The organism is Vibrio sp. SBT000027, from assembly GCF_963894355.1.
Taxonomy (GTDB): domain Bacteria; phylum Pseudomonadota; class Gammaproteobacteria; order Enterobacterales; family Vibrionaceae; genus Vibrio; species Vibrio splendidus.
Genome location: NZ_CAWQGD010000001.1, coordinates 288,358 through 346,028, shown reverse-complemented (window position 1 = coordinate 346,028; position 57,671 = coordinate 288,358). Strand labels below are relative to the sequence as shown.

The following is a 57,671-nucleotide window of genomic DNA, read 5'->3' as shown; positions in this document are numbered from 1 at the left end:
CACTGGTGATATCTGAAACGTTAGCCGCCTTGTTGATCTCCAGTTGCTTAGAATTGAGCACCTCCATCAATAGCCAGTCACCCGCACCTCCTGTCACCAACTGTATATGTCGATATTTCAAAAAGGTGTCGAGATTCCACTCCTCTTGCAACGCAGGATGGTCATTACGCATCAAACACACCGAGTAATCCAAGCACAGCTCAACGTAGTCAAGCGCATCAGGAATACACTGCACGTGGGTAGAAGCGCGCTCATCCAGCTCAAAAATACCGATACCAAAATCCACTTCACGCTTTAATAATCGCTTGAAGCTATCGCTGCTCCACGTTGAACTGTTAACGGTAATATGAGGCGCATCCGCGAGCGCGGTCGGCATAAAGTGCGGATAAATCGCCGTGTAGGCGGTTTCGACAAGGTCTATAGTGAAGGTACGCTCACTGTCTTTAGGGTCGAAAACTTCGGGAACGGTCAGCTTTTCGATTTGCAGTAGGATTTGATGGATCTTAGGCGCTAACGCGAGTGCTTTGGGTGTGGGAAATAGCCCTTTGGATTCACGCTCAAACAGCGGATCATCAAACAAAGCTCTCAGCTTAGTGAGCTGTTTACTTACCGCAGACTGGCTCAAAAAGAGTCGCTCTGCTGTTTTACTCACACTTCGTTCTTCAATAAGAACATGTAGGCAAAGCAGCAAATTCATGTCGCATTTAAGTAAGCTTTTAACATCTACCATGATATTCCCTAAATTCAGGTTAATGATGATTAATTGTCACTTTAAATCATATCATGGTCTTGGTAAATTTAGCGCATGTGAGTTAACACGCTCAAATAATAATAGAATTAAGGAATACTCATGGATTTTCTAGCACTACCAAAGATTGATTTACACTGCCACCTAGACGGAAGTGTTCGCCCAGATACGATTATTGACCTAGCAAAACAGTACAATATCGAACTACCTGAAGATCGCGACGCGGTTGTTCAATCTCTAACGGTGCCAGAAGATTGTAAAAACCTAGATGAGTATCTGGCTTGTTTCAGCCTGCCACTACAAGTAATGCAAACTGAAGAAGCGATTGAGCGTATCTCTTTCGAGCTTTACGAAGACGCTGCACTAGAAAACGTTAAGTACCTAGAAGTTCGTTTCGCACCAATCCTGCACGTAAACAAGGGCTTGTCTCTTGATACGATCATTGCAAGTGCAGTAAAAGGCATGAAGCGCGCAGAAGAGAAATACGACATCAAGGGCAACTACATCATGTCTGTGCTTCGTATGTTCCCGAAAGATTCTATCAAAGACGTGATCGACGCAGGCCAACCTTACCTAGGTAAAGGTGTGGTTGCGTTTGATATTGCTGGCGGTGAAAAGCCGGGCTTCTGCGCTGAATTCCCTGAGTACACGCAATACGCTCTTGAAAAAGGCTACCGCATTACAGTTCATGCTGGTGAACAATGGCACGGTCAAAACGTTTACGATGCAGTAACACTGCTTGACGCTGAGCGTATCGGCCACGGTGTTCACATCCAAGGTAACGAAGACGCGTACAACATCGTTAAAGAGAAGCAAGTTGCGCTTGAGACTTGCCCAACAAGTAACGTTCAAACTAAATGTATTCACAAATTCAGCGACCACCCAATTGCTGAATTCAAGAAAGACGGCATCGTTGTGACTATCAACACAGACAACCGTACTGTGTCGAACACAACCATGACTAACGAAGTGAAGCGTGTGTGTGAAACGTTCGGTCTAACTAAAGAAGACTACGCAGAGATCTACAAGTACTCTGTAGACAGCGCTTTTGCTTCAGACGAAGTGAAACAGCACCTAATGGGTTTCGTTGAGCAAATCTAATTTGCGAAACATAACTTAAGCTGCCTAGCCTTGTATTTAGACAGATAATGTATTTAGGCAGATAATGCATTTAAGGCTCTCAATTTTTTGAGAGCTTTTTTTTGTTCTATTAAATGGAATAAAAAAGTCGAGAATATAAGCATCGGCACCCAATTGATACCGACCCTTTTCACATCATCTATCACTCTTTTCACTTAAAAATAATGACGAGCAAGGTGTCAAAGACTAGTGTCACATAGAAATCATTTCTGCAGGGTTTGATCATCACATGAATATTAGTTACGAGCAGGTACGGACATTTGTTGCCGTTGTCGAGACAGGATCGTTTAGTGCAGCTGCTAGGCACTTAAACAAGCACAGAACAACGCTTGGTCAGGTCATTAGTAATCTAGAAATCGAAACGAACATGACTTTGTTCGACCGCAATGGAAAATTCCCAGTGTTAACTGAGCATGGTCATGCACTGTTTCGGCACGCCAAAAGCCTTAATGACAGCTCGATAGCATTCGAAAATCTATGCATGACTATTGAGTCAGGCGTTGAGAGTAACATTACGATTTACCATAGCGGATTGGTTCCATCAGAAATGATTGCATCCGTAATGATGGATATAAGAAAAGAATATCCTTATGTAAATGTGCACTGGCTTCATCGAAGTACTGATCAAACAAGGGATTCTCTACAAACGGGAGAGACTGATTTGGGCATTGTTCTGCTAGATAACAATACCCAAGGCGCAAGCTCCACAGACTATGTACATCTAATGAGCATGCCATTCAAGGTGGTCGCAAGCCCATCTTTTTTCCCTAATTCAAAACAAAAGCTAAACGCACGAGATCTAGGTGCACATCGTCAGATACTGCTTGAAGACTACAACGATATATCTAGGAAAATCATCGTTTCTCCCAATATCCAAAAAATAGAAAATATTAGTATTTTCATCGCACTATTGACGTTAGGTGAAGGTTGGGCTGTTGTACCCGCACACATTGTCGAAAACGAATTAGAACTCGAAAAACTCATTGAACTCAACGTTGAAGAACTGAATACAAAGCTTAGATTTCCATTAGCTATTTGGTCCATGAACCAATCGCAAAGTGGGCCTATTCGAAGCAAACTAATAGAATCGCTGTGCATTCATGCCCGACAATATGAGGGTCTAACCCTACAGATGTGATTATAACCTGACGGCGAAGTGACTTACTCTGGTTGCAAACCAAACAACCGGACAAGAACGTGAATCTAGTACCAAAACTTTCAAGTGTCATCTTATTACTGATTACCTCGGGCTGCGCTTCATACAACGACGTATGTGGTGAGCCTCAAGAAGATTGGTCTGTCGTCGAATTTGCAGACTGGACAGCTTGTAGAGATAGGTTAAAAACGTTTCATGACGAATTATCGGCATTAACGACCTCTTCAATAGATCGCAATCAAAGTTACTCATTCTAAGTCATCACGAGTGGACACTCACCCAAAGCCTAGAAACAGGCGACAGTATTTTTGAATACAACTTTGAAGAACATTGGAATATGGTTCAATTCAATGTGTACGAGCTCATGGGTAAAGAGTTTCGAGTCGATCTAATGAGTAGACAAATAAGTGAGTTGCCCATTTAGCTAGTCATCACACAATAATTATTACTATTGTTCATCTATGCATTCGTGGACAACGCGAAATTAATGGCTAGCTTGAATAAAAACAGGAAGAGAAAGGCTGAGGCTTTTCTCTTTTTTTATGTCTAATTATCCGTATTCTAGTACCCATGTTGACTAGTGAGGTGCAAGCGATGAAAACGAAAACAGAACTCGAGAAAATGCTATCCGGCGAGATTTTTGATGGTGCAGACCATGAGATAGACCACATTCGCACTCACGCTAGCAAGGCGCTATCAGACTTGAATCAATGTTCAGACGATACTCAGCTACCAAGTCTTCAGGCTAACCTGTTTGGTAAAGTAGGCAGCAGCGTTGTCCGTCCCCCGTTTCATTGTGAGTTTGGTAAAACCATTGAGATCGGTGACGACACCTTTATCAACATGAACGTAGTAATGCTAGATGGTGCGAACATCAAGATCGGTAGCAATGTATTGGTGGGGCCAAGTGCCCAATTTTACACGGCCTCTCACTCACTGGATCACCTCAGTCGTCGTAAGTGGGAGACTTTCTGTCTACCTATTACAGTCGAAGATGATGTTTGGATTGGCGGAAACTCGGTCATCAACCAAGGCGTTACAATTGGCGCTCGCTCTGTTATCGCAGCGAACTCAGTGGTTAACAGTGATGTACCACCAGACTGCTTATACGGTGGCACTCCAGCCAAGTTGATTCGGCATTTGAATACTGAGCAACAAAGCGACTAGTTCAGAAGCAATCTAAGAAAGGCCATGTTTATCACTCAACATGGCCTTTCTTCCACTGATAAGGTGTAATCCCATTTGCTCGCTTAAACGCTCTTATAAATTGTGAGGCATCAAATAGTTTTCAGGTCTAACAATAAATAGAATAAATACATAAAAATTTAGAACATAATTATATAATATGATTACGCTTCAATAATTCCACTCTCTATTTAACTAACCTCCTCACTCCTTATAACAAGGTTTTCACTGGTCACCAACTCAATGAAATACCAGTCACTCGCGAATATTTTGTGATATCAAGCTAGACTAAATTCCTAAGTACAGCTTTTTGATACTTCCCACCTAATAAATTAACCTCTCTAAAGAAAACTTTTACTAAAAACCATCGTTAACTTAATTTTATGCATCAAAACAATTATACTCATCGCATACTGACAAAGAGATAAAAACTAATAATATTGAGTAAAACTTGTACAGATAGCAACAAGTAAAAATCTCAAGCTTGGTAGTTATTTAACTCATAGTAAATGTTGGAAATGTTTGGAACCAGAATCACAAGAGTAGGATTCTCTTGAATTTATTATCAGGGATGCTGACAAAAATAAAACAGGCATTGTTAGATGAATAATTCCGCAACGTATTTACTTGCTGCTTTACGAGAAAAAATCAAAGAGAAAGGGATTTGTTATTCCGACCTCTCTGTTGGGATGGCAATTCCTCTATCAACTATTAAAAGGCAACTGCACAATACGTCTTTGGGGCTAGACAAAATACTTTCGTATGCCACTCATTTAGATACTGACTTGGTAGAATTATCTATGCGAGGCAAACAGTTACAGCAAGATAACGAACAATTCATCACCGATATCAACAGTGAAATATTTAACCAGCACCCATATTTGTTTGACTTTTTGTATCTATTACGACGAAAAGAATGGTCACCACAAGATATTGCCAGTAAATACCGACTGAGCCATACGTCAGTCGCCATATATTTTCGCGCATTAGAAATGATGGATTATGTTGAATTAAAAGGTAATGACCAATACCGATTCAAAGATCAAGGTCGTTTTATTTTTGAAGAAGGTTCTAAGCTTGATACTTTATTCGCTAAACGTTTTCGAAATGAAGTTTTCAGCCATGATGTACGTCCCCCTATCTGTATGGGAAGCATTGCTATTACTGAAGAACAAGAAGAGAAACTGGCGAACGAAGTATACAACAAACTGATTGAGTTTGATGTACAAAACAAGAATGGTGAAGGTAGCGAACGACTCAGAAATGTATTGATGACCTACACACCAGGCAATCAGATATTTCTTTCTGATACGATTCCAAATATTGATGGTGAATTATTAAAATCCATATCGATGGCAAACGAAAAATAATTAATTACTTGTTATTTAAACAAGTTGAATAAATAAAGAATAGACGTAAATAAGCGGTCTTTTCTGATACCAATAAGTGAAATAAATAAGGCTGAATCTTCATCACGAAACTCGGCAGGGCATGTCTCGACCTTTTTTCGCCTGATCAGGTTCAAAAATCAATAAATTAAGGATACAACATGCAGTTTAAAACGTCTCTATGTGCGATTGCTGTCGGAGTTGCTCTAACGCTAAGCGGATGCAACAGTAGTGATAATAGCTCGAATATAGATGCTCCACTTAAAGCGGCCGAATTCCACAACACCATCGATCGTGCAGGGGTACCAGTGGCATTACGTGATTTACACGGCGGTCACCTGCGCTACATTCCAATGTTCGATAACGGTTCATGGCACGGCCACACATTAGACACCAAAGGCGGTGAAATCACTCTTGGTGGTACAGCACTGCTGACCGAAGAATACGTGTCATTCATGGCTGCACGTTTTGACCGCTTGTCTCTGACTGTTGATGGTCAGGTTATGCCGCTAGAACTGACAAACGCATACTCACAACCTGGCGCGTTGATCCAAAAGTATACTGGCGAGAACGGTATTGAAGCCGAGCTAGAAATGCGTTTTGTGACTAATCGAACTTCTCTTGTGAAAACCACCATAAAGAACCCAAATAAGCTGGATGTTCAAGGTGAATGGGATGGTGAGTTGATGCAAAACTATCGTGCTGATGATGGCACGGCATACAAGAATGACGACAGCACCGTTCGCAGTGTTGAAGATGCATACCCTACTTACTCACGTGAAATCGCGGCGACAGAAAATGGCGTAGATGTGTCTTTTGGCGCAGTTCGCGATTCCTGGTCGTTGCTGACTTCTGGCGATTCAAAGTTCGAAGTAACGCGCTCTATCAAACCAGAAACTTCTACCATCAATGATGACAAGAAAGGTTTCGTGCAAACGGCCTCTCTAGGCGATGGCGAAGAGATCACGTTATACACGGCTTACACTCACGTTCAAAACACCAAAGAGCAAGCGTCTGAGTTTGGAAAACTGAATAAGGTGATGGCCGATCCAAAAGGTTACATGCACGATTCAGCCATGCGTTGGGAAGAATACCTAGAAAACGGTCTCACCAACGATGCGGCTTCAAAAGAACATGAGTTTGTTGCAGTAAAAGCAATGGAAACATTAAACGCGAACTGGCGTGGTGCTGCGGGTGCAATTGATCACGACACCGTTACACCTTCCGTTACGGCCCCTTACTTCTCGGGCAACATGACATGGCCGTGGGATACGTGGAAGCAAGCTTATGCGATGTCTCACTTCAACCCAGATGTAGCGATGGAAAACATTCGCACGGTATTCCAATACCAAGTGCAATCTGATGATCCAGTACGCCCTTGGGATGAAGGTTACCTGCTTGATGTTGTGACATACAACCTACCAGCAGAACGCTGGGAAGGCATGTCAGCGGAATACAAAAAAGTATTCCCTCAAGCGACCGATGGCCTGAACTGGAATGAACGAAATACCAAACCATCACTGGCAGCATGGGCGGTATGGGAAGTGTATACCGCTCTGAAAGACGAACATAATCGTCCAGAAGAAGCGCAAAGATGGCTGGAAGAAATGTATCCGAAGCTAGTTGCGTTCCACGATTGGTGGTTACGTGCTCGTGATACCAACAAGAACGGAATACCGGAATATGGCGCGGCAAAAGACCCAATCCACACGGTTTTTGCAGGTGACGTGAATGACGGTTCTTGGGGATCAGATGCGTCTGTTGACGATATGAAGTTCCAATACAAAGACGAAGCTAATGGCGACCAGTGGATCAAAGAAACTAGCATAGAGAAGTACAATGAATTGCTGACTTCTGGTGATTACACAGCGATGAGTATCCCAGCGAAAGTCGCAGCAGGTTGGGAGTCGGGGCGTGATAACGCAGGCGTGTTCGGTTTTATCGACACCATCGACAACCTACAAAGCATGGCAGAGCAACCAACGCAAAAAGAAGCAGAAGTGATAGACCAAATGGGTCGCTACGCTCATGACACTAATGGTTTCGACAATACGTATGACATGGCGATGGGTACAGACGGTTCAGTGGTGACTTACCTTGATGACTCGGTTGGGAACATGAACAAACTGGCTCAGGCGAAGAAAGATTGGGAAGTGAAGTTCAACGAGAACACTGACGATTCAAACAACTTATCAGGTTATTCACTGATGCAAGAGTCGGTAGATCAAGCCTCTTACTGGTACTCAGACAACCTATACCTGTCACAAATTGCCGACGTATTGGGTAAAGCCGACAAAGCCGCTGAGTTTGCAGAAAAAGCATCCGACACCAAAGAGTACATCAACCGTTGTATGTACGATGAGTCAACAGGCTTCTACTACGATATCGAAGTGGTACCAAATGGGCTCCCTAACCAATGTGCAGGTCCGGTACTGGTGAAGCGCGGTATGGGGCCTGAAGGTTGGTCACCACTATTCAACAACGCAGCGACGCAAGAACATGCGGATAAAGTCGTAGAGAACATGCTAAATACCAGCAAGTTTAACTCACCTAAGATTCCGCTAGGTACGGCATCAATGGACAACCCCGCTTACGGCCCTGACATTTACTGGCGTGGTCGCGTGTGGCTGGATCAGTTCTACTTTGGTGTACGCGGTATGGACAACTATGGATACGGTGTGGAAGCGCGTCAAATGGTCGACAAGCTATTCCAAAATGCGCAAGGCCTAACAGAAGCTACCCCGATTCAGGAAAACTACAACCCAGAAACGGGTGAGGTTCAGGGCGCGAATAACTTCTCTTGGAGTGCAGCGCACCTTTACATGTTGTACAACGGTTTCGTGAGTAAATAGCAGCCACACTTCCCAAATATTAGGCGTTGCAGATGACCCCCCTAGCATCTGCAACCGCTTAAACCTCTTCAAGTCAGGTTCAAAAGTCACAGTAAAAAAGAGTGCTATCTATTGGGCTATAAAACGACCGATATAGCCCTAGTCACGTTCGATGATGAACAACTGTTGTGGAGTGATCAAACACCACAAGACACCACAAGACACCATAAAAAGACTGCATGCACTCGGCGTCAAAACTGTTGTAGTCAAGCTTGGTGCTGAAGGCTGCTTGATCAGTGAAAACCTCGAAGATGTGCCAGTAAAAGTCACAACGACACCTGTCGAAACTGTGGTTGACAGCACCTCTGCAGGCGACTCTTTTAACGGTGGCTTCTTATCTTGTTATCTCTCTGGTGGTTCTGTGTCAGAAGCCTGCCAACAAGGTAATGCACTAGCGAGACTAGTGATTCAGCACCACGGTGCAATTATTCCAAAAGCCATCACCGACACTCTTTCAAACTGATATTAAGAAGTACACATGTCTACAATTAACGAACAGCTAAAAGCACTTAAAGTTATCCCTGTTATCGCCATTGATAACGCAGAGGATATTATCCCTCTAGGCAAAGTATTGGCTGAGAATGGGCTTCCCGCGGCTGAGATTACCTTCCGTTCAGACGCCGCTGTTGAAGCTATCCGACTGCTTCGCCAAGCACAGCCACAAATGCTGATCGGCGCGGGCACTATCTTGAACCGTGAGCAAGCACTGGCCGCGAAAGAAGCAGGCGCAACGTTTGTGGTATCACCAGGGTTTAATCCAAACACAGTTAAAGCATGCCAAGAGATCGGTATCGACATCATTCCGGGTGTGAACAATCCAAGCACAGTTGAAGCGGCATTAGAGATGGGCTTAACAACCTTGAAGTTCTTCCCTGCAGAAGCTTCTGGCGGTATCAGTATGGTGAAATCGTTAGTCGGACCTTATGGCGACATTAGACTCATGCCGACTGGCGGTATCACGCCATCAAACATCGATAGCTACTTAGCCGTGCCTCAAGTATTAGCCTGCGGTGGTACGTGGATGGTGGACAAAAAGCTCGTTGAAAACGGAGAGTGGGATGAGATTGCCCGCCTAACGCGAGAGATTGTTGAGCAGGTGAATCGTTAAGCAAACTAAGCCGTTCACCAATTTGAGAACGCCTTAGATACAAAAAGAGCGAGAAGTTAGCCTCTCGCTCTTTTTTCATCTATCTATTGTGACAATTGTTGCTCTACAAGCGTCTTCCAGAACCCAACACCATGCTCCAGAATATTGTCGTTGAAATCGTAGTGTGGATTATGAAGCGCAGTGCCTCCACATTCACCAACACCATTCCCAACTAGCACATAGCACCCTTTTACTTCGCGTAACATGAACGAGAAATCCTCACTGATGGTGAAGCGTTCACAAGCTCCATTCACATTCTCTTCACCAACAACCGCTTGTGCTGCTTTCACTGCATGAGCCGTCTCTTCAGGCGTGTTAATCGTTGATAAGAAGCTGTTGTTGAAGTGGTATTGATAATCAACACCTGCCGACATGCACTGGCCAGCGACGACACGCTCGATCGCTTTCTCAATCTTGTGTAGCGCTTGATCCGTGAAGCTACGAGTGTCACCTGAAATGGTCACTTGTGAAGGAATCACGTTAACGGTGCCGTTGGTAACAAAGTTAGTCACTGAGATAACCGCCGTCTCATCAATTGCACTCAAATTACGTGAAACAATGGTTTGTAAGGCGGTCACAACCTGAGCTCCAACTACAATTGGGTCGGTTCCCATGTGTGGCATAGCGGCATGACCACCCGTCGCCTTGATAATAATTTCAAAGCTACTTTCACTCGCCATTAATGAATTGGGGCGAGTCACAAACTTACCTTCAGGAATACCCGGAAGGTTATGCATTGCGTAAATCGCATCCATATTCCAACGAGTAAACAGGCCGTCTTCGATCATCGCTTTGGCGCCTGTACCACGCTCTTCATCGGGTTGGAAAATGAAGTAAACGGTGCCATCAAATTGCTTGCTGTTTGCTAGCTCTTGCGCGGCACCCAACAACATAGCTGTATGCCCGTCATGACCACAAGCATGCATCGCGCCATCATGTTTAGAAGCATGACAAAACGTATTCTCTTCATGAATACGCAGGGCATCCATGTCAGCACGCAACCCAATCGAGCGATCGCTTGTACCATTTTTTAAAATTCCCAGAACACCGGTTCCACCAATACCACGGTGAACTTCAATGCCGAACTCTTCGAGTTTATTCGCAACAAATTCAGAGGTTTTGAACTCTTCAGTACCAAATTCAGGGTACTGATGTAGATGGCGACGCCATTCTGTGACAGTGGCAGTGTTAGTCATGGAAACTCCAATAATTACTTAAAATTAATTTGTTGAAACTGTTTTAGATGTCATTTCGCGAGATTTGTTGGAGGTTGCAAATAGCATCATAGCAACGATGATTAAGCCAACCGCCATCGCCCTCAAGGGGGTGATAGGCTCTCCGAACACCAAAACAGCAATGAAAAATGCTGACATAGGGATGAGGTTTAAAGCCATGCTGCTGCCTTCAACTCCCACACGTTCTATGCCGTAGATATACGCGATATAGCCCAGACCTGATACAAAACCTCCTAACACCATAATGCATAGAAGTGACCAAGAAGGGCGCATCACCAGTAGCAGGCTAGGTACATCTATACCTGACACCAATAAATAAATGAAAAAACCAACAGCTGCGAAACCAAACTGATAATGCATGGTGCGAGTTGCACCGTATTTCTCTGCCAGATGAGCCCGTAAGTGGGTGACAGATGCAAAGCTCAACACACTCAATAAGCAAATCAGATGGCCAATGTTCACACCGCTATCTTCCGAAGTAAACGGCGGAGCAAGAACCAATATGCTCACTCCAATCAAAGCAATCCCACTTGAGGCAATTTGCATACGCGTAAAGCGTGCACCATAGAAAACTTGCCCAATAGCCAAGATTGCAATCGGTACAAGACCTTGAATGACTCCGTTTTCCGATAGCGAAATATAATCGAGTGATAGAAATGACAAGAAGCTAAATAAACCTTGGCCTACTACACCACACACTAATAACTTAAATAAATCGCTTCGATTAGCCCAACTGAACGACAGTTTCGGTTTAGTTTGAGTATTGGTTTGACGTATTGCTCCAAAAATCAGGACTAAAGATAAAACCGAGAATGCCATCATGTAGCGCAGCCACACTAACAATCGTGCATCAATGGTTTGCAGTGGCAAGGTAGCTAAAGCAGCCTCAGAGCCCCATAGCAAACCAACGCTAATTGCTGCAATCCAACCTTTAGTCACTGACTTCATCACTTAGCTCGCTTCTGGCGTTGCTTTCTTATCGCAAGCTAAGTTTTCTGCTGTCTGTTCTTCTTGCTTCGTTTCAAACTTAGTGAACACGTAAAGTGCTACGACAATCAATGAAACGACAATGGTTTTCCCCATGGCCATCTGCTCACCAAGTGTCACAACTGCCACTAAGTAGCCAACCAAAGGCATGAGGTTTAATGCCATCGTTGCCTTTTCTACACCGATACGCTTGAAAGAATACAATTGAATCAAGTAGCTACCACCAGAAATGCCTGTACCTAAGAAAATAAGCAGTGCAATCAACAGCGGGCTAGAGAAAATAATGTAAATCTGAGACAAGTCCAAGCCCATGGTCAACACAACGATAATGCCCATCACAGCAACCGAAATGTATTGGTACAGCATGGAAACCACTGAGCCGTATTTGTCCGCTAAGCTAGCACGTAAATGTGCCGTCCACGCTAAAGCCAGCATCGAGCATGTCACGTAAACATAACCCAGCAGCGGAGTACCGCCTTCAATGGTGTTTGTTGGCCCGACACTCATTGCGTAAATACAAACTGCAGATGCGATGAAAGCGCCCCACTGAATCTTGTTCATACGGAAGTTCATAAACATCATACCGAAGAAGACTGTCGCGAACGGCTGCATACCTTGGATAACACCGTTTTCAGTCGCACCAATATGAGAAAGAGAAAGGAAATTAAAAAGTGAGAAAACCCCTTGTCCCACGATGCCACAAAGCGCAATACGTCCAATATCTTTGGTATCGATCTTTAATGAAGACCCTAAGTCTGCACTTAAGTTTTTGCTACGTGATGTAAAAAAGAAAATGATTGATAGGCCAATTACCGCGGTAACGTAGCGGAAAAATACCAATGTCATCGGATCAACAGCCATAGAAAGCGGCTTAGAGACCACCCCTGTTACGCCCCAGATACAGGCAACGGCAATGGCGGCAGTCCATCCTAAAAATGTGTCTCTGTTTGTTGTGTTCATCTTTCTATCTTCCATAATTTTTCGATAATGGCGGTGCGGCACACCGCCTTATTACTTGTAATTTGTATCGTGGTTGACGGTTAGTTAGCGTTTGTCGCCGTTTTCATCTGAGGCGCTTTTTTCTTCGCCTTACCAAACTTCATGAACAGCATCATTGAGCCAATAACGACCGCAATCGCTAATAGTCGCATTGGCGTTACCGCTTCACCGAGGGCAAATACAGCCAGTACGAAAGAAGACAGAGGCATCAAGTTAAGTGCCATACCCGTTCCGTCTACGCCGACTCGTTCCATTGCATAGATGTAGATTAGGTAGCTGATACCTGAAATACCCACACCCAGAATTGCAATACAAGCCATACGAAGTGGAGAACTGAAAATACCGAGTGCTGAAGAGAAGTCCGCCCCCACAACGAGTAGATAAAGACCAAAACCGATTGCCGCAAAAATGAACTGGTGGTACATCGTCGCCACTGAGCCATATTTCTCAGCAAGTTTCGCACGAGCGTAAGCCATCGTAGAGAAACTCGCCGCGCTACCAAGACAGATCAAGTGACCAATGTTGAAACCACTGCCTTCAACAGATGGATCCATTACCAAGATAGCGACACCAGCGAACGCACCAACCGCCGCCAAAATTTGCATTGGAGTAAAACGTTCACCATGACGAAGGAAACCAACACACAAGATAATGATTGGAATAAGCCCTTGGATTACGCCGTTTTCTGAAGCAGTGATGTAGTCAAGAGACAGGAACGATAAAAAACTGAAAGCGCCTTGACCAATAATGCCGCAACATGCTGCCCAGAAAATGTCGTGTCGATTTGCCCAATTAAGCTTAAAGTCGACTTTTTTCTGTGGTTTACCCATCGCATTGCTGACTTGGATAATCACAAATAAGGTAATGAAGGCTACGGTATAGCGAACCCATACCAAGACCTGTGCATCCATTACTTCTAGAATTGGTGTTCCAACGATCCATGGAATACCCCATAGCAGGCCAATGAAAATGGCCGCGATCCAACCTTTTACTGTATTACTCATCTTTAAATTCCTTTCATTGGTTGCTATTGATTTAGCAATTGTCCGTAACCTGGACACTGAGCTGTCTTGCCGACTAGGTGCATGCAATGCCAGAACATCGCAGAGTTGCTGCACACGACAGGGATACCAAATCGATCTTCAATCTCTTGAATGTGGTCAAGAACACGAAGGTTGGTGCAAGACATAAATACAACATCGGCACTAGAATCAGGCAGCATTTCGCTTAATGCTTCCATCATTGATTCCTTTGAAACCGTGGTAATGTCAGTGTCTTTCTCAATACCAAGTGAACCTAAAACAGGAACTTCAAAGCCAGCGGCAGTCAGTTGTTGATAAAGAGGGAAATTCACTTCTGTTGGATAAGGGGAAAACACGGCAACTTTCTTTGCACCCAAGTGCTTAAATGCAGCTTGAGCAGCTGTCCATGGATTCGTTGCGGGAATATCACCGCGATTTTGTGTAAGAAGGTTTGCTACTTTTTCTTCACCAATAATGATAGAAGCTGAAGTGCAACCAAACGCCATAACATCCATCGGTAAGCCAGTAGCAATCAAATCTGATGCTTCACTGATTCCAACCGCAATTTGGTCGAGCGCTTCTGGTGTCATCTCGCTGCTGTAATAAACGCGGGAGCTAAACACACCCGCTTGTGTACCCAGTAACTTTGCCCAGTCCATCTCTAAAGAGTGGTCAGTACTTAGTTGTACTAAACCGATATGAACTCGACCAATTCTTGGGGCCTGAACGTGCTGTAATGGGATTTCAAATTGACGAAACTGTTCTATTGTTTGCATGAGAAACTCGTATTTTTATAATTTTTATGTGCTGACTCTGGAGTCCAGAGCCAGCTTTTGTAGGGTGTTAAATTTGTAAGGTGTTAAGTTTTGAGCTAAATAATGATCAGTTCTGGCTCTGCGCGTTTGCTTAACCATTCAGCGCCGTCTTCAGTAATCACGATATTCTCTTCGTGAACCATTGACTTACCCGGTGCGTAAACCATGCCCGGTTCTAATGTCATCACCATACCCGGCTTAAGTACTGTGTTGTCGGTAGCCGTGTTAGACGGGCGCTCTGTCAGCTCCATACCTAAACCATGACCAAGACGACCAACGTCGTTGCCCAATGCACCATTGGCTTCTAATACTCCCCACATCGCGTTGTAGATGTCAGTCGTGGTTGCGCCCGGTTTCGCAGCCTCAAAGCCTTTCGTGGTAGCTTCGTAAGTAGCGCGGTATGCCGCTTTGGTTTGCTCACTTGCATGACCAAATGCCCAGTTACGGTCGAAATCAGAGAAATAACCATCACGTACAGCACCGGTATCGATGATCAACACATCTCCTGGCTCAATGATGCGATCAGTTGGGCCCATGATGATGCTGTCATAACCATCTGGCCCTGAGCCTGCGATGATGTAAGGGCATTCGTCCGCACCTTCTAACAACATATCGATACGGAACTGTTTACAGATTTCACGCTCGGTCATGCCGGCTTTTGCGTATTGAGGGATCTTGCTAAACCCAACATTGGTAATGCGGCAGATTTCACGTGTTTTCTCGATTTCAGCTTGTGACTTGATCTGACGAAGTTCATGCATTGCTAAAGACACATCAACAAAGTCTTTCTTAACCATGGTGGTTAATTTCAAGTAATTGTTCACAGGCATACGTAGGTGAGATTCAATGCCCAGCGTTGCGCCTACTCGGCCATGACGACAAGACAGAGAGTTCAATGCGCTAGCTACTAAGCTAATGCCATCATCTTCAGGACGAGGAGAAGGCCAAGTAATAATGTTATCGACCCATGTTCCCGCCATACCACTTGCTCCTATTTCAGGAACAATCGCAATCGGCTTTCCTTCTGCAGGAACGATGACAAACCATGGACGAGTTGGGCTGTGCCAAAACTGAGTGTGGAAGCCAGTGAAGTAGCGAACGTTTGGTTCGGTTGTGAAAATCATCGCATCCAGATTCATCTCATGCATGACTTTTTGAGCGCGTGATGTTCTGTGTTCAAACTCAGCTTGTTCAAAGCCGCGGTTTAGGTAGTTAGTCATTGGAACCTCTAATTATTGTATTTAGGTAGGCACTTCTGCTGCTCTTCACAACCAGTAACCAACCCTATAGTTCAATTTTGTTTACGTTACGGTGAGCATCTTACTGACATTTAAGTTAAATAATGTGACCAAGATCTTAGGGTTAACTATAGTGACCAGAAAGCATCTAAAACTGGAAATATTGTTGATTACGATCAATTTTAGGTACTTATTTGTAACTTTAGACTTGTGTAGGAAGCGGATATATAGTCTTATAGTTACATAAAGTTAATTGGCAACTTGAAATACATCGAGTAACCAAAGATAATGAAAGGCAATTAAAGTTAACAACAGTGGTCTAAAATGAACGCATCAGCATATAAATCGTTTAACGTAGAATTCACCGACAATGACAGAGAGCATCTCGCACTGAACTTTCGCTTAGCCGAAACCATTGCCGACTTTATTGGTCCGCACTGTGAGGTTGTGATTCATTCATTCGAGAGCTTTGAAAAGTCGGTAGTGAAGATAGTGAACGGACACCACACGGGTCGAGAAGTAGGGTCACCTATCACCGATCTGGGGCTGAAGATGCTGAGTGTGTTTGAGAGCACTGGTGAGGTCACGCCAAAGAGTTACTTCACCACCAGCAAAGATGGATCGTTACTTAAGTCTACGACCTGTGTACTAGCTGGAGAAAATGGCAAACCAATTGGGCTGTTCTGTATCAATATGAACTTGTCTCACCCGTTTCCTGAGATCATAAAAACTTTAATGCCAGACATGGCTCATGCCCCTGTGGGTGTGCATGAGAACTTTGGAGCTTCAACAACAGAAGTGATTGAGCAAGCGCTTGAGCACGCTATTTTTGAAGTCGACAACGATGAGTCAGTCAACTTAAAAGGTCGAAACAAAGCCATTACCAAGCAGTTGCTTGAGAACGGTATTTTCGAATTAAAAGAGGCGACAGCATTCGTATCTGAGCGTCTTGGTATTACTCGCCACGCTATTTACAAATACATCCGCGAGTTTAGAGCATAGAAATCATATAAAGAGAAACGAAATGAAAACAAAAATCCATACAGATCTAGCACCAGCAGCAATCGGCCCTTACTCTCAAGGTATGGCATTCAAAGACCTAATCTTCACTTCAGGTCAATTACCGCTTGATGCAAAAACAATGGCGTTTGTTGAAGGTGGCATCAAAGAGCAAGCTCGTATGTCACTAGAAAATCTAAAAGCAGTTTTGGAACAAAGTGGTGGTTCACTGGATACCGTTATTAAAACCACATGTTTCCTATCTGATATGGAAAACTTCGTTGCATTTAACGAGGTGTACACGGAAGTATTTGGTACAGAGAACGCGCCAGCACGCTCTTGTGTTGAAGCCGCTCGTTTGCCAAAAGACGCACTAGTCGAAGTTGAAGCGATCGCTTACATCAAGTAATCACGTATTGCTTTTAGTGACTGCGTATAGCAAAAAATAACTATGTAATGTTATTAACGACAAAGTAAGGTCATTGAACATCGCTTGATGGCCTTTAATTCCTCTGCCTGTATCTAAGTGTGCCCTATGTTAAAACTATCAAAAAATTCATTCTACACTGGACAAGTTTGCGAGCTATTCACTGCATCTCAAGCGCAACAAGCGCGTGAGTTTCACCGTCAGATCGAAGGTTACCAACCAACGCCACTTGTCTCTCTTCCTAATCTTGCTAATCACCTTGGTGTTAAAGCGCTCCTAGTAAAAGACGAATCAAAACGCTTCGGTTTGAATGCATTCAAGGTACTCGGCGGTTCTTACGCTCTGGGTCGCCAATTGGCAAAACATCTTGGCATTGATATTTCTGAGATCAACCTTAAAACTGTTGCTTCAAAACTGGATAAGCCACTTGTATTTACGACAGCAACAGCGGGTAACCATGGCACTGGTGTCGCGTGGGCGGCTCGTGAAATGGGCCAAAAAGCTGTGGTTTATATGCCAAAAGGCTCGTCTCAAGCCAGTGTTAACCGCATTCAAGGTTTAGGTGCAGAGTGCATCGTGACGGAAGTTAACTACGACGACACGGTACGCATGGCAAACCAAACCGCTCAAGATAACGGTTGGATGCTAGTACAAGACACAGCATGGGATGGCTATGAAGAGATCCCAACATGGATCTCTCAAGGTTACATGACCATGGCAGACGAAGCCGTCGAGCAAGTTCAAGAGCAAGAGTTTAGCGCTCCAACTCACGTATTCTTACAAGCTGGTGTAGGTGCAATGGCAGGCGGCATATTAGGCTACCTTGCAGACAAGCTAGGCGCAGATACATTTGAAACCATCATTGCAGAGCCAGCAGCCGCAGATTGTATTTTCCGCTCAGGCGAGAAAGGCGAAATGGTCAACGTAACCGGTGAGTTGAACTCAATCATGGCGGGCCTTGCGTGTGGAGAACCAAACCCAGTGACATGGCCAGTATTGCGTGATTGTAGTAACTACTTTATCTCGGTTGATGACAGTATTTCAGCAAACGGAATGCGTGTTCTAGGTAACCCACTACAAGGTGACAGCCAAATCATCAGCGGTGAGTCAGGTGCGATTACACTAGGTCTTCTTTACCAACTTTGCCGAGAGGGCGCAGACCAAGCAACGCGTGACACTCTAGGCTTAAATGAAGACGCAACCATCATGCTCTTCAGCACGGAAGGCGACACCAACCAAACACGTTACCGCGACATCGTTTGGAATGGGTTGCACCACTCTAGCTAATTGCTGACGGTAATAAACTCCACAACACTAACGACAAAGCCACAGCGAACGCTGTGGCTTTTCTTTTGCCAGTTGTTCTTTAATCGCTCTCTCAAAGCACCATTTTTCTAACTCGCACCTTGATTGAGTAACCAATAGCTCACCGGGTTATCCGGACACTGATATGGCCCACACTCGACAAACGTAGCAATAGCATTCAATGCCACCACCGCGATTGCCAGAAGACACACAATCCGCCCGAAATTGCCCATCTTGTATGGTTCATGAGATTCGGTCTTATTGGTCAGCATCAAAATAACCGACACAGCAAGAATCGTCGCCACAAACAGTACAAATGCCCATGTGTAATAGTGCATTCCCAAAATAGGACTGCCGTAGCCTGGAGTTCCGGGAATTACGTGCAAAGAGACTTGTCTTAGCGATGTGGCCACACCATACAAAGCGCCAATCAGAATGACGCCATAGTGACGAGATTGAGGCCCATAAACCACATTCAGCATGAAGCCAAACGCCACCATCACAAAACCAATGCGCTGCAACAAACACAAAGGACAAGGAAGTTCATTTAACACGAACTGCAGAACAAAGCCGATCAATAAAACGGCTGTCATGCCTAACAGGCCAAGCGTATTCAAGAGAGTTAACTGATTTCGATTCATGTTAGCTCCTTACAATAAGATCGAGAGTGGATCAGTCGCATGATGATTGAACCAATACAAGCCAAGGATCACTGAGCCAGCGAAAAAGCCATACGCGGCGGTTTTCTTACCGAAAAACCCGCACACCATCGCCACAAGTAACAACAAAAACAGTAAAGACATCATAAGGGGCATCCCCTCCTTATTTATCGAGTTCAGTCATATTGAACATCATAAAACACCCGCACCTACTTCCTTAGTCATTCACCTTAGGTGAACCAATGGATTACGGATTAAAAATCATCAACTTAATAGTTGTTAGTAACCTCCAAACTGTCAAGTTAGAAGCTACATGCTGATATCTATTCGAGCTAACCTCCCGATGTACACCGAACCCCAATACCGTGCTTTGCTACACTGACATAGCGTGAGATGCTTAATTTGGCTGATATTAAATCGCTCCCATTGTGACTAGGAAGCTTGATGAAAAAACACCGTACTCGACTACTCTTGGCCCTTCCCTTCACATGCCTTATGTCTTCAAACACCAGCTTGGCAAGCTATACCATTGTGCTACCAAGCCAACATGAGAATGGGTTCAATTTACATGGCTCCCCCTTATCAGCCAGAGAGGTGATCGATTGGGAGGTCAACAATAGTGACTTAGTGTTTGGGGCTTACGCCAATAAAAATGATAACGAAAGCGTCAGCGCGATTGGTTATATGTACAACCAAAAATTGGATCTGAATTCAGGAGAATTAGAAAACGAAATTAGAAATGCCGCAGAGCGAAATGGCATTGATTACGAAGATTTTTTCCTACACTTTTCAGAAGACTCGATTCTGGCAGAGCCTGATACGAGTCACGGTTCCAATACCACTTTAAATCGCAAACCTATGATTATCGGCTATACCGCTGATGAAAAGCACGCGGGCTTTTCTCTTTATCAACCACCACCTTGGGATGCTGATGTGTTTGAACATTTCGACAAAGGTGGCGCTCTCTACGTTTATCACTCTGAGAAATTCAATCACTTAGCATTTGAATTTTCACACTTTGTACAGGGCGGAGAGTTTCAGATTGAGTATCCATCATCGATGAACATTGAGGGCAAAGTCACGGCATGGTCTAACGTCGTTATAATGGAAGATAACACAAGCAACATGACCCGAAACCAAGCCGTAAACTGGCGAGTCCCATCTAACTGGGTAAGAGCAAGCACTCACGATGGAAGTGGTCAGAGTTATGGTGGGGGTCAGTATTTTGGTTCTACGTTTATTCGAGATGGCGGGCGTTTATACGTTGTTAGGGTGCGCTGGCAAGGGAACCCAAATGATATCCGCCCTCGCTTAAATCAAGTTCAATTGAAGGACTATTTCCCGAGAATCGTACTCAAAGATCTGCAGACTTCAAAGACAGATTCACAACCACCAAACGAAACCAAGCATTGGCGCAAGATCCGTGGTTTTGACCAATCAGCCGATCTCGACCAAGACAACTATTTATCACCTGTTGAATATAAAAATAGGAACAACAAATTGGCTACGGCTCGATTTCGTTGGGAGTCTCGCGTCATTCCTTTCGGCCGAATGTGGAACCAAAACTCATCATGGTCATTGACCAACCTTGCTAACCCAGATCTACTGATGTTGATGCGAAACTACTATTCCAAACATTGGGGGCAACAGGGGCTCAATGGCGCCTACAACGACGATACCAACAAACTCCTTGGCAGCAATCAATTTGAGGTTCATTCAGGAGGAACCATTCAAGAGCTTGGTCTTGTCGTAGGGTCTAATGAAGCGGATAAGCAATACAAAACGCAATTCGCAGACTTTCTCAAACAGTTATCAGCTAGCGACGACACTCTTTCAATTGGCCTTAATATTGGAACGGCCAACCTTTATGGCCGAAACGGGCAATCACACTTAATTGACTCAGGAAACCTGTACTTTAGGGAGCACTACTTATTCCCCTCTACAGGCTTTAGTGGTTATGCCGGGTTGTCTAAGTTTTGGGATAACTCAGCGTTAGCTAACACTGATTCAAACGTTATATTCCAAGCCACTACTCGCTATGGGCGCGTTCAATACCTAGGTAACAGCCAAGATAACTGGCAACAAGATCAGTATTCAACCCTCGCTATTTATTACCTCAGTTACCAGCCACAACATAGTTATTTTAACCAATGGAATAGCAGTTATGTGTATGGCAGCGGCAATACTACCGAAGAGAATTTTTGGAAGAGTGGCGTGCCGAAAAACATGGCTTACCGACCGACACAACTGCTCAAGATCGACCTAGGCTTTCCAGCCAACCGGATTCCGAATAAATTAGAGCCCATTCCGTTGATGCTTTCGACCACACACTCAACACCCAGTGACTACACTATTGTCGGCGATTCAACCAAGCATCAAGTTGTGCATGCTGATCTGCCAAACGGCAAGGTTCAGCTGTTACCAACCTATACCTATTTTCTTTATCGATCGGAAACAAACATCGTAGAGAGAGGCCCACAAGAGATGGTGCTCGCGAGAGAGTTTGAGCATGGGCGCGTACTTTATCGAACCGATTTCTATGGTAAAAATCGTGACTTCTATTCGGCACCGAAACTCAGTATTCCATTAAACAAGCCAATGAGGCCCGTCGATGTGAACGGCAGGGTTGGTGAGTATGTGAAAGAAGTTAAGCTTGGGGGGTATCAAGGGCTATTTCTGCTTTATTAGCTCCTTAACCCCTTAGCCCCAAGTTCAGGGTATTAGCCATCTTTACGCAACGGAATAAACACTTACCACTTTTCCTATAAATTATCGGTGACCGTTAGCGGCCTTTTTCCATCACACGCGCCTTTCTCGAGGTCGTACACGGGGCTGGCTCCATGGCTGCTCCACCGATGATCTTCCCTCGCTATTTTTCGATATTGCGTCGGCGTGACGCCAATGTACGTTTGGAAGGTTTCATAGAATCGGCTACTCGAATTGAAGCCCACCGTGAGTGAGATATCGAGAATGGTTCTGTCGGTATCACTCAGTAAAGCACGAGCATGATTAATGCGCATCGCAGTAATGTACTGCTTGATGGTCATCTGCATCGTTCGTTGAAATACGTTCATTGCATAGTTGGCATGTAATCCAATATGTTCTGCGATATCTTTCACGGTTAATGGCTGGTTGTGATGCGTGGCGATGTATTCCAACATTTGGCTTACATAGAATTGAGAGTGTTTCGACACCCCTTTTGAGGTCGATTTGTCCTGTCGATTTACGAGCAGTTGTTGCCAACCATCAAGGCAGATTCGCTTAAGCATCAAGCCAATTTCATCGATGGCCAACTGCTGGCGGCTTTCTGACGAATGCTTTATCTCTTGTACCCAACGGGCAATTTCAAATTCACTCACTAACGAACAAGAATTCGATTGCAACACACTGCCGTGAGTTATCTGATTGACTAAATCTCGACTGAGAGTCCACGACATAAAATGATGAATCGGTATGTTGATGATCCCCATATTATGGCTTTGGCCGGGATTGGTGAGTCGATGAGGTACCGATGCCCAAAACAAGCCAATCGATCCACTCTTAACCACGATTGGGCTGCCGTTAATGATGTATTCCACATCATCCCCAAAAGGAATATTCACCTCAATTTGACCATGCCAATGATAGCCGGGCATGGAGTGAGGAGCTCTGAGTTCGATATCGATTTGCTCATAGGAAGAATAGAGAGAAAGCGGGCTTACCGACACGGTCTCGGATGAGTACTTATCTAAAGTGATAATTCTCAGCGTATCAGGGGTTGATTGCGGCATATCTCGTTCCTTAGGAAATCGTATAAATGACTTTTAGCAGTTCCTCGATAATAAAACTCTGAAGGCGATCATGGTGCCGAAATACCCCATTTCATAAGATCAGCACAATGTGATTAGAGTCAGCATCTTAAGTGAAAAACTCGTTTCATTGCACAACCCTTCTCCTTAAAAGCCAGCAAGTTATCCCATTTCCTAAGATTTCCATTCAATGATTTAAAAATATTAGAAAACGGGAGAGCTATTAGATTATCTGAGACGAATCGACGTGGGTTCTAGGTGTAATTTGTCTGTATCAACAAAGAACTCAGAGAGATAAAGGATTCCACTATGCAAAGCCCTAGAATTACATTCATCGGTGCAGGATCAACCATTTTTGTTAAGAACATTCTTGGTGACGTTTTCCACCGTTCAGCATTACAAAACGCTCATGTCGCCTTGATGGATATTGATGAGACCCGTTTAGAAGAGTCTCACCTTGTCGTCAGTAAGTTGATGGAATCATCAGACGCTACTGGCTCTATTTCATGTCACTTAAATCAAAAAGAGGCACTACAAGATGCAGACTTCGTTGTCATCGCTTTTCAAATCGGCGGTTATGAACCCTGTACGGTCACGGATTTCGAGGTGTGTAAACGCCATGGCCTGGAACAAACCATCGCAGACACACTTGGCCCAGGCGGTATTATGCGTTCGCTACGTACAGTCCCGCACCTTTGGAGCGTGTGTGAAGATATGACCGAAGTTTGTCCGAACGCCACTATGCTCAACTACGTCAACCCTATGGCGATGAACACGTGGGCGATGTACGAGAAATACCCGCACATCAAACAAGTCGGTTTATGCCACTCAGTACAAGGCACAGCAGAAGAATTAGCGCGCGACCTGGACTTAGATTATTCAGACCTTCGCTATACCTGCGCTGGCATCAACCACATGGCTTACTACCTCACTCTTGAGAAGAAAACAGAAAGTGGTGAGTACATCGATATTTATCCGGATCTACTTGAAGCTTTTGAGAGTGGCCAAGCGCCTAAACCGGGTATTTATCACAATGGTCGCTGCACAAATTTGGTTCGCTACGAGATGTTCAAAAAATTGGGCTACTTTGTGACTGAGTCTTCTGAACATTTTTCGGAATACACCCCCTACTTTATCAAGCCAAATCGCCCAGATTTAATCGAACGTTATAAAGTGCCACTTGATGAGTACCCGAAGCGCTGTGTCGAGCAAATTGCCGATTGGAAACGTGACCTTCAAGAATTCAAAACAGCTGACAAGATCACCGTTGATGAGTCTCATGAATACGCCAGCACCATCATGAATTCTATCTGGACAGGCACTCCGAGCGTCATTTACGGCAATGTGAAAAATGAAGCCTTGATCGACAACTTACCGCAAGGCTGCTGTGTTGAGGTCGCTTGTTTAGTTGATGCGAATGGTGTGCAACCGATCAAAGCTGGTCGCCTACCTAACCACTTGGCCGCATTAATGCAGACCAACATCAATGTTCAAACTCTATTAACGGAAGCCATCCTCACTGAAAACCGCGACCGTATTTATCATGCTGCAATGCTGGACCCACATACAGCCGCTGTACTTGGAATAGAAGAGATATACGCGCTGGTTGACGACTTGATTGCGGCTCATGAGGGTTGGTTACCAGAGTGGGTTAACAAGTAATTTCATACTAATAAAAAAATACAATAACGTGAATATTAGCGCCTTCTCACAGAGGAGGCGTAAGGAGTGGCAATGAGTATCTCTATGAATACCAAGCTAAGTTATGGCTTTGGGGCGTTTGGTAAAGACTTCGCAATCACCATCGTCTATATGTACCTAATGTTTTACTACACGGATGTAGTCGGTATTTCTGCCGCTACCGTCGGCACCATCTTCCTCGTCGCCCGTATTTGGGATGCGGTCAACGACCCAATCATGGGCTGGTTGGTTAACAATACACGCACCCGTTGGGGCAAATTCAAACCTTGGATTTTAATTGGCACGCTCGCCAACTCTGTTGTGCTACTCATGGTGTTTAGCGCGCACTACATCGAAGGTCCTTGGCTCATCGCCTACGCCGCTGTCACCTATATTTTGTGGGGCATGACTTACACACTAATGGATATTCCTTTTTGGTCGTTAGTCCCAACACTCACCTTGGATAAACGCGAACGCGAAGAGTTAGTCCCATATCCTCGCTTCTTTGCGAGCCTCGCGTGGATAGTAACCGCTGCCATTGCAATGCCCTTCGTCAACTATGTAGGTGGTGACGACAAGGGGTTTGGGTTTCAAATATTTACGCTGCTGTTGATTGCCTGTTTCTTAGTCTCGACGTTTATCACGCTGCGTAATGTTAAAGAACGCTATTCAACCGCGAACCTCGACGCCACACAGCCTGAAGAAAAAGTATCACTGAAAAAGCTACTGTCACTTATCTACAAAAATGACCAATTGACCAGCGTTCTCTGCATGGCACTGTCTTACAACTTGGCGACCAACATCATCACAGCCTTCGCGGTTTACTATTTCACCTATGTTGTAGGTAACGAAGAGTTGTTTCCTTACTACATGGCTTATGCAGGCATCGCAAACCTCATCACACTGGTGTTGTTTCCTAAACTCGCAAAAATGTTCTCACGCCGTACTCTATGGGCTTGTGCTTCCACTTTCCCTATTTTAGGCAGTGCTGTTCTGATCTATGTTGGCATGTATGACAAACAAAGCATTCTGTTGATTTCAACGGCGGGTGTATTTCTACAAATCGGTACTGCCCTGTTTTGGGTACTCAATGTAATCATGGTTGCCGACACGGTCGATTACGGTGAATTTAAGCTAGGTGCTCGTTGTGAAAGTATTGCCTACTCGGTCCAAACTTTGGTCGTAAAAGCAGGCTCTGCATTTGCCGCTTTCTTCATCGGTATCTCGCTCACTGCCGTCGACTATGTGCCTAACGTAGTGCAAAGCCCTGAAACCGTATTTGGCATGCAATGCATCATGGTCGGCCTACCTGCTTTCTTTTTTGCCATTGCGTTAATCATCTACTTCCGCTTCTATAAGCTGAACGGGGCGTATCACCAACAGATTCAAGATCACTTAACCGAAAAATACGATCACATTACAAACGATGGCTCAAATACAGGAGAAGCTTCGAAGCCAACCAAACCAGTACAAGCAATTTAGATCCAAGTAATAAGTCAAAGAAACTGGGAACAGAAAACTAAAATCAAAACAATCAGCACATCATCGATGCAAAAAATCCCGGAAACTAAAAAGCCTAGCGAGTAATCGCTAGGCTTTCGTACATTAAAACAATAAGTGAGATAAGGGGAAAGATTGCCAATCATCAGTTCAAATCAGGTGAACTGCACCAGTATTTACAACTTCTCTATTTTAGCGGGTCATTGTCCGGTAGTGCCTTATGAAGCCAGAGTGCTAAACGCTTTTTGATATTTGCGCCATCAAGCTTATCGTCAGGTAACGGTGTGATCTGATTGACTTCAACAAGGAACAAGTACACCGCTTTAACCTTTATCGGTTGGGATGAATGTGGCAAATCAAAACCTTGTAGTTTTGCCATCTTAAAACCGACTTCAACTGCTTTTTTTACCAGCTTATCTTCATTAATGATCTTCGCGGTTTTCGACATATCATCTCCATCATCTTTATCGAGTGAATACTGAGTATATCAAACCGAAAAACTCACAAGATTACTTCGATCTCAATTTGAGGCGTCGCTTTGATAAATAACATAAAGGGATAACAGGTTAGAAACCTGCTTGTAGCTTGCATGACATTTATAAGAGGAATAGGAATAAGCAAACGGTCTCTTAATAGAACACTCAATAAATGAGATCTTCAGTCAAGAAACCAAAAATCGAACAATTTTTGACTTATCATTACAAAGAATACGGAATATTATGATTTATCATATAAATGATAACAATTCTATCAACAAGCAATAACTTTATGTTATTTAATCAGTTTTATAACACAAAGGCCTAGATCATGTTTACAGTCACCTGTAGTGAAAAATATATTTACAAAACACTCACTAGGGAAATAGAATAAAACCACTAATATTATACTGGTGTTAAAAATGCGTTACCTATGGGCTTCATTCTGTCATAAAAATCCAATCCCCGGTCGGATCGTTCATATCTTTATTATCTTGGTAGCGTTAGCTTCTATCGTCATTCCACTGGTTTCAAAAGACGCAACAACGATCTTAGTATCACTAGGTGTTGCTCTAGTATGTTTTGTGCTGTTTGTCTTCTTTGCGCTTGCCGATAAAATGCGCTCAGGTATGCACTAATCAGCTCAATATTCACCAAGCATTCTCTTTTCTAAACTTCATTATAAAATGCATGCGACCAAATACGGAAAAGCCCAAAGTTATTAGCTTTGGGCTTTTTGATACCAGTAATCATTAACTCAGCAACACACTTAATATAAGTGTGCAGATTCTTCGATTCGACTCTTACCGCGCAATAATAAAAAGTTCAAAAAGCGGGATGCTGAAGTCGTGATTATTTTATCTTCTTCCACACCGTGCTTTTCAAGTAATGCTTTTACAAGACCCAAATGAGTAATCTCTTCACAGAAATGCGCATCAGAACCTGTAGAAAAGTAAACGCCAACTCGCTTGCCGATCTCGACAATTTTTGAGCATCGCACATCGCTTCCTTTTCGGCTCTTGCCTGTCAGTGACGTATTGTTCACTTCAATTGCAACATTGTGCTCCTTTGCGCACAGCAGAACCGCTTCCATATCGAACTTGTAGTTTGGGTTCCCTAAGTGCCCTAGTACATCAACTTTGCCACTCCTAATGACGTTGATTAACGCCTGTGTATGTTCTTGTTCCGTCGATGGCTTGAAAACTGGCTCATGTAAGCTCGCAATCACCCAGTCTAAGTGTTGGTAAGAAGAGGGAGGAAGATCCAACTCTCCAGCAGTGTTCAGTGTGTTGGCTTCCACACCACGCAAGATACCTACATCGTGCAGAAAGCGGGGCAAAATCCTTTGGTTATTGAAAAACCAGTAGTGGGGGGATCCCGGCATTTCAGGAGCATGATCCGTTGTAAAAAGGAGTTTTAGCCCCTTATTTTTCGATGCTAGTGCATTTTCGATAATGGTGCTATAGGCATGGCCACTTGCCAATGTATGAGTATGGCTGTCGACAACAATCTCCATTATGACCTCCTAAATTGTTTAATTGATTTGAAACGAACCGTCTTGACTCATGAAGAGTGTTAGGTCAGCAGGAATAGAATGGTCTAACACTTTATCGACGTTTTTTGAGTCTGAATTTTGATAGAACTCGACCGCCTCTTCTAATGTGGTACCTCCTCGCACCTTGCGGTTTACTAAGCGCTCTTCGAGGAACTTAGCGTCGGTGTCTATGAAGATGGTGAAATCAGCCAACTCATGCAATCCATTCCAAACTGGCTCGTTCAGTAACAACCAGTTGCCCTCAATCACGACAATGTCCTTGTCTACCGAGATTGCATCACCCACAGGATCATGAAGATTCTATCGTAATACGGCCACGTAGTTTTTTTACTTTCAGCTGTTTCAACTTATCGATCAACGAGGTTAGATTGAACGTTTCGTGAGAGCCTTTAATGGTACGGAGTTTAATTTTCTCTTCATCACGAACGATGTAGTTTGAGTCCAATATCTCATTGGGGTAATGAAAACCGTCAAATGGCAATACCTGAAGTGGCTCAACGTTGGTTTGTTGATGGGACAAGTGCTCCCAAAACGCGGCTAACGTCGATTTACCACTGCCAGGAGGGGCACAAAAAAGATAATCGTACGTTATTTTTTCTGCTCAAAAAGTCGCGTAAATTTTCCTACCAGTGGTTTATGAATCTGTTCAATATCTTTATCAGGGAATGCCGCTTCGGTTTCAAAGCCACTCACATTTAAGGAAACTTTCATGTTCAACCTTATCCTAATATCTCTTTCTCAATACTTTCCAACAAGTTCTCGCAACAGAGTTTCAGCACTGTTTTAATCAGCGATTCGTAACGTGTTTGAGTGAATGAATCGAATGGCGAGAGTTTTAATTGGTTAATTGAATCTAGATAAAAGCTGTCTTCCCCCTTGGAAAGGTTGGACTGATTACTGATGAAGTCATACACCATATCGTCATCAAACAGGAGCGCTTGAGACTGTTTACTAGTGTAATCATACATTCTAAATATAAAGGTTGACTGGATTTCAGTTATGACAATAATTTCATATAAAACAACAAGGAAAGGTAACATGAAAAAAACAATTTTGTTCATAACCGTTATATCTGCCAGTATTCCCTCTTATGCTAGCGCTCAAGTCACACCAAGTATGTATACATACCTGGTGAATGCAAGTAAGAGTGCTAACAATCCTAATGGGAACAATCATATCAATATTAATGTCTTTGATGGCTATGGAGATAACTATGGTGACGCACCGAAAGTAACAGCAAAAATGCAGGGGGATAATAACTTTGAGATAGAGATCCAGAATATATTCCATGGCGTTGGGCTTTTTAAGAATAGTGTTGATAGCTATAGTCAGGGCACCGTTAATATCACTCCTGATGATTACAGCGACTTCTTCTACCACCAGTACACCCCGGAACTAAAGCTATACACTAGAGCATTTGTTGCCGGAACAGCAAAACTTGAGAACAAGAACCCTGATGACTTCATCAAGTGTCAACTTGAAGGTATATACGATGGACAAACAAAACTCTCCGCAAACGACTTCTCAATAAGCGATGACAAAGTGCTTACCAGCAGATTTACATGCCCATACAGCCATAAGACAAATAATGTGGCTTATGATCTCGAGTGGGGATATGGTGGGAATATTTTCACTCCAAACCCTGACAGAGCACACCAACTTGACAAAGGATATCGGCTGATTTTCTTAGAAAGTCAGAATGTTATGTCATATCACAATTTACCTCTGAGAACGATTAAACCTGTAGTGTATATAAAATCTCCATTATCCGAGCTGAATGCTCGTTTCTTTACTCAATCAATGGGTCCCAATGCACACTTCACATATTTTGTGAGCCCAGATATCAATAACTCAGTACCAGTAATGCCGGAAAGAACTACCGTTATTAACTCTATTAAAGCTGTTTCCGACTCATTGCAGGCTCTTGGCTATGATTCCACTGCCGTAGAAGTTAATAATATCAATGATGCTAATCTTGTTATTCAAAAGAAAGCCATAGCACGCGGTTGGGCTAATTCACTTTGGGATACAAGTTTAAACAAACACGTTATTAATATAAGCTCCACTTATAACTCAGGTCTATTTCAAGGACAGACTAATAAGATAATTGCTCATGAAGTTGGCCACGCCATAGGTCTGTCACACCAGAAGGACGAGCTGTCAGGTGTTATGGTATTAAACAGAGCTTACCTTCCCGATGCAGCAAAGTTGGCGCCGAAGGAAAGCCATACCGGGTCATATACAAACAACATCTTCTCTTACGCTGATGCACAAGCGCTACAGGCTTTAACTGAATAATTGTAATCACTCGGGTCAGTTTTTCGCTAGCAAAACCTGCCCCCGATAACTCAGTTCAGCTTCATAGGCCCGATATACAAAAGCCCAAAGTTGTTGGCTTTGGGCTTCGTTTTGGTTATTGACGTTATTTAATCAATCAGAAAACGAACAAGTTACTCCGGCATCACGACGATTCCCATCGTTTCGAGCAACTGCTCTTGCTGCCACGCAACAATTTTGATTCCTGTTGTATCCACTTTTCTTGGGTCCAACCCTTCTAATTCAGCATGGCATAAATTAGCACCTTGCATACTGAATTGCCCCCATACTTCCTCCGAGAACACACCTCGGCTAAGATCAGACTCTTTCAGTGACGCGCCGCCAAGGTAAGTACCTATCCAACGGTTCTCAAACAGCTCGCACTTCTCTAAACAAGCTTGCTCCAAGTTGGCGTAAGACAGGTTACAGCCCGTAATATACGCAGAGCAAAAATACATTCTATTGCTTACCTGATTGGCAAAGTTAGCACGAGTAAAGTTCGCCCCTTTCAAGTCACATTCACGTAGCTCAATACCATAGCAATTCGCGTTACTAAAATTCGCCATCGCCAACTGGCAATTCTGGAAGCTTGCATCTCGTAAGTCGGCAATATCAAAGTGGCATCCCTCAATATCGCCTTGCTCGATAAACTTACAGTTAATAAACGTTGCATCACGTAAGTTCGAACGTCTGAAATCACAACGGATAAACGTGCAGGCTATAAATGTAAGCTCTGATAAGTCTTGCTGAGCAAAACTGTGGTGATGATAAGTGCTGTTATTGGTGTCCATTTAGCCCCCTAAAGAAATTAAGCTAAGACTACCATTGCGATCTTAAGAAAACACCAAATTAAAAACCAACAAAAACAGCAACTTAAAACACCCTAATTTAGCCATTTTAAGGCACTAAACAAGCCCTTTAAGGTTGTTATTTTCGATTTATAGGATGTGCTTATCTTGAAAAAAGTTTTATCGCTTAGAAGTGCCAATAAGAGAAAAGTCACTTTCACGAAACGAGTCAATTATTGACCGCGTCCTAACGCGCTAGACTGGACGGTTGGTATGTTGCTCGTTACACTATTCCTCATTCTCAGCATAAAGAGTAAGAACAATGAAAGACATGCGACAAGCTATGCTCGATGCAGGGTTTAGCCTTATTAATGAACACGGGTTTGCTGGTGTTGGCCTGATGAAAATCATCAACCAAGCGGAAGGCACGAAGGGTTCTTTTTACCACTACTTCAAATCCAAAGAACACTTTGGTGAGATCCTTCTTACTAACTACTTTGATGAGCACCTCGCTAAACTGGACGACTTTTTAAGTGATGAGTCGCTTTCTCGTCGTGACCGCGTAAAAGCCTATTTCGAGTTTTGGTGTGCATCGAAACTGACTGAAGACTTCAATATCCAATGTCTTGTCGTAAAACTGGCAGGAGAAGTATCTGGGTCTGAAAACCCGTTGCAATCGACCATGGCAGAAGGCGCGGAAAAAATCATCCTGCGTATGGCAAAGCTATTTGAAGAAGGCAATGAGGCCGGTGATTTCACGATCGCAGAGCCCGAATCGCTGTCTCGAATGCTTTATGGCCTATGGCTAGGCTCAACGCTCATGGCCGCCATGCAGCGTAACCGTTCGATTCTAAACAATGCCATGGAAGAGACTCTTCTCGCCATGAGCCCAGCCCAAGAATCGGCTGACTAGATATACCCGTTACCAAATATCAAATACCAAAAACCAAAAACCAAAAACCAAAAGGCTCGCATAATTTATGCGAGCCTTCTATCTTACTGTAAATTTTGATTAAATCGATTCACGCCTACTCCATTACCCCAGACGAGACGCAATATTATTAGCTTTGAGTAGACCCTTAATAATAGGGTCGACATGCTTGAAGAAGCTCAGCCATCCTTCACAGAGATAATTTAACCCAGCCTCACCATCTCGGCTTTTGATGATGCGGTTTTTTGGGCACTCGCCATGGCATGCAAATTTAAACTCACAGGTTTGGCATTGTTTCGGCAGAGACTTCTGTTTGGCGAACCCAAAACTCTGCTGCTTTGGCGAGAAGGCTAAAGTTGAAAGTGCTTGTTCCTGAATATTACCTAGCTGAAATTCAGGAAAGACATAATGGTCACATGAATAAACATCGCCATTAGGCTCAACCGCTAACCCTTTTCCGCAGATCTCACTCAAGGTACACATGGTGCTTTCTCTGCCCATCCACACTCCGACAAAATTTTCAAAGTACGGCACTAATACCCGACCAAAATCGTGCTCAATCCACTCGTCAAAAATGGTAGTGAGGAATTCTCCCCATTGCACTGAATCGACACTCCAAGCTTCAACCTCGCCTGAGACGGGAATGATCGCTTGTTGGTTGCTCAACCATTTATTGTTGGTGTGAGCTTCGCGCTTATCGACCACAGGAATAAACTGCAATTGCTTCGAACCCACTTCATCTCGCAGAAAGCGATAGACCTCTAACGGATACTTTCCTGTCACATCATTCACGCAGCTTAGGGTCGCGAACTCGACGTTATGCTGTTTCAAGTAGCGAATGCCACGCATTGTTTGAGAAAAAGTGCCTTTGCCTGCACGGTTGGTTCGGTAGTGATTATGTAGGTGCTCTGGTCCATCAATACTGACGCCAATGATAAAGTCATTCTTCTTGAAGAACTCGCACCACGCATCATTCAATAACGTGCCGTTGGTTTGAAGGTCATTGCTGATCTTGCTGTAGCTAGGACAATATTTTTTTTGCAGCTCGACGACCTTTTGAAAGTACTCAATCCCCAACAAGGTAGGCTCTCCACCATGCCAAGAAAAGATGATTTCAGGCGTATTCTGCCCTTCTATATATTGCTTGATATAACGCTCTAACAGAACTTCATCCATCGTATATTGAGAGCCTTTTGGGTAATCAAGCAGCTGTTGTTTTTCTAAATAATAACAGTAGGTGCAACTGATATTACACACCGCCCCAATGGGTTTTGCTAACGCCTGAAGTTTGCTGTGTGCTTTGCCATTGAACTGCGGAACTGAACTCAAATTTGATAGCGATAATGTCGTCATGAAGAGTGCCTCGATGTAAAAGTTATTGTATTAGCCAAAACAATTCGTAATTCCTTTACACGGTGTTCATCGGCCAACCAAGCTTGATGGCATTAGGTTGGCCGAGTGGTTTTTTTCCTCTATTTCACGTTTTCAAACGGGTTCCACGCTTCGTCAACTGGGACGATATTTTGCGCTTTTTCGTATTCTTGATATTCAGCGACCATTTCAAGGAACAGATCTGGCATTTCATTTCTCAAGTCATGTTGCTCAGCTGGATCTTTCTTGGTGTTGTATAAGTGCCACTCGCTGTCGCCGCCCATTCCCGTAGAAATTCGGATGATCTTATGATCACCTTTAAGCAGAATTCCGCTACCAAACAATTCAAATGGAATCGCATTGTTGGCACTGTGCACGTCTGCCGTTTCCCCTTTGAAGTAAGACAACAAGCTCACACCACTCATTGGCGCCACTTCTCGACCTTGATATTCGGTTCCTGGATGATCGACCTCTGCAATCTCAAGAATCGTGGCTGCAATGTCCTTCACTTGGGATAAGTCGTCTGTCTGAGTTCCCGGTTGCAACGCATCTTCACCGTCTAAAAGCGCTTTGGCTGGCTTAACGATAAACGGCACACGGATACCGCCCTCTGCTGTATAAGCTTTGTACCAAGATAGGCCGCCAGTTGAAGCACTTGCCCACTCAGGACCAAGTGACACACTGGAGTTCGCCTTGCCCAAGTTTTCAGTCGAATTATCAAAATGATGAGCAGTCCACGTTCGGATCAGGTCACTGATATTTTCACCAGTAATATCCGCCGCTTCTGGGCCGTTATCCGCTAGATACATGATGTAGGTATTATCGTATTCCCCGATATCTTTCAGGTAATCGACTATCTGGCCGACTTGTTGGTCCTGCATTTCCATCATGCCCATTGCGACAGCCATTTTCTTGCCGTACCACTTTTGTTCTTTCTCTGAGAGCGAGTCCCAAGGTCGGCTTAATGCGTTACGATCTGAAATATCGGCGTCTTTTGGAATCACGCCCATCTCTTTCATGCGTTCGAAACGATCTTCTCGAACCGAGTCCCAACCATGTTCAACGTAGTAATCGACTTTATCTTGATAGGCAGACTCAGGCGCTTGCAGTGGCAGGTGAATACCGGTGAATGGGACGTAAGCGAAGAAAGGCTTGCCGTCGTCTTTTTTGCTGTCGATCATCTTGATGATCTCGTTGGTGTAAACTTGGTCTGAGTATTCGCCTTTGTATTTATCCTCAACCACTTCACCGTTGCGGTAAGTTGGCTCAACTTCAACACCGGGAATATCGCCTTTTTGCAGCGCATCCGCTGTCGCAGCGTTTTTGGCCGGGAACATCATATCTCGGTTAAAGTGATTCGAACCGCCCGCTAAGATACCGTAGCTCTCACCAAAACCTCGATCATCCGGTAAAAATCCATCCTCGTGCCCCAAATGCCATTTACCAGAGAGGTAAGTGTTATAGCCGCTCTCTTCAAGCAGCGTTGCGACCGTAACCCCTTTCTTGGTGAGGTAACCTTCATAACCCGGCTTGCCAATCGCACCCGGATAGACGGCATAGTCGAAGGTGCCTAGCCCAACCTCGTGGCTATTTGCTCCGGTTAACATCATAGAGCGCGTTACCGATGAGGTTGGTGACGCGTGAAAGTTAGTAAACTTAACCCCCTCTTCAGCCAGCGCCATTAGGTTTGGTGTATTGGCTTCTGAGCCATAAGGCTGAGTATCGGCAAAGCCCACATCATCGCCAACAATGACAACAATATTCGGTTTTTCTGATTCTGCGGCCAGAGCAGCACTACTTGCCGCGGCCATTGCAGTGAAGACTAAAGATTTCTTGAATCTCTGCATAAGACGTTCTCCAATTTCTGTGATTAACTTGTTTCAGTAATTAATTTTTTTCAGTAATTAACTTTTCTGTTAGTAACTTTTTCTGTGATTAACCTTTCTGTGATTAACCTGAGTTAGGATTTGAATTAATGCGCGGCTTGCGACATCCAATGTAATAAGTCGAGCGCGGGGTCATACTCTTGAGCTGCTGCCATGCCAATCCAGGTGACAGCCTCCGCTTGGCTGGCTTGAACGCCACTTCCAGAGATATACATCAACCCAAGCTGTGTTTGAGCTTCAGGGCTACCGTTATTGGCTGCGGTGACGAACCACTCCGCGGCTTTTTCATCATTCTGTTCTACGCCCTCTCCGCTCAGATATAAGTAAGCGACAGAGAGCTGGGCATCCAATTGCCCTTGATAAGCTTCATCCAACAATTGCACGACGTCTTGATGCTGCTGCGATTGATCCATGGTGGCTTCATTCTCAAAGCTCTCGCTTCCAAAGCTTGCCTTGGCAAAAAAAAGAACAACCAAAACACCCGCCAAAATCACGGTAGTTAAACGTTTATTGAGCATTTATTTCCTCCTCGGGAATAAAGGTCTCGACGTCCCTGTTGAATGAATTAGGTGAAAAGTAGGAATGGCGCGATGATGCACAAGCTTGATAGCAATACGTTTTCGATTTTCATAATTGGCTCTCGAGTAATGATTGTTGAGTGAATCAGGGACTGAATCATCGACTGAATTAAATGGTCATAACATTCAGTCGATTAAGACAGAGACTTAAATCGCTTTCTCTATGATGGTTTCAATCGTCTGTTTCGAGATTGGGTAGAACTGAAAACAGATGTCTTTTTCAATCGCTTCTGCAATGTTGCTCTTCTCTTGCTCATCAAAGTCCCAGCTACTGAAACGCTTCATCGCACCGACACGGGTTTGGAAGTTGTTTAAGAAATCCAACACTCTCTGGTAAACCATCTCATCGGTTCCCGTAGTGTCGACAGAGAAAGCTTGAGCTAACTTCGCCGCATTCGGCATATAGAATTCAGGCAGCGCTTCAATCACAACCGGCATTAATACCGTGTTGGCATCACCATGTGGAATGTGGCTAATCGCACCAAAAGCGTGAGCACAGTTATGAATCGGAATCCCGCCCAAAGACGAATAAAATGCAGAGATCGCCATGGTGCTTGCTTGAAGAAGATTGCCACGTGCGGTTAGGTTTTCTGGCTCTTTCAATGCCAAGGGTAAGTTTTCAATAATCAGTTTTGCTGCCTGAATGCCGTAAGCGTCAGTGAATGCATTACTCATCGGTGACACAATCGCTTCAACAGCGTGTGTTAACGCATCCATGGCGGTAGAACGAGTAAGGTGAGCTGGTAGCTTAGTGGTCACCGTTGGATCAAGAATCGCGATATCGGCTTCCAATCCCGATGCGACTAGGCTTGCCTTAATGTTTTCATGTTCGTTGTAAAAAACAGCAATAGGAGAAGCTTCTGCGCCCGTACCAGCCGTTGTCGGAACCGCAATGTGGGGCACTCGAATATCTTCATTGTTTGGCCATACATCCATATGACCACCACCTGCAATTACGGTGCGAATGTCATCTATCTTCTTATGAAATGCGTATTTCACACCTTTAGAAGCATCAATTACGCTGCCGCCGCCAACAGACAAGATCGCATCAGCATTGACGCTGTTTGCAAACTCAATGGCTGCGTTGATGTTGTCGCAAGTCGCGTCTGGCGCGATATCGGTGTACACGCCAACAAGTTGAACTGCTTGTTCATTACCTGGCTGGTTCACCTTTTCGTTTACAAACAACGCCGAGAACTGCTCAACAAAACCAAGAGACTCCAAGCCTTTATCAGAAAAGAGCACGACTCTTTGCGCACCTAAGCGACCAAAAAGAGAAGGGATATTTTCAATGCCATTCTCTTGAGCATGAACAATGGTTTTAAGTTGAAAGTTAAAATTATTGGTTGTCATGATATTTACCTCATTTCTAGTTGATGACTAAACAATAACCAATACAAACCGGTCGGTCTAGAGCGTTAATGTCAAAGATATGTCAATTAAGATCTTTATGGATCATTGCCCCAAAACGAAAAAAGCCCGCAAATGCGGGCTGTAGTAATAAGTGAGTGATCATTGAATAAGTGTCATTGAGTCACCATGAGCAACTTATTAACTATTAACTATTAACTATTAACGAAGATGAGCTGGCACCTTGCTTTTGTCTCTAGTGAGGTAGTAATACAGGTAAACTAAAGAGTAGACAGTCACAAATCCATCGAGCGCAAATACACCGCTCCAACCATAAAACCACTCATAATCGTTGATACACACGTTGTATAAGAATATGCCCACAAACATCGACTTCTCAAATGCACTGTAAATCATGGTCGAAGTACGCAGCGATTTGTACTTCGCCGAGAACATCAACAACACACCAATACAGCCAACCATGACTCCCCAGTGTTGATAGGTACCCATAAGATACTCTTTGTTCACCATCATCGTATCGTTGTACGAGAACAGCGTTTGCATACTCCAATCAGGCGCAAGGAAAGTAGAGAAAGCGGTTGCGGTTAAGAATCCTGTAACCATCAAATACGCTTTCATCGTTCGTTCAAAAAATCGTTCCAACATAAAAATAACCTCTTAAAATAACGTCGTAAAAATAATTTCTTATAAATAACTTCTTGTAGATAAATTGGGTAATGACAGAAATGATTTACTTGCCAAGCATGCTCATCACTGCGGTCTTTAATTCGTTGTCTTCTTTTGAAAACAGATGCTTAACTCGATGATCTAAGCCCGTTTCCAAGACGGTTTTGGCATGGGAGAAAGTAAGGAAACCTTCTTTACCGTGATAATTGCCCTGCCCTGATTCACCAATGCCACCAAACGGTGCGTCATCAACCGCTAAATGGAAAACACAGTCATTGATACACATTCCGCCGGAATGAACTTGGTGTTTAACCTGAGCTTGTAAGCTCAAATCAAAGCTCATTAGATAAAGCGCTAACGGCCTTGGTTTGCTATTGATGACTTGGAACGCCTCTTCGATATTGCGATACGTAATCAAGGGTAATAGTGGGCCGAAAATCTCTTCGTTCATCATCTTGGATGACAGGCTTGGTTCAACAATTAGGTGCGTCACCAAACGATGGTTATCTAAGTCCATCGCTTCGTCATGGCAAGCGACGGTTCGCGTTCCTGCTTGTTGCTCTTCATTCAACAAGCCGACAATACGATCGCATTGACGAGGATTGATTAGGGACGTCAAACTCTCGGAATAGACCCCTTCATCGAACAGCAATTGGTACTGTTTTTTATACTCTTGAATGAAAGATTCAACTTTCCCTTCGGGTAGCAATACATAGTCAGGAGCCACACACACCTGCCCGTTATTGAGGCTCTTACCATAAATGATTCGCTCAACCGCGATATCAATTGGCATGTCTTCTGCAACGATAACCGGTGACTTACCACCTAGCTCTAGCGTGACTGGAGTTAGCGTGTCAGCCGCTGACCTCATCACTTGGCGACCCACTTGGGTTGACCCCGTAAACAGAAGATGATCAAACGGCAACGCCGAAAATGCAGCTGCGATTTCTACCTCACCTTCAACCAAGCACACCTCATCGGATTGGAAGACTTCCGCCAATAGCGCTCTTAATACTTGGTTCGTCGCTGGGGTAAATTCACTCATCTTGATCATGGCGCGATTGCCCGCTGCCAACGCCGAAATAAGCGGGCCGACGGATAACATGATCGGGAAGTTCCACGGAGCAATGATCCCGACAACGCCTTTGGGTTGATAAACCACTTCAACACGAGAGGTTGAAAGCAAAGGGCCGGAATGACGAATCGAAGATGTCGACCAATGAGGTAAACACTCAATGCTGTGATCAATATTTCCGATGCAAGGCAATATGTCGGCCATCAAAGTGTCTTGTCGACTGCGGTGACCATAGTCCTCACTCACGGCTGAACACAAACGATCTGTGTAGTCGATAAGCGCAGATTTAAGTGCAAGCAACTGCTCAATTCTCACCGATACCGCTGGCATCGGGTTCTGTGCAAAAGCTCCCTGCATGTTGTTCAACGTCATGGTCATTTGTGTTGGCGTCAATTCGTATTTCATACATCACCTCGTGGTTAAGATGAGCACACAATAATACAAGTCAGACCGGTCGGTCTACATCTTTATTGTCAGAGAATCGTCAATGCATTTTTGAATACAAATAAATAGGGTGATTACAACGTAGGGTTAAAACCCAGGGAGATTTAAAATAGAAGGGCGTAGCGAATAGGCGGTATAACGAGAAATTTCACATAGTTAGATCAAAAATGGCCGCTTAATGCGACCATTTAATAACTCTTTAAGTTTTTGTTTTAAATAGATAATTTAAAACTAACGTTAGCTTTTGGCTACGTTTGCAATGCCTTCAAGCTGAAGCACTGGAGCAGCGTCGATGTCTTCTGCGTTCATCATTGCTGATACACGCTGCATCGAAGAAAGCAGTAAGCTTTGCTCCCACGTCTCTAGGTTTTGGAATTTTTTAACGAAGTTATCTTGCAGCGGCGGTGGCGCATTGTTTAGCAACTCTTGACCTTTTTCAGTCAGGTTCGCGTGTACTTTACGGCGGTCCGATGAACTGCGTACTCGTTGTACATAGCCATTTAACTCAAGACGGTCGATGATCGTCGTCGTCGTTGCTTGGCTTACATTGGTCTGATTAGACAATTCTTTGATCGTCACATTACCCATTTCTTGGATTGCTCTCATTAAGATTAATTGAGGGCCAGTCAAACCATACTCTTTACTCAGCTTCTTCGAGTGTAAATCGATAGCGCGAATAATTTGGCGAATAGCGACCAGGATTTCGTCATGTTTGTCCAAGATGCAGACCTTTGTACTAATATACTGTGAATGGTTTTACAGCGTCGAAGCGATGAAATGCCTCGAGTGATTACGTCACGCGCGCTCGAATTACACTGTAAATTGATAAATTACTTCATTGATTTTTCCGCATTGTACTGATGTTCATACTATTCTCAATCTTTTCTATACCACTAAACTTGCGTGGTACGGCACTTTTGCTTAATGAAGGGGGAATGAAAGCTTCAATGAAGACAAAAACAATGAACCAGAGAATACAAACTCAAAGAATAATATATTTTAATAATCATAGAGATAGAGAGATTCAACCCTCTCCACCCAATAAAAAACCAGCCTCAATAGCTAAGCTGAAAAACGAAATTTTACGCAGCGGTATTCATCTGAAAGTTACCCGTTAGCGCGTTGTAAAACTCGCTGTTATCCAAAATCCCTACCAATTGATTGTTTTCAACCAACAGAATTGGGTGGTTACTGATCTGCTTAAGCTTAATCGCATCACGCATACCAATCTCCGGGCTTGTCACTACCACACTAGACGCGTTAATCGCGGTTAGGTCGTCAGACTCGCTCCACTCAACAAGCGCCAAGGTAGATTCACCTTTCACCGATAAAGCACCTTCATTCTGTTCAATCCAGAGATCTTTAGAATCGCAGATCTTCCAGCTTTCATTCTCTTGCGTCAGTGAATCAAGAGGCTGCATTAAAGAACGACCTTTAAGCACATTCAATGGATTGGTGTGAGCAACGAAGTCTTTTACGTATTCGGTTTTTGGCGTCAGTACGATCTCTTCAGGCTTACCGTGTTGAATCAGTTTGCCTGACTCCATGATCGCAATGTTATTACCAATCTTCAGCGCTTCGTCTAAATCATGACTCACGAACAAAATCGTTTTGTTAAGCTTGTTTTGCAATAAAATTAGCTCATCTTGCAACTGCGCACGAATCAGCGGATCAAGCGCTGAAAACGGTTCATCCATAAGAAGAATGTCGGTATCCATCGCAAAGGCACGCGCTAGACCAACACGTTGCTGCATACCGCCAGAAAGCTCATGCGGATACTTGGTTTCCCACTCTGCCAAACCCACCATTTCAAGTTGTTCACGCGCTTTAGCACGACGAACATCTTTCGCTACACCCTGCATTTCAAGACCAAACGCTACGTTGTCTACTACGTTAAGCCATGGCATCAAAGCAAACTTTTGGAAAACCATTGATACGCGGTGAGTACGAAGATGACGCAGAGTCGCCTCATCACATTGCGCTAAATCGACTTGTTGGTCACCGTCTTTGATTGTCAGTGAACCACGGCTGATCTCATTCAGGCCGTTAACTGCGCGAAGCAAAGATGATTTACCAGAACCAGACAACCCCATCAGCACACAAATCTCGCCTTCTTCAACGGTCAGCGACACATTGTCTACGCCAACCACTTGGCCAGCCTCATCAATGATCTCTTGGCGAGTTTTACCTTGGTCGAGTAGCTCAAGCGCTTGTTTCGATTTATTACCAAACACAACATCGAGATTCTTAATGGTAATCGCGTCCATTGTCTTTTTTTCCTGAGAGTTAGACATGATTAAGCTTCCTTCTGGTTTGGTGTTTTGCACAAGCGGTCAAGGATGATTGCGACTAATACAATCGCTAATCCAGCTTCAAAACCTTGTGAGATGTTCACTGTGTTCAATGCACGAACAACAGGTTTACCAAGTCCGTCAGCACCGACAAGTGCGGCGATAACCACCATCGAAAGCGACAACATAATACATTGGGTTACACCCGCCATAATGCTTGGTAAAGCCGCCGGTAATTCGACCTTCATCAGCAATTTCATGCGACTGGCACCAAAGGCTTTACCCGCTTCAATCAACTCTTCAGGCACTTTCGTTACCCCTAAGTAGGTCAAACGAATCGGTGCAGCTATTGCGAAAATAATGGTCGAGATTAAGCCAGGAACGATGCCCAAGCCGAATAGAACCAGAGTAGGAATCAGATAAACGAAAGTTGGGACTGTCTGCATCAAATCAAGGATTGGACGCAAAACTGTATAAAGCCAAGGACGATGCGCTGCCATGATGCCAACCGGTACGCCAATTAATACGGAAATCGTTGTCGCCGCAAAGACGAGAACAAAGGTTTCCAGCATTTCTTGCCAGTAGCCGAGGTTAAGAATAGTCAGCAGTGCCGCGACCACAAAGATCACTAGCGAAGGTTTACGGTGTAAGTACCATGCAATCGCAGCAGTCATCACGATTGGCAGTGCAGGCGGCATCCACTTAAATACATCGACTAAAAACATAATGACGGTTTCTAGAAAAATCGAAATAGCGTCAAAGAATCCTGCTGCATTGATTGTTAGCCAATCAACACCCGCTTCCATCCATTGTCCGACAGGGATTTTGTTTTCCGTAATAAAATTCACAATATTGCCTTTTATTAAGGGTGGGCTACTTCAAACCAATCGATAAATTGGCAAGCCCACCTTTATTATTTATGTAGCTGTTGAGATAGGTAGAACTAAGCTTTAACTTGTTTTAGGTATTCAGTAACCGCTTGAGTCGCTGATTCACCTTTATGCGTTTTTACGTTGTCTAACCAAGCTTCAACTTGTTGAGGGTTCTTGTTCAACCATTGTTGAGCTGCTTTTTCTGGCTTCACTTTTTGGTTAAGAATCTCTTCCATCAACTGGTTTTCCATCTCTAGAGTGAATTCTAGGTTTTGTAGAAGTTGACCGACGTTTGCACACTCAGACAGGTAGTTTGAACGAACGTTAGTGTAAACATTCGCGCCACCGTAGTTAGGGCCGAAGAAGTCGTCACCACCTGATAGATATTCCATCTCAACATTGCTGTTCATTGGGTGCGGTGCCCAACCAAGGTAAACGATCCACTGGCTACGACGAGCAGCGCGAGATACTTGCGATACCATGCCCGCTTCACTTGATTCCACTAGGCTGAAATCTTTCAAGCCAAACGCGTCAGAATCAATCATTGATTGGATTAGGCGGTTACCGTCGTTACCCGGCTCGATGCCGTAGATGCGGTCTTTAAATTTGTCGGCATGTTTTGCTAGGTCTGCGAAGCTTTTTACGCCAGAGTCGTACACATATTTTGGTACAGCTAGTGTGTATTTTGCGCCTTCAAGGTTGGCACGAACGGTTTCAACCGTGCCCGCTTCACGGTACTTAGCAATATCGCCTTCCATGGTTGGCATCCAGTTACCTAGGAATACATCAATATCGCCGTTCGCCATTGAAGAGTAAGTCACCGGTACTGAAAGTAGGTCGGTTTTGGTTTTGTAACCAAGGCCTTTTAATAGTTCAGAAGTAACGGCGGTTGTTGCAGTAATGTCAGTCCAGCCTACATCAGCGAAACGAACGTTTTCACATTGCTGTGGTTCAATAGAAGCGTTAGCACCAAATGCAAATGAACTGATGGCTAGTGCTGTTAACGTTTTCGTGGTCATGTTCTGAATATTTAGAGTCGTCATAATGGTTCCTTTTTATCTTTCCTTTTTCTGCTCGATATCAACACCGATAGAGAGCAGTTCTTCTGACTTTTGACTAATTTTTGTTGTTACTTTTTGCTTTTTCTATTTTTGAAATATTTTCTATTTTTTAATTAATAACAGAGGCTTACGCTTCTCTTATTGGTTTATTTATTCTTTGCTTGTCTTCCCATTCAGGTGCAATCCACACTGATACACCCTGTTCTTTGAGCATCGGCTTACCTAAAATCAAATCGGAAGCACGCTCAGCAACCATAATGGTCGGGGCGTTCAAATTACCGTTTGGAATGGTTGGGAAAACCGATGAGTCGACAACACGTAAATTATCGACACCGCGAACGCGACACTCTTCATCAAGCACTGCCATTGGATCATCATCTGAACCCATTTTGCAGCCACATGAAGGGTGATAAGCACTTTCAACGTTCTGCTTAACCCATTCGTCAATCGCTTCATCAGAAGTAATGTTTAGACCCGGCTGAATCTCTTTGCCTCGGTATACATCCATCGCAGGTTGAGACAAAATCTCACGCGTCAGACGAATACAATCGCGCCAATCTTGGCGATCTTGTTCAGTCGAGATGTAGTTGAAAATGATCTCTGGCTTGGCATGCGGATCAGCAGAAGTGATCGCAACCGTACCGCGACTCTCTGGCTTGTTAGGCCCAACGTGTACTTGGAAACCGTGACCATCAAAGGCCGCTTGTCCGTCGTAACGCATCGCTGCTGGTAGGAAGTGATATTGAATGTTTGGCCACTTCAATCCTTTGCGAGAACGAATAAACGCGCACGATTCAAAGTGGTTAGTGGCACCAAGGCCTTTACGAGTCAAAATCCATTCTGCACCAATCATGCCTTTGCTGACTAAACCAAGCTTGCTGTTGAGCGTGATGGGTTCGTTGCAGTGATATTGGAAGTACACTTCTAGGTGATCTTGAAGGTTTTCACCTACGCCATTCAGCTCGTGTTTAAGCTCAACGCCTGCCTTTTCAAGCACGGCTTTCGGGCCGATACCAGAAAGCTGAAGCAGTTGAACAGAACCGATAGAACCCGCAGAAGAGATCACTTCTTTGTTCGCCACAGCCACTTGAGTATTGCCTGACTTTTCAAACTCGACACCGACGGCTTTCAAGCCTGATTGACCTTTTGATGACTGGTCTTTTACGTCGAGTGCTTCAAGTAAGAAACGACGCGCCACGATACCTTTCTTCAAGGTTAGGTTTGAACGCTTCAATGCTCGACGTAGATAAGCGTTAGAGGTTGAGGCTCTAACACCCTTGTCTACCGTCATATGCATGGTGCCGAAGCCTTCTTGCTGGTAGCCGTTGTAATCTTGTGTTTCTGGGTAACCGGCGTCTTTACCTGCATCGATGAACGCTTGGTAAAGCGGGTTAAGCTCCATATCGTTACCGTTACAAGTGCCGACAGGACCATTGTCACCACGGTATTCATCACCGCCTTTGTTCCATGATTCAGCGCGGCGGAAATAAGGCAGACATGCTTGGTAGTTCCAACCCGCAGCGCCCTCTTCTTCCCATTGGTCAAAATCACACGCGTGGCCACGAACATAAACCATGCCGTTAATTGATGAGCTGCCGCCTAAAACTTTGCCACGTGGGCAGTGCAGTTCACGTCCATCAAGGCCCGGTTCTTTCTCTGTTTCAAATTGCCAAGCGTACTTTTCAGTATTCATTGGGTAAGAAAGCGCGGTTGGCATCTGGATAAAAATGCTCTTATCCGTACCACCAGCTTCCAGTAATAAAACGCTATGTTCACCGCTTTCCGTTAGCCTATCCGCTAACACACAGCCGGCCGAACCCGCGCCGACGATAATATAATCGTAGCGTTGTTCCATGTTTTGATTTCCCTGAGATGAGTCAGTAGGGCTAGCTCTGTTAAGCTAACCCATAAAATTGAGTGTTACGCGTTAGGCATAAGGGCTGGCGTAGTCGCCAAGTTCAATAAGAATGCTCTTAGTCTGCGTATAGTGGAGTAGAGTCTCTGGTCCGTTTTCGCGGCCAACCCCTGAAAGCTTGTAGCCACCAACAGGCATTTCTGCAGGTGAGTCGCCCCACGTGTTCACCCAACAAATACCCGCCTGCATTTGATGGATCACGCGGTGCGCACGAGAAAGGTTTTGCGTGAACACGCCAGCCGCAAGGCCATATTTGGTGTCGTTAGCGCGGCGAATCACGTCGTCTTCGTCCGTAAACTTCAACACTGACATTACAGGGCCGAAGATCTCTTGTTGAACGTGAGGCATGTTGTCTTCGCAATCCACAAACACGGTTGGGATAACAAAGTTACCGTTTTCGAGGCCGTTGTCTGTTACTTGATAGCCGCCCGTCAGCAAGGTTGCACCCGACTGCTTAGCTAGCTCAATGGCTTCAAGGACTTTTGAAAGGTGTTCTTTAGAAATCAACGCGCCAATCTGAGTATCCATGTCCATTGGATCACCAATGATCAGCTTCTCAGTGCGTGTTTTAAGTTGGTCGATGAATGCGTTGTAGATGTTTTCGTGCACATAAACACGGGTACCGTTAGTACACACTTCGCCTTGGGTGTAGAAGTTAGCCACCATCGAAGCGGAAACTGCATCATCCAATTTCGCATCATCAAACACGATCATCGGTGACTTGCCGCCAAGTTCCATGGTGACTGATTTCAGCGTCTTAGCGCTGTCTGCCATTACCGCTTTACCGGTACCGGTTTCGCCCGTGAACGACACTTTTGCGATGTCTGGGTGCGCCGTTAGCATCTGACCAACACGGTAATCGCCCTGAACCACATTAAACACGCCATCAGGAAGACCAGCTTCAGTAAAGATCTCTGCAAGCTTCAGTGCTGTGAGCGGCGTTTCTTCTGAAGGTTTGAAAATCATCGCGTTACCCGCGGCCAATGCCGGAGCCGATTTCCACATCGCGATTTGAATTGGGTAGTTCCACGCGCCAATGCCCGCACAAATGCCTAGCGGTTCACGACGAGTGTAGAAAAATTGAGATTCGCTCAGCGGCTGTTGGTCGCCTTGTAGCGTTGGAGCCAAACCAGCAAAGTATTCAATAACATCAGCACCAGACGCCACATCCACTTCAATCGCTTCTTGCAGCGGCTTGCCTGTATCAACAACCTCAAGGTTTGCAAGGTCATCATTTCGAGCTCTAAGTATTTCCACTGCCTTCAAAAGAATACGGCTGCGTTCCACAGCGGTCATTGCTGACCATACCGCAAATCCGCGCTTCGCAGATTCAATAGCACTGTCGACATCCGCTGAAGATGCTTGGCCTAACGTCGCGATAGGTTCACCGTTTGCAGGGTTAATGCTATCAAAGGTTTCACCAGAGGTTGCTTTAACCGCTGCGCCATCGATGTATAACGAGTTCATTTCCATTTGAGATTCTGACTTAATTATTGTTATTAGACTCTACTGGTCTATATGTGAGTATTGGGTGCGAATAGTGGTCGTTCTAGCTCTAGGTCTAGGTCTAGGTCTAGGTCTAGCGCTACACTGCGATCTATTTGCTGTGACACGAGTAGAACGTAAGTTGTTTATCTAGATAATCATTGATGATGGCACGCGCCTTTTGAGCATCGATACCATCTGGGTTTAATGTGCCTCTCAGCCACAAACCATCAATCAGAGACGCAATCCCGTGAGCAACGAGATCCGCTTGTTCATGATTCAAAATACCTTTCAACTCAAGACGTAAGTGTGAAATCAAACGTTTTTCATTCACACGTTGCAGTCTTTTCAGCTGCTCGTCATGCATTGAATATGACCAAAATGCCAACCACGCCTTCGCGACCTTATTTTCTGCTTGGTAACCTTCGAAGTTACCATCGATGATCGCGTTAATTCTCTGTTGGTGAGCATCAACAGGAAGTGCTTTTAGTGACGTGGTGATGGTATTGGAAAGTTGACGAAGGATTTCACGCATGGTCTCTTCGAGCAGCCCATGCTTTCCGCCAAAATAGTGATTAATAATGCCAGTGGAGACTCCCGCTTCTTTGCTGATCAACGCAATACTCGCGGCATGCAAACCCACTCGATCAATCACCGTCATGGTGGCTTGAACAAGCTGTGGTTTACGTATATCAGGCATCCCAACCTTCGGCATTTCTTAGTCCTTTTATTTTATATTGAACGTTCAGTTAAATATAAAATGACAGAAATTTAGTTAGGGTTCAAATGATTATTTAAAACAAACTCGTAACAATACAGCATTCAAAACAACAAAAATCATTATAAAACAATAAATTAAATATCATTTAGAGCACTAATGAAAACAATTAAAGATTTGAGGTGTGATAGTTATTGGTCAAATGTTTTTGCTCAACAAGGACAATATTTGAACAGAAAGAGAGATTCTTGAAACAAAGAGGCATTCGGCAATTAGAGGTCTTTGGGTGTAAAAGATGACGAGGTATAGCGAAGGAAAAAGAAAACCGAGCGTCCAACAAAGTGCTTGAACGCCCTCCTCTACCAGGATTCAACATTATGACTAGATTCTAAGCGCAATTAGCCAATAATCGGCATCGATTGCCAAGCTCTTTGATGCAGCATTTCGCAGCCAGATTCGGTGATGACGATGTTTTCCTCGTGCACCATCATGCGGTTTTTCGCAAACGCCATACCGGGCTCTAACGTTAACACCATGCCGGGTTTTAATATCACGTCACCATTTGGTACATGTGATGGCCACTCTGTTAGCTGCATGCCTAATCCATGCCCCATACGACCCACATCGTTGCCAAGCGCGCCGTTCTTTTCGAGCATCGACCACATGGCTTGCCACACGTCTCCGGTTGTTCGTCCCGGCTCTGCCATCGCGAGCCCCGCTTCTGTCGATTGATAAACGGCGTCATAAGCCGCTATCGTGTCTGGCTGCGCATGCCCAAACGCATAGTTCCGATCAAAGTCACTGAAGTAGCCATCAAAGTTAGCGCCAGTATCGATGATCAACACATCTCCTTCAGAGAGCACACGATCGGTTGGCCCCATGATGATGTTGTCATAGCCACCTTGGCCGGATGCCGAAATCAAGTAAGGACACGCATCGGCACCCAAACGCAGCATCTCCAAATGCATGGCTTTACACGCCTGTCGTTCTGTCATCCCTATAGCGAGATGATGACGAAGATACTCAAAGCCCGCCGCCGTGACTTGGCAAGCGAAGCGTACTTTATCGATCTCCGCTTGAGACTTAACACTGCGCAGATCTCGAACCATCAGCGACACATCAACCACACGGTGTTGGCTCAGCTTCTGCTGTAACAATGCATAATTAGTGGCTGGCATACGCAAATGTGTTTCCGGGCCAATCATCGAACCGATTCTGCGAGAACCTTTGGAGACTTCAGATAGCGTAGAAGCTAACAAAGAGATACCGTCATCTTCTGGCCTTGGTGACGGCCAACTGCGCACATCGTCAATCCATGTATCGTCGAAACCAGCCACACCGATCTCTGGTACTACCGCTATGGGCTTACCAACCGCTGGCACCACCAAAAACCAAGGTCGAGTTGGGCTTTCCCAAAACTGCGATTTGAAGCCACTGAAATACCGAAATTCTGGTTCGGTCGTAAAAAACGCAGCATCGATGTTTTGCGCGCGAAGACGTTGTTGCAACTCGACAGTACGTTGCTCTAGTTCTGCTGCTTCAAACCCTCTCTGCGGAGGTGTTAATGGCAATATACTCATATCTCTATCCTTGATTGAATAAGGGTAACTCGACGGGTTAATTGAATAAGATGTCTCTTGGCAACAGAGCGATGCTTGGGAAGAAAATCAGCAACGCAGACATCAACACCAAGATCAGGAAGAACGGCAGCGTCCCGCGAATCACTTCCATATAAGGCTTTTCAAAGATGGCGATAGCAGTAAAGATGTCGCACCCAAAAGGTGGCGTCGCTGAGCCAATGGCCATTTGCAATGTCACCATCACACCCACCAATATCGGGTCGATGCCTGCTGCATCAACAATCGGCATGAAAATCGGCGTCAAGATCAGCAAAACCACTAACGAATCCACAAACATACAGCCGACAAAGAAAGTCAGTGCGATGACAAACAAGATGTACTCTGGAGAGGCACTCTCTAAGTCCAAAGGTGCTAACAGTTCTTGAGGGATTTGTTCGAAAGAGATGTACCAAGAAAAAGCCTGACCAACACCCACCAACACAAATACAACCGCGGTAATCAAGCCAGTATTTAACGCCGCATCACAGATGTCTTTCACGCCAAGCTTACGATAGAAAATACACTCGACAATGATCGCATACAGCACCGCAAACGAAGCGGCTTCTGTTGGCGTCACGACCCCAGAGTAGATACCGCCGATAATTAAAGCAGGGAAACCGAGAGGAAGAATCGCTTTCTTGATCGCTTCAATGCGTTCTGCGGTGTTGGCTTTTTCAACCAAAGTGATGGTATCGCTGTGTTTGACGCTGTAGGCATAGCTGTATAACGAGAACAAGCTCGCGAGCACTAAACCTGGGCCAATACCAGCAATGAACAATTCGCCCACACTGGCGTTGGCTAAGGTGCCGTAAAGAATCAAACCAATACTTGGCGGAATAAGAAACGCGATGTCACTGGCATTGATGATCAGCGCCATCACAAAGCTGTCTTTGTACCCTGCTTGCAGCAACTTCGGGCGCATGATTTGGCCAACCGACACCACGGTCGCCTGAGTCGATCCAGAAACCGATCCAAATAAGGTACAGCTAATACAGGTCGTAATCGGCAACCCGCCACGCAAATGTCCTACAAACGCTTGGATCAGACCCAGCAAGTTATAGGCCGTGTGACCACGCGTCATAATATCCGCAGCTAAGATGAACATCGGCACCGCAATCAAGGCGTTCGGCGAAATGCCTGTCACCATCTGCTGAATCAGCACTCCCGGCTCAACCTGAGAGAAATGAATCAAGCCAATTAAGGCCCCAACCGCTAACGGTACAATCATTGGGAAGCTCAAAAACAGCAGAATCACCATCACAGAGACCAAAGTAAAAGTGATGACATAAATATCGAGTTCGCCGGCAATAATGTCCGAGAAAAATTGTGCAATATCACTCATTCGAATTCACCCACATTGTTATTTTTATTCTCTATGACATCGAATGACACGTAGATTTCTTTATGCAGCAAGTTCATCAAAAAACTCATGCTGTATTGCAGCCCTGCTATGGCAAAGCCGATTGGAATAATGGAGTAGACCCAATACACCGGAAACTGCAGCGCTGGGCTCAGTCGGTTGATTGACTTCAACTCTTGGACATACAGGAAGGCGTGATAAGCGAGGTAAAACATCAACATCCCAGTCAACAATGCAATCACGGTGGTGAGCACCTTCTGGGCTTTGAAACTCAGTGAATCGTACACCGCAGTCATGCGGATATTTCGACCTTGGCGGACGGCATAGGCGAAGCCAATAAAGGTCACTGAGACAATAAGGAATTGATTAAGCTCTTCTGAGAAGAACAGGCTTTTATTGAAGGCATATCGCCCAATCGCATTGGCGGTGGAGTTGATCATCATCGCGAGAATAGCGGTTGTGATCAAAAAGCGTTCTAGCTTTTCTGTCGCGACGCTTATTTTATGTAGCAGTTCTTTCATAACAGGCAGTGCTCCATACTTCGTTCAGTGACAGGGGTCCATTGCCACAATTTGGAGAAGGTGGGGATAAGCTAACCGCTGCCAATAAACAGCGGATAGCATTCATCCTGACAACGCTTTCTATTGCGTCGCTGAAGCAGCCTTCACTTCATCTAGGATTTCTTCGAGAATGGTTTTCGCACCCTCACGCGCTTCACTTTGCTCACCGACAGGGTAGGTATTTGCTACCACGTCATAGTAAGTCGTGTGCAGCTTTTGACTGAGGACCTTGAAGCGTTCACGCTCTTCCTCAGTTAACACAACCACTTGCATGTCTGGACGCTCTTTCAAGATTTTGTCCATGTTCTCTTTGTTGATGCGGATCTGATAGTCGTAAGCCGCTTGGTCTGCTGCTGTGATCGCTTTGTCGACCATCGCTTGCTTCTCTTTCGACAGGCCGTTGTACCACTTGCTGTTGGTCGATACCGTGCTGACATAGGGTTGCTGACCTGGGAACATTAGGTAGTCTTGAACCTCATGCCACTTCGCGTTGTAGATGAAGTAAATCGGGTTAACCATGCTATCAATGGTCTTAAGTTGTAATGAACCGTACACTTCACCCCAAGAAAGAGGAGTCGGTGTTGCACCAAACGCCTTGTAGGTTTCAACAGGAATGGTTGAAGTGAAAGTACGGATTTTCTGGTTCGCAAAATCTTCAGGTGTACGGATAGGTTTATTGCCGCCCCACACCATTTCACCTTCAGACATCATCGACAACAGCTTTAAGTTTACGCTCTCAAACTTAGGTGCCAGCTTGTTGTAGATGGTTGGACTTTCCGTTAACACCTTATGCGTGATCGCTTCGTTAGTACCCAGAACATACGGTAAGCTCACCGCTTGTACTTCAGGAACATAAGACCCTAAGTGACCCGCGCCAACAGACACAAATTGAATCGTGCCCTTAGCAGCCAGCTCTACGATGTCGTTTTCTGTACCCAGTTGACCGTAGTAATAGATGCGAACGCGGATGTCGCCATCAGATTCCTTCTTAATCACTTCCGCAAATTTTTGCGCATAGATGTCTTGAACGTCTGTTTTGTCCTCTTCTGAAGCAAACTTCCATGTTTCGGCATGAACGCCAAAAACCATGCTCAAACTTAGCAGTGCTACGCCTAATCGTTTCATCCTGTCTTTCCTTTTTATTATCCTAATTACACGCTGATGACCTTGGTCACTTCACGCGCTTCAGTTTTGGCCGTGTCGACAATAAACTCCGTTTAAAGTCAGCCATCTTGCAGTGCCAAATACGTCACTGCTGAATCTGTTTCTATACTTGTTACTTCAAATTGAGTTACTGCTTCTAATTGAGTTGTTACTTCTCATTGAGTTGCTTCTAATTCATTTTTCTAAATAAGTGTTTCTAAATAAGCATTTCTAAATTGGTCTTGCTAAACGATCGTTCACCAACTGAATCCAGTAGCTCGCACCGAGCTTTAAGATGCCGTCATTAAAGTCGTATTTCGGGTTATGTAATGCGCAACCACCGACCGATTCCGTGCCATTACCCAACAGCACATAACAGCCCGGTTTAACACGCAACATGCTTGAAAAATCTTCAGAAATTGTTAGTGGGTCGCAGGCATCATTGACGTTCTCTACACCAAGCACCTTCTGCGCGGCAGCTACCGAGTATTGGGTTTGTTGCTCGCTGTTGATGGTTGGGTAGAAGGTATTGATAAACTCGAATTCGTAAGTCGCGCCAGCTGCCTGACAAATGCCCGCCACAATTCGCTCCATGCTTTGCTTGATTCGATCGAGAGAAGATTCAGTGAAGCAGCGACAATCGCCTTTAATGACCACTTGAGTTGGGATGACGTTAACCGTGCCATCGGTAATAAATTCGGTGGCAGAGACTACAGCCGTGTCGTGAATCGCACTCAAATTACGAGACACTATGGTTTGTAGACCAAGAATGACTTGCGAGCCAACGACGAGAGGATCGACCCCTTGATGCGGCAGAGCAGCATGTCCACCCACACCATTGATGGTGATCTCAAAGCTACTCTCACTGGCCATTAATGATCCGGGGCGAACCATCAATTCACCTTCCGCTAAGCCGGGAAAGTTATGCACGCCATACACTTCATCAATTGAGAATCGTTCAAACAAGCCATCATCAATCATCGCTTGAGCGCCACAGCCGTGCTCTTCATCGGGTTGAAAAATGAAATATACCGTGCCATCGAAGGTTGGGTTCCCTGATGATAGGTTTTGGGCTAATAGATTTTCGGCTAGATAGCTTGCTACGCCAAGCAACATTGCAGAGTGTCCATCGTGTCCACAAGCGTGCATCTTTCCGTCGTGTTGTGAGCAATGCTCAAAGCTGTTTTGTTCATGAATGTGCAAAGCATCCATGTCAGCTCTTAGGCCAATACTTGCCTCACTTGATCCGGAACGAAGTATCCCTACTAATCCTGTTTTACCGATGTTACGCACCACTTCAATGCCAAAGCTCTCAAGCTTACTGGCGATGAAATCAGAGGTGAGGTTGACGTCAAAGCCACACTCAGGGAAACGGTGTAAGTGTTGACGCCACTCCTTCATGCTTTGAATAAGCTGCGAAGACAGTTGGTCTGGTTTGATCGAGAAAGTAGACGGCATAGTAGTGATCCCAAAGTGTAATTCTTTGTATTAACGTTAAATGTAGAGTTAGCTTGGCTGCTGAAGTTAAACGCAAAGCGAGCAGCTTTAATCAAAGGTCGTTACAACGACTGCGACCTTCGGCAATTATCTGAGGATGGTTGGAGATGGTGCTCTAGCAGCGCACCAAACCCTTTAATGGGTATGGGGTAGTTCATCAACTGAAGCGAGTGCCAAGCCAGCACCTGATTGCTGCTGACAACGGGCTTATCTAATTCCGCTTCAATGGATTCAATCACCGATGCAGCACGTAATGCCGTGCAAGAGATAAACAGAAGATCCGCGTCAGGGTCGCAAACTTGTATCGCTGCTTGTTTGATGTCCATTGGAGAAATGAACGTCATTGCGGTGTCATCTTCAAAACCAAAGCCTGCGATGCTCAACACCTCAATGCCTTGTGATTCAAAAAATGCCGCGACATCTTTATTTACGGCTTCGGTATAAGGTGTTAATACCGAGATACGCTTGGCTTTAAAACTGTCGAAAGCCGATAAGGCAGCAGTCACCGGATTCGTAACCGCAGCGTTTGGACGAGACTGATGAATGAGCTGCGTAATGCGCTCGCTGCCAATCGCTATGGTGCCGGAAGTACAAGCGTAAATCACCACATCCAATTCGGTGCCCGGTAAGATGGTATCGGCACAAGCAGCGATTCCCGGTTCCATCTTACGCAGGTTTTCTATCGTCAATGGATTGTAGTTTCTCAGGCGGCTGGTGAACGATTGCACATCGTTTGGATACAGCGCGTTTAAATCACGCTCAATATTGAAATCTGTCGCTAACGCAATCACACCGACGCGTCCTGCTGGTGCCAATTTTTCTAATTCAAACTGTAAAGTAGCGGTTGCAGATTTCATACTTTCCAACTCCTTGAGCGAGAGTTAACATCGCCCAAAGGATGTTAACAACATGTTTCATATAATTTTCAAACCCTGTCAATTTGATCTTTACATTTTGTTCACAAGATTAATAATGCACCGATAACTTTAAGGATTATCATTAAATGATTGCCTTTTTGTGCAGAAATTCCGCATTTTTCTGCGTTATAGTAGTTTTTTGTTCTCGCTCATCGAGGTCTAAATGTTAAGGCTAAATACCTTTAACTCGATCACACACTGGTTCAAAAGAAACAATTAATTTACAAACAGATATTGGGAAGTATGGGTATGACACAGCAACCTGCATTGGTGGTCGACAGTTTCGACAAGAAGATCCTCAACATCGTACAAGACTCAAACAGAGCTACCTCAGACAAGATTGCAGAAAAGGTCGGGCTCTCTCCAGCTGCTGTTCAGCGCCGTTTAAAACGCATGAGAGCACAAGGTGTCATTCAAGCTGATGTCTCAGTGATCAACCCAAAGGCAGTCGGCCACGGAATGACGTTTATCGTTCAGGTAACGCTAGAGCGTGAGCGTGTGGATTTGATGCACAATTTCAAAAAAGAGATGAGTTCAAACCGCTCAGTACAGCAATGCTATTACGTAACCGGCAGTTCAGATTTCATCATGATTGTCACAGCAGCGGATATGGAGGGTTACGACAACTTTACTCGTGAAGCCTTCTTCGACAATGCCAATATCAAGAGCTTTCAAACCAATGTGGTGATGGATAACGTCAAGGTTGGGCTGACGATTCCAATTGATGAGCAGCGTGATTGATGACCAGCGCGATTAGAAAGCAAGGCGTGTCGTGAAATGAAGTCAGAAAAGAGAGGAAAAAAGACGGTATGAAGAAACCTTACATACCGCCAACCTTGGGGCTTACTTTATTATTCGTTGTTCGCGATTAGCTATTAGCTATTTACTGTTAACTGCTAGCTGCTAACTATGTACTTTTCGCTATTAGATTTTGTTGTCGATGATCTGTTGGTAGAGATCGGGGTCGGTTGCCCCTTCAGTACCAACCACCAACACTCGACTGTCTTCAGTCAAATTCAATTTTTCAGCGAAGTTCATGTCTTGCTTGGCGATGATCGCTGCGGCAAATCCAGGAACGGCAGATTCCCCCCCTTCTATCGCTACTTCTGTTTGTTCGCCACTTGCCAACATACGCATCGATTGAGGAATAGCTTCTTCGCTCAACGTCATAAAGTCATCCGCGCCATTTTGTAGAATCGTCCACGCCAAGCTTGAAACCTCACCACATGCCAAACCAGCCATCAGCGTCTCTAAGTCGCCCGTAACCACAATCGGCTTACCCGCTTGAGCACTCTTCTGTAAGCAGTTAGCCTGCTCAGGTTCTACGATTACAAAACGTGGACGATCGACGCCCCACAAATCCCAGAAGTAACCACAGACAGCGGATGCCAAACCACCCACTCCCCCTTGCACAAAGACATGGGTTGGAATCTCGCCATCCAATTGCTCAACAATTTCTGCCAACATCACGGTGTAACCTAAAGCAACGTCTTTAGGGATTTCCATGTAGCCTTCGTAAGAGGTGTCCGAAACAATCACGCGATTTTGCGCTTTAGCTTCTGAGTCGGCCAAACGAACGGATTCATCGTAGTTACCAGTAATGCGTACCACTTCTGCACCGAACGCTTCCATCGCTTGCTTGCGGCCTTCCGATACGTCACGGTGAATGTAGATAACACAACCACAACCAAACATTTGTGCGCCCCATGCGACGGAGCGACCATGGTTTCCGTCAGTTGCACAGCTGACAACGATTTCAGCAACTTCTGATTTCCATTCCCCGTTGAGCAGCTCACTGATGGTCGGGTTCTTCCCATAGCGATTGGCGATTTCAATCTGAAGCTGACGAGCAACGGCATAAGCGCCGCCTAGTGCTTTAAAACTCTTCAGGCCAAAACGCTGCGATTCATCTTTGTACCAAAACTTGTTTACGCCGATCTCAGCAGAGATAGCATTCAGCTCATGCAAAGGAGTAACAGAGTAGCCTGGCCATTGAGAAATATCTTTAATCGCCTGTTGTGAGTTCGCGACACTTAAAATGTCACGCTGCTCGCTCGAGTATTCCAATTCAGGGCGTGCTTGAGGGTTAGCGTAGTGGGTCAGAGTGCCTGCCAGTAACTGCATAAATGATCGTCCTTATTAGTCATTCACATGCTCCTTACATCGTTAGATTATAGAAAGCTAACGGCCAGTAAGGCTGCGGATAATAAATTCTATCGATAAAAAAGTGCCGTGATTACACATTCTTATCACACGATCTGCGGAAATTAATTGTTACATGAGTGTTAAATGAAGAATTTATTCACCAACGAACATCGGTACTCGACGACTCAATATGCCAGTACACTAAACAACAGATGCTCAAAGGGTTGGTGACAACAACGTCATCACCAACCCTTTCAAGTCGTTTCTAATTTTAATCCGAGCTTAAGCTACTCAATTCGAGTGATGAAGCCGTATTTATCTG

At 44.6% G+C, this 57,671-nt stretch carries 51 protein-coding genes and 3 pseudogenes (2 of these 54 only partly in view); 18 read left to right on the top strand and 36 right to left on the bottom strand.

The window, feature by feature from the left end; translation table 11 throughout:
* Positions 1 to 730: the 5' portion of a LysR substrate-binding domain-containing protein gene (locus AACU28_RS01505; RefSeq protein WP_017082825.1), read on the bottom strand. 218 nt of this gene lie to the left of the window's left edge; 730 of the gene's 948 nt are visible here — the first part of the coding sequence; its start codon is at positions 728 to 730; its stop codon lies beyond the left edge, outside the window.
* A gap of 120 nt (positions 731 to 850) precedes the next feature.
* On the opposite strand from AACU28_RS01505, the gene add reads away from it, so the two are divergent.
* From add to AACU28_RS01465, 8 genes and pseudogenes are all read left to right on the top strand, one after another.
* A complete protein-coding gene (gene add / locus AACU28_RS01500) occupies positions 851 to 1,849 on the top strand; it encodes an adenosine deaminase (protein ID WP_017085530.1) in 999 nt (332 codons plus the stop codon).
* A 268-nt stretch (positions 1,850 to 2,117) separates the two neighbouring features.
* Entirely contained in the window at positions 2,118 to 3,026 is a 909-nt protein-coding gene (locus AACU28_RS01495) for a LysR family transcriptional regulator (protein WP_121602176.1), read from the top strand.
* 32 nt (positions 3,027 to 3,058) lie between these two features.
* A complete protein-coding gene (locus AACU28_RS01490) occupies positions 3,059 to 3,301 on the top strand; it encodes a hypothetical protein (protein ID WP_147434300.1) in 243 nt (80 codons plus the stop codon).
* A gap of 337 nt (positions 3,302 to 3,638) precedes the next feature.
* Positions 3,639 to 4,211 carry a sugar O-acetyltransferase gene (locus AACU28_RS01485; protein ID WP_121602175.1) on the top strand — a complete coding sequence of 191 codons (573 nt, stop codon included), beginning with the start codon at positions 3,639 to 3,641 and terminating at the stop codon, positions 4,209 to 4,211.
* A 620-nt stretch (positions 4,212 to 4,831) separates the two neighbouring features.
* A complete protein-coding gene (locus AACU28_RS01480) occupies positions 4,832 to 5,599 on the top strand; it encodes a transcriptional regulator (RefSeq protein WP_121602174.1) in 768 nt (255 codons plus the stop codon).
* Positions 5,600 to 5,778: 179 nt separating this feature from the next.
* Positions 5,779 to 8,469 carry an alpha-glucosidase gene (gene ygjK, locus AACU28_RS01475; protein WP_121602173.1) on the top strand — a complete coding sequence of 897 codons (2,691 nt, stop codon included), beginning with the start codon at positions 5,779 to 5,781 and terminating at the stop codon, positions 8,467 to 8,469.
* 96 nt (positions 8,470 to 8,565) lie between these two features.
* Positions 8,566 to 8,971 (top strand): annotated as a pseudogene (locus AACU28_RS01470) (PfkB family carbohydrate kinase); the annotation flags it as partial.
* A gap of 15 nt (positions 8,972 to 8,986) precedes the next feature.
* Positions 8,987 to 9,616, top strand: coding sequence for a bifunctional 4-hydroxy-2-oxoglutarate aldolase/2-dehydro-3-deoxy-phosphogluconate aldolase (locus AACU28_RS01465; protein WP_102445510.1), 630 nt, complete (start codon positions 8,987 to 8,989; stop codon positions 9,614 to 9,616).
* 83 nt (positions 9,617 to 9,699) lie between these two features.
* Here AACU28_RS01465 and AACU28_RS01460 read toward each other — a convergent pair whose 3' ends face one another.
* From AACU28_RS01460 to AACU28_RS01435, 6 genes are all read right to left on the bottom strand, one after another.
* Entirely contained in the window at positions 9,700 to 10,851 is a 1,152-nt protein-coding gene (locus tag AACU28_RS01460; protein WP_004732379.1) for a M20 aminoacylase family protein, read from the bottom strand.
* A gap of 24 nt (positions 10,852 to 10,875) precedes the next feature.
* Positions 10,876 to 11,838 (bottom strand): DMT family transporter, encoded by a 963-nt coding sequence (locus AACU28_RS01455; protein WP_004732381.1) that lies wholly within the window; start codon positions 11,836 to 11,838, stop codon positions 10,876 to 10,878.
* A 3-nt stretch (positions 11,839 to 11,841) separates the two neighbouring features.
* Positions 11,842 to 12,837, bottom strand: coding sequence for a DMT family transporter (locus AACU28_RS01450; protein ID WP_017082836.1), 996 nt, complete (start codon positions 12,835 to 12,837; stop codon positions 11,842 to 11,844).
* 80 nt (positions 12,838 to 12,917) lie between these two features.
* On the bottom strand, positions 12,918 to 13,880 hold the full coding sequence (locus AACU28_RS01445; protein ID WP_017082837.1) for a DMT family transporter: 963 nt from the start codon (positions 13,878 to 13,880) through the stop codon (positions 12,918 to 12,920).
* A 23-nt stretch (positions 13,881 to 13,903) separates the two neighbouring features.
* Positions 13,904 to 14,674 (bottom strand): maleate cis-trans isomerase family protein, encoded by a 771-nt coding sequence (locus AACU28_RS01440; RefSeq protein WP_017082838.1) that lies wholly within the window; start codon positions 14,672 to 14,674, stop codon positions 13,904 to 13,906.
* Positions 14,675 to 14,769: 95 nt separating this feature from the next.
* The gene (locus AACU28_RS01435; protein WP_102496333.1) at positions 14,770 to 15,933 is read right to left on the bottom strand and encodes a M24 family metallopeptidase; all 1,164 of its coding nucleotides are present in this window, start codon (positions 15,931 to 15,933) and stop codon (positions 14,770 to 14,772) included.
* A 342-nt stretch (positions 15,934 to 16,275) separates the two neighbouring features.
* Between AACU28_RS01435 and AACU28_RS01430 the strand changes: the two genes are divergently transcribed.
* The 3 genes from AACU28_RS01430 (at position 16,276) to dpaL (ending at position 18,664) form a co-directional block, all read left to right on the top strand.
* On the top strand, positions 16,276 to 16,953 hold the full coding sequence (locus AACU28_RS01430; protein WP_004732387.1) for a helix-turn-helix transcriptional regulator: 678 nt from the start codon (positions 16,276 to 16,278) through the stop codon (positions 16,951 to 16,953).
* A 22-nt stretch (positions 16,954 to 16,975) separates the two neighbouring features.
* Positions 16,976 to 17,359, top strand: a complete 384-nt coding sequence (locus AACU28_RS01425; RefSeq protein ID WP_004732389.1) for a RidA family protein — start codon at positions 16,976 to 16,978, stop codon at positions 17,357 to 17,359.
* Positions 17,360 to 17,485: 126 nt separating this feature from the next.
* Positions 17,486 to 18,664, top strand: coding sequence for a diaminopropionate ammonia-lyase (gene dpaL, locus AACU28_RS01420; protein WP_121602172.1), 1,179 nt, complete (start codon positions 17,486 to 17,488; stop codon positions 18,662 to 18,664).
* A 107-nt stretch (positions 18,665 to 18,771) separates the two neighbouring features.
* On the opposite strand, the gene AACU28_RS01415 is transcribed toward dpaL, so the two are convergent.
* Together AACU28_RS01415 and AACU28_RS01410 are read right to left on the bottom strand one after the other, a co-directional pair.
* Positions 18,772 to 19,323 carry a disulfide bond formation protein B gene (locus AACU28_RS01415; RefSeq protein WP_004732394.1) on the bottom strand — a complete coding sequence of 184 codons (552 nt, stop codon included), beginning with the start codon at positions 19,321 to 19,323 and terminating at the stop codon, positions 18,772 to 18,774.
* A 9-nt stretch (positions 19,324 to 19,332) separates the two neighbouring features.
* Positions 19,333 to 19,488, bottom strand: coding sequence for a DUF5993 family protein (locus tag AACU28_RS01410; RefSeq protein WP_017075701.1), 156 nt, complete (start codon positions 19,486 to 19,488; stop codon positions 19,333 to 19,335).
* 297 nt (positions 19,489 to 19,785) lie between these two features.
* On the opposite strand from AACU28_RS01410, the gene AACU28_RS01405 reads away from it, so the two are divergent.
* On the top strand, positions 19,786 to 22,029 hold the full coding sequence (locus AACU28_RS01405) for a hypothetical protein (protein WP_121602171.1): 2,244 nt from the start codon (positions 19,786 to 19,788) through the stop codon (positions 22,027 to 22,029).
* Between the two features lie 74 nt (positions 22,030 to 22,103).
* Here AACU28_RS01405 and melR read toward each other — a convergent pair whose 3' ends face one another.
* Complete coding sequence (gene melR, locus AACU28_RS01400) at positions 22,104 to 23,111, bottom strand: transcriptional regulator MelR (protein WP_121602170.1); 1,008 nt, start codon at positions 23,109 to 23,111, stop codon at positions 22,104 to 22,106.
* Between the two features lie 327 nt (positions 23,112 to 23,438).
* Here melR and AACU28_RS01395 point away from each other — a divergent pair, with 327 nt between their 5' ends.
* Both AACU28_RS01395 and melB read left to right on the top strand, forming a co-directional pair.
* Entirely contained in the window at positions 23,439 to 24,791 is a 1,353-nt protein-coding gene (locus AACU28_RS01395) for an alpha-glucosidase/alpha-galactosidase (protein WP_121602169.1), read from the top strand.
* A 72-nt stretch (positions 24,792 to 24,863) separates the two neighbouring features.
* Entirely contained in the window at positions 24,864 to 26,291 is a 1,428-nt protein-coding gene (gene melB, locus AACU28_RS01390) for a melibiose:sodium transporter MelB (RefSeq protein WP_121602168.1), read from the top strand.
* A gap of 205 nt (positions 26,292 to 26,496) precedes the next feature.
* On the opposite strand, the gene AACU28_RS01385 is transcribed toward melB, so the two are convergent.
* A complete protein-coding gene (locus tag AACU28_RS01385; protein WP_017084902.1) occupies positions 26,497 to 26,757 on the bottom strand; it encodes a DUF5062 family protein in 261 nt (86 codons plus the stop codon).
* Between the two features lie 450 nt (positions 26,758 to 27,207).
* Between AACU28_RS01385 and AACU28_RS01380 the strand changes: the two genes are divergently transcribed.
* The gene (locus AACU28_RS01380) at positions 27,208 to 27,423 is read left to right on the top strand and encodes a hypothetical protein (RefSeq protein WP_102487550.1); all 216 of its coding nucleotides are present in this window, start codon (positions 27,208 to 27,210) and stop codon (positions 27,421 to 27,423) included.
* A 131-nt stretch (positions 27,424 to 27,554) separates the two neighbouring features.
* Here AACU28_RS01380 and AACU28_RS01375 read toward each other — a convergent pair whose 3' ends face one another.
* The 3 genes and pseudogenes from AACU28_RS01375 to AACU28_RS01365 form a co-directional block, all read right to left on the bottom strand.
* Positions 27,555 to 28,301: a phosphatase gene (locus AACU28_RS01375; RefSeq protein ID WP_121602167.1), complete on the bottom strand. Its 747-nt coding sequence runs from the start codon at positions 28,299 to 28,301 to the stop codon at positions 27,555 to 27,557.
* 18 nt (positions 28,302 to 28,319) lie between these two features.
* Positions 28,320 to 29,051, bottom strand: a pseudogene (locus AACU28_RS01370) (nucleoside/nucleotide kinase family protein).
* A gap of 8 nt (positions 29,052 to 29,059) precedes the next feature.
* Positions 29,060 to 29,308 (bottom strand): annotated as a pseudogene (locus tag AACU28_RS01365) (MltR family transcriptional regulator); the annotation flags it as partial.
* Between the two features lie 70 nt (positions 29,309 to 29,378).
* On the opposite strand from AACU28_RS01365, the gene AACU28_RS01360 reads away from it, so the two are divergent.
* Positions 29,379 to 30,638, top strand: coding sequence for a hypothetical protein (locus AACU28_RS01360; protein WP_121602166.1), 1,260 nt, complete (start codon positions 29,379 to 29,381; stop codon positions 30,636 to 30,638).
* 152 nt (positions 30,639 to 30,790) lie between these two features.
* On the opposite strand, the gene AACU28_RS01355 is transcribed toward AACU28_RS01360, so the two are convergent.
* On the bottom strand, positions 30,791 to 31,447 hold the full coding sequence (locus AACU28_RS01355; RefSeq protein ID WP_121602165.1) for a Qnr family pentapeptide repeat protein: 657 nt from the start codon (positions 31,445 to 31,447) through the stop codon (positions 30,791 to 30,793).
* A 319-nt stretch (positions 31,448 to 31,766) separates the two neighbouring features.
* Here AACU28_RS01355 and AACU28_RS01350 point away from each other — a divergent pair, with 319 nt between their 5' ends.
* On the top strand, positions 31,767 to 32,357 hold the full coding sequence (locus tag AACU28_RS01350; protein ID WP_121602164.1) for a TetR/AcrR family transcriptional regulator: 591 nt from the start codon (positions 31,767 to 31,769) through the stop codon (positions 32,355 to 32,357).
* A 123-nt stretch (positions 32,358 to 32,480) separates the two neighbouring features.
* Here AACU28_RS01350 and AACU28_RS01345 read toward each other — a convergent pair whose 3' ends face one another.
* The 19 genes from AACU28_RS01345 to AACU28_RS01255 form a co-directional block, all read right to left on the bottom strand.
* Positions 32,481 to 33,728 carry an anaerobic sulfatase maturase gene (locus tag AACU28_RS01345; RefSeq protein WP_121602163.1) on the bottom strand — a complete coding sequence of 416 codons (1,248 nt, stop codon included), beginning with the start codon at positions 33,726 to 33,728 and terminating at the stop codon, positions 32,481 to 32,483.
* 119 nt (positions 33,729 to 33,847) lie between these two features.
* The gene (locus AACU28_RS01340; RefSeq protein WP_121602162.1) at positions 33,848 to 35,593 is read right to left on the bottom strand and encodes an arylsulfatase; all 1,746 of its coding nucleotides are present in this window, start codon (positions 35,591 to 35,593) and stop codon (positions 33,848 to 33,850) included.
* A gap of 125 nt (positions 35,594 to 35,718) precedes the next feature.
* Entirely contained in the window at positions 35,719 to 36,150 is a 432-nt protein-coding gene (locus tag AACU28_RS01335) for a tetratricopeptide repeat protein (RefSeq protein WP_017093343.1), read from the bottom strand.
* Between the two features lie 207 nt (positions 36,151 to 36,357).
* Entirely contained in the window at positions 36,358 to 37,563 is a 1,206-nt protein-coding gene (locus tag AACU28_RS01330) for an iron-containing alcohol dehydrogenase (protein ID WP_102455513.1), read from the bottom strand.
* Between the two features lie 219 nt (positions 37,564 to 37,782).
* Entirely contained in the window at positions 37,783 to 38,226 is a 444-nt protein-coding gene (locus AACU28_RS01325; RefSeq protein ID WP_004732424.1) for a hypothetical protein, read from the bottom strand.
* Positions 38,227 to 38,311: 85 nt separating this feature from the next.
* Positions 38,312 to 39,727 (bottom strand): coniferyl aldehyde dehydrogenase, encoded by a 1,416-nt coding sequence (locus AACU28_RS01320; protein ID WP_017093346.1) that lies wholly within the window; start codon positions 39,725 to 39,727, stop codon positions 38,312 to 38,314.
* 276 nt (positions 39,728 to 40,003) lie between these two features.
* Complete coding sequence (locus tag AACU28_RS01315) at positions 40,004 to 40,486, bottom strand: MarR family winged helix-turn-helix transcriptional regulator (protein WP_004732429.1); 483 nt, start codon at positions 40,484 to 40,486, stop codon at positions 40,004 to 40,006.
* Between the two features lie 362 nt (positions 40,487 to 40,848).
* Positions 40,849 to 42,060 carry a choline ABC transporter ATP-binding protein gene (choV, locus tag AACU28_RS01310; protein WP_121602161.1) on the bottom strand — a complete coding sequence of 404 codons (1,212 nt, stop codon included), beginning with the start codon at positions 42,058 to 42,060 and terminating at the stop codon, positions 40,849 to 40,851.
* 2 nt (positions 42,061 to 42,062) lie between these two features.
* Positions 42,063 to 42,905 (bottom strand): choline ABC transporter permease subunit, encoded by an 843-nt coding sequence (gene choW / locus AACU28_RS01305; RefSeq protein WP_009845976.1) that lies wholly within the window; start codon positions 42,903 to 42,905, stop codon positions 42,063 to 42,065.
* A gap of 95 nt (positions 42,906 to 43,000) precedes the next feature.
* The gene (locus AACU28_RS01300; protein ID WP_004732435.1) at positions 43,001 to 43,972 is read right to left on the bottom strand and encodes a choline ABC transporter substrate-binding protein; all 972 of its coding nucleotides are present in this window, start codon (positions 43,970 to 43,972) and stop codon (positions 43,001 to 43,003) included.
* Between the two features lie 145 nt (positions 43,973 to 44,117).
* A complete protein-coding gene (gene betA, locus AACU28_RS01295; protein ID WP_121602160.1) occupies positions 44,118 to 45,845 on the bottom strand; it encodes a choline dehydrogenase in 1,728 nt (575 codons plus the stop codon).
* A gap of 72 nt (positions 45,846 to 45,917) precedes the next feature.
* Positions 45,918 to 47,378, bottom strand: a complete 1,461-nt coding sequence (betB, locus tag AACU28_RS01290; RefSeq protein ID WP_121602159.1) for a betaine-aldehyde dehydrogenase — start codon at positions 47,376 to 47,378, stop codon at positions 45,918 to 45,920.
* Positions 47,379 to 47,502: 124 nt separating this feature from the next.
* Positions 47,503 to 48,105, bottom strand: a complete 603-nt coding sequence (gene betI / locus AACU28_RS01285; RefSeq protein ID WP_004732441.1) for a transcriptional regulator BetI — start codon at positions 48,103 to 48,105, stop codon at positions 47,503 to 47,505.
* A gap of 401 nt (positions 48,106 to 48,506) precedes the next feature.
* On the bottom strand, positions 48,507 to 49,688 hold the full coding sequence (locus tag AACU28_RS01280; protein ID WP_102497190.1) for a M24 family metallopeptidase: 1,182 nt from the start codon (positions 49,686 to 49,688) through the stop codon (positions 48,507 to 48,509).
* Between the two features lie 37 nt (positions 49,689 to 49,725).
* Entirely contained in the window at positions 49,726 to 51,069 is a 1,344-nt protein-coding gene (locus AACU28_RS01275) for a TRAP transporter large permease (protein WP_061021025.1), read from the bottom strand.
* On the bottom strand, positions 51,066 to 51,608 hold the full coding sequence (locus tag AACU28_RS01270) for a TRAP transporter small permease (protein WP_102450028.1): 543 nt from the start codon (positions 51,606 to 51,608) through the stop codon (positions 51,066 to 51,068). Before AACU28_RS01270 ends, AACU28_RS01275 begins: the two co-directional genes overlap by 4 nt.
* Before the next feature lie 120 nt (positions 51,609 to 51,728).
* On the bottom strand, positions 51,729 to 52,772 hold the full coding sequence (locus AACU28_RS01265; protein ID WP_121602158.1) for a TRAP transporter substrate-binding protein: 1,044 nt from the start codon (positions 52,770 to 52,772) through the stop codon (positions 51,729 to 51,731).
* A 249-nt stretch (positions 52,773 to 53,021) separates the two neighbouring features.
* Complete coding sequence (locus AACU28_RS01260) at positions 53,022 to 54,248, bottom strand: M20 aminoacylase family protein (protein WP_121602157.1); 1,227 nt, start codon at positions 54,246 to 54,248, stop codon at positions 53,022 to 53,024.
* A gap of 101 nt (positions 54,249 to 54,349) precedes the next feature.
* A complete protein-coding gene (locus tag AACU28_RS01255) occupies positions 54,350 to 55,144 on the bottom strand; it encodes a maleate cis-trans isomerase family protein (RefSeq protein WP_121602156.1) in 795 nt (264 codons plus the stop codon).
* Between the two features lie 309 nt (positions 55,145 to 55,453).
* Here AACU28_RS01255 and AACU28_RS01250 point away from each other — a divergent pair, with 309 nt between their 5' ends.
* Positions 55,454 to 55,945 (top strand): Lrp/AsnC family transcriptional regulator, encoded by a 492-nt coding sequence (locus AACU28_RS01250; RefSeq protein ID WP_004732456.1) that lies wholly within the window; start codon positions 55,454 to 55,456, stop codon positions 55,943 to 55,945.
* A 183-nt stretch (positions 55,946 to 56,128) separates the two neighbouring features.
* Here AACU28_RS01250 and AACU28_RS01245 read toward each other — a convergent pair whose 3' ends face one another.
* Together AACU28_RS01245 and AACU28_RS01240 are read right to left on the bottom strand one after the other, a co-directional pair.
* Positions 56,129 to 57,328, bottom strand: a complete 1,200-nt coding sequence (locus AACU28_RS01245) for a diaminopropionate ammonia-lyase (protein WP_121602155.1) — start codon at positions 57,326 to 57,328, stop codon at positions 56,129 to 56,131.
* Positions 57,329 to 57,636: 308 nt separating this feature from the next.
* Positions 57,637 to 57,671, bottom strand: the end of a protein-coding gene (locus tag AACU28_RS01240) for an alpha/beta hydrolase (protein WP_121602154.1). Its footprint extends 1,063 nt past the window's final position; only the last 35 of its 1,098 coding nucleotides appear in the window; the start codon falls outside the window, past its right edge — the gene reads right to left on this strand; it ends in the stop codon at positions 57,637 to 57,639.

Bases quoted from the DNA above. Each gene is read 5' to 3' on its own strand.
- add (WP_017085530.1), top strand. From the start codon at position 851: ATGGATTTTCTAGCACTACCAAAGATTGATTTACACTGCCACCTAGAC.
- AACU28_RS01495 (WP_121602176.1), top strand. From the start codon at position 2,118: ATGAATATTAGTTACGAGCAGGTACGGACATTTGTTGCCGTTGTCGAG.
- AACU28_RS01485 (WP_121602175.1), top strand. From the start codon at position 3,639: ATGAAAACGAAAACAGAACTCGAGAAAATGCTATCCGGCGAGATTTTT.
- AACU28_RS01480 (WP_121602174.1), top strand. From the start codon at position 4,832: ATGAATAATTCCGCAACGTATTTACTTGCTGCTTTACGAGAAAAAATC.
- ygjK (WP_121602173.1), top strand. From the start codon at position 5,779: ATGCAGTTTAAAACGTCTCTATGTGCGATTGCTGTCGGAGTTGCTCTA.
- AACU28_RS01465 (WP_102445510.1), top strand. From the start codon at position 8,987: ATGTCTACAATTAACGAACAGCTAAAAGCACTTAAAGTTATCCCTGTT.
- AACU28_RS01460 (WP_004732379.1), bottom strand. From the start codon at position 10,851: ATGACTAACACTGCCACTGTCACAGAATGGCGTCGCCATCTACATCAG.
- AACU28_RS01455 (WP_004732381.1), bottom strand. From the start codon at position 11,838: ATGAAGTCAGTGACTAAAGGTTGGATTGCAGCAATTAGCGTTGGTTTG.
- AACU28_RS01450 (WP_017082836.1), bottom strand. From the start codon at position 12,837: ATGAACACAACAAACAGAGACACATTTTTAGGATGGACTGCCGCCATT.
- AACU28_RS01445 (WP_017082837.1), bottom strand. From the start codon at position 13,880: ATGAGTAATACAGTAAAAGGTTGGATCGCGGCCATTTTCATTGGCCTG.
- AACU28_RS01440 (WP_017082838.1), bottom strand. From the start codon at position 14,674: ATGCAAACAATAGAACAGTTTCGTCAATTTGAAATCCCATTACAGCAC.
- AACU28_RS01435 (WP_102496333.1), bottom strand. From the start codon at position 15,933: ATGACTAACTACCTAAACCGCGGCTTTGAACAAGCTGAGTTTGAACAC.
- AACU28_RS01430 (WP_004732387.1), top strand. From the start codon at position 16,276: ATGAACGCATCAGCATATAAATCGTTTAACGTAGAATTCACCGACAAT.
- AACU28_RS01425 (WP_004732389.1), top strand. From the start codon at position 16,976: ATGAAAACAAAAATCCATACAGATCTAGCACCAGCAGCAATCGGCCCT.
- dpaL (WP_121602172.1), top strand. From the start codon at position 17,486: ATGTTAAAACTATCAAAAAATTCATTCTACACTGGACAAGTTTGCGAG.
- AACU28_RS01415 (WP_004732394.1), bottom strand. From the start codon at position 19,323: ATGAATCGAAATCAGTTAACTCTCTTGAATACGCTTGGCCTGTTAGGC.
- AACU28_RS01410 (WP_017075701.1), bottom strand. From the start codon at position 19,488: ATGATGTCTTTACTGTTTTTGTTGTTACTTGTGGCGATGGTGTGCGGG.
- AACU28_RS01405 (WP_121602171.1), top strand. From the start codon at position 19,786: ATGAAAAAACACCGTACTCGACTACTCTTGGCCCTTCCCTTCACATGC.
- melR (WP_121602170.1), bottom strand. From the start codon at position 23,111: ATGCCGCAATCAACCCCTGATACGCTGAGAATTATCACTTTAGATAAG.
- AACU28_RS01395 (WP_121602169.1), top strand. From the start codon at position 23,439: ATGCAAAGCCCTAGAATTACATTCATCGGTGCAGGATCAACCATTTTT.
- melB (WP_121602168.1), top strand. From the start codon at position 24,864: ATGAGTATCTCTATGAATACCAAGCTAAGTTATGGCTTTGGGGCGTTT.
- AACU28_RS01385 (WP_017084902.1), bottom strand. From the start codon at position 26,757: ATGTCGAAAACCGCGAAGATCATTAATGAAGATAAGCTGGTAAAAAAA.
- AACU28_RS01380 (WP_102487550.1), top strand. From the start codon at position 27,208: ATGCGTTACCTATGGGCTTCATTCTGTCATAAAAATCCAATCCCCGGT.
- AACU28_RS01375 (WP_121602167.1), bottom strand. From the start codon at position 28,301: ATGGAGATTGTTGTCGACAGCCATACTCATACATTGGCAAGTGGCCAT.
- AACU28_RS01360 (WP_121602166.1), top strand. From the start codon at position 29,379: ATGAAAAAAACAATTTTGTTCATAACCGTTATATCTGCCAGTATTCCC.
- AACU28_RS01355 (WP_121602165.1), bottom strand. From the start codon at position 31,447: ATGGACACCAATAACAGCACTTATCATCACCACAGTTTTGCTCAGCAA.
- AACU28_RS01350 (WP_121602164.1), top strand. From the start codon at position 31,767: ATGAAAGACATGCGACAAGCTATGCTCGATGCAGGGTTTAGCCTTATT.
- AACU28_RS01345 (WP_121602163.1), bottom strand. From the start codon at position 33,728: ATGACGACATTATCGCTATCAAATTTGAGTTCAGTTCCGCAGTTCAAT.
- AACU28_RS01340 (WP_121602162.1), bottom strand. From the start codon at position 35,593: ATGCAGAGATTCAAGAAATCTTTAGTCTTCACTGCAATGGCCGCGGCA.
- AACU28_RS01335 (WP_017093343.1), bottom strand. From the start codon at position 36,150: ATGCTCAATAAACGTTTAACTACCGTGATTTTGGCGGGTGTTTTGGTT.
- AACU28_RS01330 (WP_102455513.1), bottom strand. From the start codon at position 37,563: ATGACAACCAATAATTTTAACTTTCAACTTAAAACCATTGTTCATGCT.
- AACU28_RS01325 (WP_004732424.1), bottom strand. From the start codon at position 38,226: ATGTTGGAACGATTTTTTGAACGAACGATGAAAGCGTATTTGATGGTT.
- AACU28_RS01320 (WP_017093346.1), bottom strand. From the start codon at position 39,727: ATGAAATACGAATTGACGCCAACACAAATGACCATGACGTTGAACAAC.
- choV (WP_121602161.1), bottom strand. From the start codon at position 42,060: ATGTCTAACTCTCAGGAAAAAAAGACAATGGACGCGATTACCATTAAG.
- AACU28_RS01300 (WP_004732435.1), bottom strand. From the start codon at position 43,972: ATGACGACTCTAAATATTCAGAACATGACCACGAAAACGTTAACAGCA.
- betA (WP_121602160.1), bottom strand. From the start codon at position 45,845: ATGGAACAACGCTACGATTATATTATCGTCGGCGCGGGTTCGGCCGGC.
- betB (WP_121602159.1), bottom strand. From the start codon at position 47,378: ATGGAAATGAACTCGTTATACATCGATGGCGCAGCGGTTAAAGCAACC.
- betI (WP_004732441.1), bottom strand. From the start codon at position 48,105: ATGCCGAAGGTTGGGATGCCTGATATACGTAAACCACAGCTTGTTCAA.
- AACU28_RS01280 (WP_102497190.1), bottom strand. From the start codon at position 49,688: ATGAGTATATTGCCATTAACACCTCCGCAGAGAGGGTTTGAAGCAGCA.
- AACU28_RS01275 (WP_061021025.1), bottom strand. From the start codon at position 51,069: ATGAGTGATATTGCACAATTTTTCTCGGACATTATTGCCGGCGAACTC.
- AACU28_RS01270 (WP_102450028.1), bottom strand. From the start codon at position 51,608: ATGAAAGAACTGCTACATAAAATAAGCGTCGCGACAGAAAAGCTAGAA.
- AACU28_RS01265 (WP_121602158.1), bottom strand. From the start codon at position 52,772: ATGAAACGATTAGGCGTAGCACTGCTAAGTTTGAGCATGGTTTTTGGC.
- AACU28_RS01260 (WP_121602157.1), bottom strand. From the start codon at position 54,248: ATGCCGTCTACTTTCTCGATCAAACCAGACCAACTGTCTTCGCAGCTT.
- AACU28_RS01255 (WP_121602156.1), bottom strand. From the start codon at position 55,144: ATGAAATCTGCAACCGCTACTTTACAGTTTGAATTAGAAAAATTGGCA.
- AACU28_RS01250 (WP_004732456.1), top strand. From the start codon at position 55,454: ATGACACAGCAACCTGCATTGGTGGTCGACAGTTTCGACAAGAAGATC.
- AACU28_RS01245 (WP_121602155.1), bottom strand. From the start codon at position 57,328: ATGCAGTTACTGGCAGGCACTCTGACCCACTACGCTAACCCTCAAGCA.